We start from the raw sequence: 57,671 nt of genomic DNA on the forward strand, positions 1-57,671 counted from the left end.
CCCTCAATGGCTGGAAAGCACAAGGGGAGTTGGATATTAGGGACACGCGGCACTGCATGGCAATTAAACAATCCATCCGACGCAAGTGCAACGTTAGATACTAAAGCAGCTATGCTTGATATTTTCAAACGTGAGCTTCGTCAGCTTGAGGGTAATATTTTGCAATCGCTCAAAATTGACTATCCGGTGCTTGGTCTGACACTAAATTTCAGCCAAGGTATCCACTTAACCATCACCCCTCCTGTCCGTTACGATGAGTTTGACTTGCCCTACTGGGAGTTATTTACCCCTGATCATCAAGTTTTGCAGGTCGGTCCTCAGTCAAGTTGGTCATTGATTCAATCCGATCGAAGCCCATCAACTCCGGATTGAAACGGTCTATGAAAGTGGTCGAGAAATACCATTACCAAGCACAGAGGTTTAACCTTACTAAGGATCGTGGATTAAATAATCTGTGTAGATTGGGTTAAGGCACATAGCTGGCTCAACTCAACCTACAAAACTCAAAGCAGCCTTGCAGTAACCTCAAAGAGTCTCAAAGAGTTGCTATGGTTCAGTCCCCTACAAAACGCATCACGTTTGAAGACTACCTGACCTACGACGATGGGACAGACAATCGGTATGAACTCTTCGATGGAGCGCTTGTCTTAATGACTCCTCCAACAGGTGAACATGGGGCGATCGCAGGGTTTCTGCTCGTTCAGCTTTACCTAGAGATTCAACGCTTAGGGCTAGATTGGCGGGTGCGGCAAGGAGAGACAGGCGTGCGAACCACCGAAAGTCGGTCACGCTTGCCGGATGTCTGTGTCATCACAGACGAACAAGCACAAGCCATTCGCTATCAAGCGGCTATTCTCACAACGGCACCGCTCTTAGCGATCGAAATTGTTAGCCCAGAATCCGTGACACGCGATTACCGATTCAAACGCTCCGAATACGCCGCTCTCGGTATTACTGAATATTGGATCGTTGATCCTCTAGAAGCCAAGCTTTCCGTACTGCTGCTGAATGACGGCTTCTATGATGTCATCGAGTTTAGGGGCAGCGATCGCTTACTTTCTCGCACCTTTCCTGAACTTGCTTTAACCATTGAGCAAGTCTTAACTGCCCAATAAGTACAAAGGCGGGTCATGCTTAAAAAGCTCATCTTGGAAACCTGGAAAAGTTTTCGTTATGCAGAATATTTCATTGAACTACTTAATATCATGATGGGTAGAAACATTCGCAAAAAACTGAAAGGCTAAGGCTTTATATCACTAGCCAAGGCATCCAAGTACCCCTTCATTTTGCACTGCAACGTGTTGATAAAAGGTTTTTAGTTTCTCGAAGTCTTGTTGTATCCACGTCAATTCATTTTCATCCTCATCACCGCGAATTTTATAGACGCTGTGTTGACGCATTGCTGGTGGATCAAAATGTTGATGAAGCAATACGGGCGTGATACCAGTTAAGCAATCGGCGATCGCACCGACATCATCGGGCAATGTATAGCTAATACGAAAACCAATCGTCGTCTTGACCTGTGGATGTAAAATTGTGCCACCAAAAATGGCCTTTTCAATCAAGCTTAAATCAGGGCTTGGTTCAGGTTGGGGCTGATCTTGCCGCCGATTCTCAGAAAGCAAGTAATAGAGTGCGTCCCAACGACGTCCCCAAGCCAAACAGCGTGTTTCTAAACCGGGATGCTGTTGAATAGTTTGCTGTGCTGCTTCGGCAAAGCTAAGCCACGGTTGTTCCGAGGTTATTGCACCTCTCTCGATGGAACTGAAAAATTCAAGCAAACTGCCAAGTTCAGGATCTTGCCGTGATCGTTGCAGCAACGGACATTCAGGCATTGCCTGATATGTCATATCGATTCCCATACAGCAAAGGTTAGAAACTATTCAACTTCAGCTTAAAGGACGATCGCAGAGTGAGCCTTTCCCATCCAAGAAAGCTCTATTAATCAACAGCTGTGATCACTTAGTGAGTTGGTGTTTCAGCCAGCAACCAGCGCCAGATTTCGGGGAGTCGTCGTTGCCAGGAGGTCTCATAGTGCGATTCACCGTTTCCGAGCAGGAAGTGGACTTCGTGGTCTTTGTAGCCCAGCCCTTTGAGGTGGTTGTAGAAATTTTGCGTGATGGGGACGTAGTCAAGCCAAACGCCATGAAACGAGTATTGCTCCTGGCTCCCCACATATAGATAGATTTTTAACCAGACATTTTCGTGACGATCCCAGAACTTAAACATCCGATCGCCACCCCACATCAAGGCAGGCGAAAGTCCACCAATGCGACCCACCGTCTGGGCATATTTCTTGCCGATGTAAAGGGACATCAACCCGCCCATACTGGAACCCATGACACCTGTCCACTGCGGCTGTGGGAGGGTGCGGTAGGTTTTATCGATATAGGGCTTAAGCTGCTTCACCAAAAACTGAGCGCACAGGTCGCCTCGTCCACCAATCCAGGGAGAGTATTCGATCATGCGATCGGGCGTATTGTCGATCGCCACAATAATCCAGGGACGGACGCTTCCTTCTTTAACCAGCGCTTCCATCGTCGTGTTGGCGCACCAGGTATCAAACATGGCCGATTCTGGATGGGAAAACACATTCTGCCCATCAAACATGTACAAGACAGGAAACGATTGACCTGGCTGCTGTGTATAGGCATCAGGCGTAAAAATGCGAATGGTGCGCGTTATCTGCTCAGCATCAGAATGGAAGTTGCGAATAATCTGAATAGTGCCCATAGTGAGTGAGGAAGGGTAAACGACGTGTAGTTGGGGGCTAGAAAACGCATCATTGCATCGAACCGTTGATGAATACATAGGCGGTGAGCGCCATTCCCAACAGAGCGCAAAGAAAAATTGGGGTATAGAGAAAAAAGTAGTGGAGACGGTTTCAGCCTCGCTAACCTGAGTGTAATGTTGCAGTCTTCTACAACGTATGGAATTGATTCGCGCACATATATGGATTTCGGGACGGGTTCAAGGTGTTGCCTACCGCATGACAACGGCCAAGATTGCAACGCACCTGGGTTTGAAGGGCTGGGTGCGAAATTTACCCGATGGACGAGTCGAAGCGGTTTTTGAGGGAGAGGAGGCCGCGATCGAGTCAATGGTGCGCTGGTGTCACGAAGGGCCACCAGAGGCGATCGTAGAACAAGTGAGAGCTTCTTACGAAACGCCGGAGGGCTTGCAGTCATTCAACATTCGCCGTTGAGTTGAGTAGAAGGCAGAGGGCAGGGGAGGCGGGGAGGCGGGGAGGCGGGGAGGCGGGGGAAGCAGGGGAGGCGGGAGAAGCAACTCAAAACTCGCTAGCTTGTCGATACAGAGCGCTACTTAAAACTCTTACACCTCTCACCTCTCTGTCCAACTCAAAACTCAAAACTTCTACGCTGACCGCTAAAAATCGTCAGAGAATGTCTAAAGATGCAGAAATCTCTACTTTTTACACTAATGCGTCAATTGCAATGGAGTGGCGACCTGCTGAATTTCGCGCAGTTTTTGTAGCACCAGGCCCTCGGTGAGTAAGCGCTTCGCTTCCTGGATGCCTGCTTCGAGCGATCGACAACCGCCACAGCGCCATAAATAGAATCCGCTGCTCCAGAGAGTAGACTGCATCAACTCAGAGGGTTGTCCTTGCAGGACAGACTGCATGGCTTCAATCAGTTTCGGTGTTGCGTCTAAGGGGACATTTTTGCCCTCAAAGCCATAGTCTCGTGAATGCAGGTGCAGGCGTTCAAAGTCGATCGCGGTTGCGCCTAAGCCGATAATAGCTGTCCGCTCTCTAGGCAAATCAATACTTCCTTCTAAGCCTTTCACACTGGTGAAGTGAGTGATCCCTCGCAAGGTGATCGCCTCTTGAAACATCAATTCTGTCGGTGGATGCACGAAACCAGAGACAACATGCACCTCGCCTGCGTAGGGAGACCAGATTAACTCCATTGTCGCAAACGGTGGGCGTTTACCGATTTGTTCACGATAGGGCACCAGTCCTTGAGCCAGAGGAAAGTGGGTCGGCAAATAGATAAAGCCCAGCCCTGTGGCTTCTAACACGTGCTGCACTTGCGAGAGTGCAAGTTTGCTCCAGTCCACACCCCATTCACGCCAGTAGTCAATAAGCGGTTCACCCTCTTTAGTCGGCATACGATCGCCCCCATGCATAATCACGGGGCAATGAGCCGTAGCCAAAATCAAGGCAATCAAAGGAGCGAGGGGAGTTGTGCGCGATCGTCCATCGTAGGGCACGCCCATCACCGTCACAGGATAGGCAGACGCGATCGAGTGCAGGCGTGGACCAAGTTCTGCATAGGCATCCAGCATCCCCGCCAACTCGGTACCTGTAGGTCGCCGGATGCGATGAGCAATCATGAATGCGCCAATTTGAGCCGGGGTCGCCTCTTGTAGCAACATCAACCGAGTTGCCGCTGCCGCTTCTTCACGGGTCAAGGATTCACTGGTATGTGTGCCGCTGCCCACTTTGCGAAGTAGTTCTCTAAACTCATGACTCATAGCATTAACTCAATAGCGGCAGAAAGCACCCGCAAGAACGCGCTTACTCAACGGTTGCGATCGACAGTGGTAGCTGAATTTGAGGTGGCAACAAAGCAGCCACAAGATTAAAAAAGTGTTGAATGGGTGGAATTTGTAAGCGATCGCGCGTTGTCACCAGCACCACCTGACGGGTAAACGGCGGATCGGTCAGCGAATCGGACAACTCACCCTGCTGGCTCTTAACACCAGGAGCCAGCGATCGCACAGCTAAGGTACGGTCTGCATACGCCTCAACGAGAGCAGTTTCGGGCAGCAGAGCAATCAGTTCACCCTGCCGCACTACGCCTCGAAAGGCATCTGGCGTATTGAGTTCCAGTACCGCCCGTAACGTGGCTCCCCGTCGTTCAAACTGCTCCTGCACAAGCCGCTGCATCCCGTAGCCATCCTTAAAGACGACTTGGGGGTGTGTGACCAGTGCATCCCAGGGAACCGTTTCGTAGGTTGCTAGGGGATGGTCTGCTGCAATCAGTACCTTAATCGGCTCATCGTACAGCACCTGCACCACCATTTCTGGGTTCGTCATTAAAAACCGATTGTGCATGACGATCGCCAGATCAACCAGCCCATCCTTCAGCACCTTGAGGGAGCGATCGCTGCCCAGCGCTGTCACCCGCAGTTGTACATCTGGGTAGTCGCGGCAAAACTGCTGCAACACGGGTGGCAGATGGTAAGCACAGATGGAATGAATCGCTGCCACACAAAGCTCTGGCTGTTTACCCGCCAGCAAATCATCTAAATCCTGAATCGCGATCAACCATTCCTGGCAAATCTTTTTGGCGCGCGGGAGAAACCGATCGCCCGCGATCGTCAGCTTTGCCTGGGTCGTGCGATGAAAGAGTGGAATCTTCAACGCAGCCTCTAAGCTTTGAATCTGCCGACTGATGGCTGATTGCGTCACGCCACAACGTTGAGCAGCTTGCTGAAAGCTACCTGTCTCTGCCACCGCGAGAAACGCTTGCAACTGCTCTAGGCGCATGAAATCAGACGTAATGGTTAAAAATGTAGTCAAGGTCACAACGATACCTTCCAGTGACCTTAGCGGATCTGTCCAGTCAGTTCGGTAGACCTTGATACAGCAAACGCGTTCAGTAGACATCAAAAAAGCCCCGCCAAAGGCAGGGCTAAGCATTGATTCTAATCTTATGAAAGGTACGACATTGCCGCGCCTCTACAAAAGAAATCATCCAATAGAACGGTTGCCTTAGCGAAAGTTCCCAGGATTTAGCCGCCGGGGAGCAGAGGTGTTAGCAGCGCCACTTCTCAGTTGCGTCCCTGTGCCACCGTCGCGTCGATCAAGGAAGGGACGCAGATTGATGCCGTCTGAACCGCTCGTCGATTGGCCGATGTTTGATAGTCCACCGATCGCCCGTCCAATTTGATCAACAATGTCGCTGCCGCCACCACCTGTATAGGTGTTCACTCCTTGCGTTTGCTGCCCACTGTCAGCAACGGTCAGGTTTTGGAAGACCCGATCGCGAGTCGAAGTGGGATCTTGTCCGTTCGGCACGGTCAGCACAATCCGACAGCTAGAAACTCTTTCTGTAGTCACGCAGACAGTGTTGTAGCCGTTCTCCGCGCCTGTCTTCATTTCCAGCAGCCCATCGGGGCGGTAAGATTCCAAGCGGCGGCTAATTTCGGCACAACGACGATTGGCATCCCAGCCACCACCCATATTGCTGGGAATAGCCCAGGGGTAGGATTGTGTCGGCTGGCTTTCAGGACGATACATCACCGTATATTGACCACTCACCATCTCGCAGGTAAAGCGAGTACCCGAAGCCGTTGTGGTAGAACCCGTGGATGGATTCGTCGTAGGGTTCGTCGTTGAGCCTGATTGCTGTGGCTCTGGGTTCACAATGACATCACCCGTATTTGTCGTTGAACTTTGAGCAACCTGAAGCGGCAATGCTGGCACAAAGGTTTGAGCTGCGATCGCGTTACCACCACTTAGCAGCAACACTGCACTTAGCAAAGCGCTTAGGCTGCTGTACCGAAACGTAGAATTTCCCAACCTGTTTCCCAACTTCGGTAACGACATAGCAAAAACCTCAAAAAGACGTTAATAACTGAAGCGACGATGACAGAACGACGCAAACCTCGGAGGTTTTAACCAAGAATCTTTTCTATAGCACTTTCGCATGCAGGAGCGTGACCTCAACACGATCGCCCCAAGACTGATAGAGCAGCGAGCCATGCAATCTAGATCAGTTCGCCTCCAAGCAAAACATTCAAACCCAGTGACGTGCTACCGGCCCTCAAAGTTCCCCTTCAATAGTCCCCAAGTAGCTCTGCTCAGGGGTAGTTCCACACTTCTTTACATATCCTTGAGATGCCAACTGATATTCGATCGAATACAACTAAGGCTCTACGCTTTATAAGCCGTCATATAACCCCACATACAGTCAGCGTTAGTTTTAGATTAGTGGAGCTGATTTCACAAAACTTTATTTTGAAACGATAGGTATCGTATACTACGCGTTGGTGATTAAGAAGGAGCAGAACTGTAAATGTCGGAGGCAGTGAAGCCCCTGACGGTGCCCAAGGAGTTGCTAGGTCCTCCTGGTGATTTCAATCCAACCCTGCTGATGTTTATCGGATCAGTGGCGCTGGCATCGGTGTCTACTTTGGGTTACTTTTGTTGGCATTGGTATCACTGGTGCAGCTTTGTGCTGAATTTCGTCGCACTGCATATAGTTGGTACGGTGATTCATGATGCTTGTCATAATGTGGCGCATCGCAATCGAGTGCTTAACGCGTTTTTGGGGCATGCCAGCGCGTTGATGCTTTGCTTTTCGTTCCCGGTGTTCACACGAGTGCATATGCAGCATCATGCACATGTCAACGATCCCGCTAACGATCCCGATCATGTGGTTTCTACGGCTGGCCCGTTGTGGATTATCAATGCTCGGTTTTTGTATCACGAAGTCTATTTTTTCAGGCGTCAGCTCTGGCGTAAATATGAGCTATGGGAGTGGGTTGCTGCGCGACTAGTGCTAGCTGCGATCGTCTTCTCGGCTTTTCAGTTTGACTTCACAGACTATGTGTTTAATTACTGGTTTGTTCCCCTAGCGGTGGTTGGTTTTGCGCTTGGACTCTTTTTTGATTACTTGCCGCATCGCCCCTTCCATGAGCGCGATCGCTGGAAAAATGCCAGAGTGTATCCTAGTGCGGTGCTTAATCTGTTGATCATGGGGCAGAACTACCATCTAGTACATCATCTTTGGCCTTCCATGCCCTGGTATAACTACCAGCCCGCTTACGTTGCGACTAGGCGACTACTAGATGCAAAAGGTGCTCACCAATCGCTAGGCCTTTTGCAAACGCCACAAGACTTTTTTGGTTTCCTTTACGATGTGGTGCTGGGTATTCGCTTTCATAAGCCGCACCCGGTTACCGTGAAGCAAGCTAGAGAGACTGCGCTTGGCCCACCAGTGCTTCGAGTAGACGAGACAAGTGAATCTGAAGTCATAGAACCTTTGCTGGCAAGTCGTTCTACACCGTCATCGCCCTGAGTTAAACCAGACGAGCACCACCCAGTAAAAGCCTCTATCAGCAGCTTGCTTCTGTAGGCTGATTGCGATCGTTCGGTATCTCTATCTGGGTAGAGATACGCTTGGATGGTCGTTTCCTCAATAATGGTCACATAGCAAGACTGTTAGCTCTTGGTAAATTTGAGGAAAAAACTATGGTCGGAAATCTTTTAACCTTACTGGCTACGGCGCTAAGTCTGCTTGTAGTTGATTTAGCGGTTCCTGGAGTCGATATCGCTACGTTCCCAGCCGCAATCATTGCAGCCATCTCGATCGGGTTGGTTAATGCGTTTGTCAAACCTATTTTGTCTATTCTGTCGTTGCCGCTCAACTTTTTGACGTTGGGGCTTTTCTCCCTCGTTGTGAATGGCTTTTGCTTTTGGTTGGCCTCTGTGTTTGTTCCTGGCTTTAGGGTGGACGGCCTCATTGCCTTCATTCTTTCCCCGATCGTCCTGTCGCTGGTCAGCACGTTCTTGAATAAATACTTTGCAGAACGTCAGGTTGGTGTCTTGCCCGAAGCGAAGCCTGAGGTCTAAGGTCTTGTTTGGTCTGGGATTGTCTGCGCTGATGGCAATTTCGTTATTGTTTGGAGTTAAAAGAAAGGGCAAGGAGATCGTTCAGACTCTCCTTGCCCTTTTGCTCAGTCTACGATCGTGGAGTGTTCGCCACTCGGCACGAGCCGGAATCTAAGTGGTTGTTTTAGCGATTAAAGCTGCTTGAGCCATCGTCCAGTCGGGTCGAAGACTTTTAGCCTGACGTAGATAGGGATGGTAGATTTCAAGCTCTGGATTGGGTGTATTGAAGTGAATGAGAAAGCGGATACAGCGCTCCAAGCTACCTTCGACATGCATTTGCTGCACATCCAAAAGTGGCACGTTTGACCAATGAGGCCGTTCACGGGCGATCGAAGCAGGGAAAGTGGCATCCAGATCACGGGTAGCGGAAAAGGTCGCACTCACGATTTCGTTTGGATCAAGCCGATTATAAGCTTCCAGCTCATCCAGCAGTTCGTGGACGGCTTCTCGAATCGCTTCAATTGAATTTTCTGAGACTGTTGTGGCCCCACGCACCGCCCGCACTCTCCAACCCACGCTTAATCCTCCACGCACTTTCGCTAACACTTCTCTTGTATGAACAATTCTAATGATGTCTAACCCCAAGCTGCGTGCTGGTGATCAAACAGCTTGCATTCAATCGTGTCTGATCTTAATCATGGCTGCAAATGCTAAGGATGGCAGCCAGAATGCCATCCTGCTTATTAATAATTAAGACGTTGCTGCCAGAAGCAAACTCTGTTTCGCTAGCTTGCTTCTAGGGGCGATAGAGCCAGAGTGGTAAACCACTCGTTGTCAGCTCAAACTCCAGACATTCGACCCCTAGTGCCAGTCCGGGCAAAGATGCTAGTTGAACCAGCGCACTAGCATCCCTTGAAAACAGCCGATTCAAGAATGGTTTACGTTCTTCTAAGGTAAAGGTGCGGGTTTTCTCAGGGTCTAGCCCAACCAGTTCGGCGGCCCAGCAACGTGCATCCTCTTCGGTACCCAAACGATCGACCAGTCCCAAGGCTAATGCTTGCTGCCCAGTAAACACGCGACCATCGGCAAAGCTCCGGACGGTTTCGGCTGCCAACTTGCGACCATCGGCGACTGTTTGCACAAATTGCTGATAGCTGACATCAATGAGTTCTTGCAAGATCGTTTTTTCTGACTCGGTGATTTCGCGATCGAACGCCAAAATATCTTTATATGGCCCGGACTTCACCACCTTAAATGAAACGCCAACTTTCTCCAGCAAGCGCTCCAGATTGTTGCCGCGCAAGATGACCCCAATACTGCCTGTGATCGTGCCAGGATTTGCCACGATATGCTCTGCACCCATGCCAATGTAAACTCCGCCAGATGCTGAGATGTTGCCAAAACTCGCGACGATTTTAGTCTTGCGTTGCAGTCGCTTTAGCGCCTCATAAATTTCCTGTGAATCGCCCACAGTGCCACCGGGGCTATCAATGCGCAGTAGCAACGCTGGAAACCGTCGTTCTTCCACTGTTTTAAGCGCTTCTAAAACACGTTTACGGGTTGCACCTGCGATCGCGCCGTTAATTTCAATACGGGCAATTTGTTTTTGAAAGCGAGGCTTAAGAGGCCAAATCATAATCAACCAGCGATAAGTGAAACAGGGAGTGAAAAGGTGACACCAACGGCAGAGCAAGCGCGTAAACAATTGACCTGTGAACCATTAAAAGCACCGTCTCACAGCAAGCATTTCAGGAAGCGGTCAAACTCGATGGGTCTAAATCTAGTGCATGCCCAAACTCTAGTGTGCCTTAATACATAGAGTTTCGACTAGGGCGCATCATCGATTAAGCTCAGAAACCTTGAGTATCAGCCTTACCGCGCCCGTCCTCACAAACCAGGCTAGGGGCTGGAACTCTTGCTGCAAGTATACGTATGAGTCGTTGGCGACAGCCCCTAGCCACAAGCCATGATTAGTTCGCGCTGTGAGTCCCTATCGTTGAATACTATTGTCAAAACATGGGCGATCGCACCCAAGCAACGGCTCGTGTTTGCCCATGAGTAAGCCAAGATACAGCAAGATCCAGGCAATTGCTCTCTAATTTACTTAACATAAGTACAACATTAGCTACAATTGTCACAGTTTGTCCCAAGCCATTGGCTTGAAAGCCACGCCTGTCTCATGGATTCACATACACTTCCCACACAGAAAGTACAGTCTTTCGGACGTTCACTCATTTCAGCGCTACTGCTCATTGCACCCTTCTTTTTTTGGGGCACCGCGATGGTTGCCATGAAAGGGGTCATTCCTAACACAACGCCGCTGTTTATGGCGGGCGTTAGGCTGGTGCCAGCAGGATTTCTGGTGCTGTTTGCGGGAATGCTAATGGGTCGGCCACAGCCCAAAGGTTGGACGGCATGGCTGTGGATTGCACTGTTTGCCCTGGTCGATGGGGCACTCTTTCAAGGCTTTTTGGCAGAAGGGTTGGTGAGAACAGGAGCGGGATTAGGCTCTGTAATGATTGACTCCCAACCGCTAGCGGTCGCGTTGATGGCACTCTGGCTTTTTGGCGAGCGCATTGGCCTTTGGGGGTGGCTGGGGTTGCTATTGGGTGTCGTAGGTATTAGTTTGCTGGGCCTACCGGAAGCATGGCTGCTGAGCGTTTTGCACCAGCGATCGCTACCAGGTGAATTGCAGCTCGGTGCGGCCCTGGTTCATGACCTCTTTCAAAATGGGCAATGGCTCATGCTACTGGCAGCGCTCTCGATGGCTGTGGGCACGGTGCTCATGCGTTACGTCAGTCGTCATGCTGACCCGGTGACAGCAACGGGCTGGCACATGATTATAGGTGGTTTGCCCCTCTTTGCCCTGTCGTCTCAGTTTGAGCATCAGCAATGGGCGGAGTTAGATCTATCCAGTTGGGTGGCAATGGGGTATGCAACCATCTTCGGTAGCGCGATCGCCTATGGCTTGTTTTTCTACTTTGCTGCTAGCGGCAGCCTCACGAGCCTGAGTTCTCTTACCTTCTTAACGCCCATCTTTGCGTTATTGTTCGGGAACCTTTTCTTGTCTGAAATGCTGAGTCCACTTCAGTGGTTTGGCGTGAGTCTCACGCTGGTAAGTATTTATCTGATTAATCAGCGCGACAGTCTGGCAGCAAAGTTTCACCGCACTTCAGCCCCGCAAGCTGATGCTACTGGCTTATCCCAAAACGCAGTCACAATGGAAGAGTTGGCCCCTATAGCAATGCCAGTAAGCAAACCAGAATGAGTGCCTCTTTAGATCGTCCACTTCGCCTCTTGCTTCTTTCTACCTCTGTGGGAGCTTTAGGCAGTGGCTTGGGCGGAGGGGTAGAACTGACGCTCCACAACATAGCGCAAGCACTCAGCTTGAGAGGGCACAGCGTCAAAATTGTGGCACCTTCAGGTTCAGTCACACCGTTTCCCCTGGTAGAAATTGAGGGCACACTGCAACCAACCGCGCAGAATGAAGGGCGAACGGCTGCGATCGCCATGCCTCCAAACGCCGTTCTCGCAAACATGTGGGCCTACGCATACCAGGTGCAAGCGCAGTTCGACATGCTGGTAAACTTTGCCTACGACTGGCTACCCTTTTATCTCACGCCCTTTTTCGATCGCCCGATCGCCCATCTCGTGAGCATGGGTTCCTTGACCGATACGATGGATACCATCATCGCGCAGACGATCGCGCGGTTTCCAGACAGCATAGGCGTTCACAGCCAGGCTCAGGCAGATACTTTCTCGTTCGGCACCCAATGCCGTGTGTTGGGTAACGGGTTTGATCTCTCGCTCTACCAATTTTGCCCTCAGCCAGAGCCTTGCCTTGCCTGGGTGGGACGCCTTGCTTCCGAAAAAGGATTGGAAGATGCAGTGGCAGTGGCTCAGATCGTTCAAAAACCGCTCAAAATCTGGGGAGTACTGCAAGACAAAGCCTACTGGCAGCAGATTCAGCAGCAATATCCGACTGCGCCAGTTACCTACGAAGGCTTTCTGCCCACAGAGCAACTTCAGAGCGCACTAGGCAAATGTCAGGCACTACTCATGACGCCTCGCTGGGTCGAAGCTTTTGGCAACGTGGCGATCGAGGCGCTGGCCTGTGGTGTACCCGTTATCGCCTATCATCGCGGTGGTCCCGCTGAAATTGTGCAAGATGGTAAAACAGGCTGGCTGGTAGAACCGGGTAGCATTTCTGGGCTGGTAGACGCGATCGCACGCCTAGAAGAGATCGATCGCTACACCTGTCGACGGCAAGCAGAGGCAGTCTACTCATTAGCTGCTATGGGCGATCGACTAGAGCAATGGTTTGCTGCCATCTTCAATCATGCGGATATACCAACTTAACCAGAAGCGACTTCACAGTTTAAAGACTGCTACAGCGATTCGCTAGGACTACGCAAATTCTCGCAAAACTGGCCCCCAACCCCAAATTGGCAGGGCGGTTTCATGTATCAGAAGAAAAAAGGTTTGCAACGGCTTTTGGAGCGGCTGATACCGATTTAAAGAATGACGGCTACAGATCAATCGGTGGGTAGGGGCAAGGCAATGCCTTGCCCCTACAGGATGTGTCGCATTTTCAATTCAAATTGGTATGAAACCACCGTGCCAGCCTCCAAATTTGGGGGAGAGGGCAACATCAAAGTCTCCCAGAATTGGGGGGGGTAGGGGGCGACTACGTAAGTCCTGTTAGCTTTAAAGCTAAAGAATTAGACCTCGCATGCGCAAGGCCATAATCACTGGCGCGTGAAAGAGCGTTATACAGATTACTGAACTTGCCAATGTGATTAAGATCACCAGCAAGGATGATCTTGATCGCATGTGAACAAGAGCGCTAACGACATACTTTAGAAGACTCAACTTTAGCCGAGTCATCAACAGGGAACACACGACTGACCGACAGGTTTCTTTCGAGGACTGTCGGTTTTTTATTTGGCGCAATCACGATGTGACGAAGATCACACCAAGGGCTGATCTAGATCGCATCGGTCATGATGCTGAAGCAACATACTTAAAAAGACTCAACTTTAGCCGAGTCATCAACAGGGAACACACGACTGACCGACAGATTTCTTGCGAAGACTGTCGGTTTTTTATTACTAAACTCCCTAGCAGTAAGTGACTACTACTTCCCGTAGCAGTAGTGTACAGGCTATGAGAAACGAGACAAGAGGTGCGTGACCCCCGATCACAAGGCTACTTGCTGTAAAGAGGCTCAGCAGGCAGCATAAACTGAGCTAACGTTCCAGAATGTATTGCCGTTTGACCATGCCCACTAGCTCATGGCACCCATTGTGTCTTTCCATGATAACTCTTTGCAGAGAATATTCAAAGCACGTTGCTCATCGCCATCAAACAGTTGGCTATCAATCAATTCAGTTAACACTTGCTGGGTTAACTGAGTCGCAAACGTCCCGCCGCAGCGCAACAAATGGCTGTAATAGCAAAACTGCGGCTGCCCCTGACGGTTTCGGTGAAAGCGATGAATTTCAGCCTGTGTCATGGTTTCAACGGGTGTGTTAATTGGTACGACAACTTTAGGAATGCCGTGAATACCGTAGGATGAACCATTGTCTGCTTCGAGAGTGCCAATGAGTACCGTCCAGAGTAACGTTCGGGTCTCGCTAATCAAATCAGGTGCAAAGACGGGATCAGGTTCACTCGACAAACGGGGTCCCATATTCAAAAACATAGGGTTAAAAAGCTGGGTATTGTAGACAAGTCCTACAGCCCAATGACGATCGCCACTGTCTAGCCGCACAAAACAGCCAAACCCGTAATCATCCGGTTTAGGAGGATCTGCTCGACTGCGTTCATCATGCAGTTCCACGACGTAGTCACAGTGCGAGTTGGATTTAACAACTTTGCCCAAACGCATAGCGAACCATCCTCTTGCCAACACCAATACAATGCTTCCAGCATACGCAGGAATGCCCAAAAGGGAACATTTGTACCGAATGTTTAGCGATTCGCTTTGACAGAAGGTTGTGAAAGGAGAAACTGCTGTCTATACAAACGATCTGCCTAGCAGCGTTAAGCAGGTCTAGATAAGGAGGTAATGGCAAAAGAGCAGTGTCCCGATGGAAGTGCCTATCCTTTAGTCGTTGGGCAGCGCTTCATTTTGCCAATGCATTGATTTTGCGAGCAAGCTCAACGTCTTTCGTGGTGATCCCCCCCGCGTCATGGGTGGTTAGATCGATTGTGACGCGATTGTAGACATTAAACCACTCTGGATGATGGCCTGCTGACTCTGCAACCAAAGCGACGCTAGACATAAAGCCAAATGCTTCAACAAACGATGCAAACTGTAGCTGACGATGAAGTTTGCCGTCTTTAACGCTCCAACCGCTCAGTTGGCTGAGTGCTGCGTTCAACTCTTCTTTAGAAAGCGGGGCGAGAGTACTCATAGCGTAATGTCTAGACGATACGTTTTCAGCCGTTGGATGGGCACTAACCGCAGTTAACTGACCTACTAGCAGCAAAATAGCTATGGTAACTCCCATCATGAAGGAAGCAAACCGATACGAGTGGTTCTGCCAAGCCCAACGAATATATTGACTCATAAGTCCAAGATTATTGGTGCATCGCAGCCTCAGATTAAAGGCTACTGTTAACCAGTACGCTACAAACTGAGCAGCAACAGGACTTAGGCATTAGATGGCAAACGAAACATCATTGTTTGACCATCTGGCAACAAGGTGCGAGTGGCTCAGCGTGAGGTAGGATGCAGCACAAGCAGTCTATGGCCTCAGAAACAGCGAGACGTATTAAATATCTCGCTTAACCCAGTATTTTCAGGTGTAAAAATGCCACTATGCCACAATCTCAATCCTGCACTTAGGCAGATTTAACGTTCTCGATCGCCACGTCAACTGATGTTTGCAGCGCGAGAAATTGCTCTAAACGAACCAGTTTGACTGTCTGGGTGACACGAGGATTCGTCACAATTTGCAAAGTGCCCTCAGCAGTCTGGGCTTTCTTCGCAAGCTGCACTAGCGCACCCAAACCAGAACTATCCACAAAATCAATTTTGGATAGATCTAGAATGACGTGCTTGGGTCCCTCCTCTATACATTTAGTAAGCACCTTACGAAACGTAGGTTCTGAGAAAGCATCCAAGAGACCTGTGAGGCGAAATAACTGGTAATTGTCCCTAACTTCGCGCGTGCCTCTTAAGCTGACTGTCAGGGTTAGTTGTTCAGGAATAAAACCCTCCTAGCTGTTCAATCCTTAGATTCGACGTTCAAGTATACATCTTGGTCAGCGCGTTTGCTACCAAAGCCTGTCCTTAAATGACAATATCTTAGCGGATCGTTAAAAAACTGGGGGAAAGACGGCGTTCGATCTGAATAATTGCCAGGAAGACGTCTTGCAATTACGTCGCCAAAAGCAGAAGGCTTCTTTCTCTGAGCGACAGTACTGTCAATAAGGATTACTTAAGGACAGCGCGTTGCTCGCGCATCGTTTGCACAAAGCGATCGAACAGATAGTCGGCATCGTGAGGGCCAGGGCTAGCCTCAGGATGGTACTGCACCGAAAACAGGGGCAGCGATTTGTGTCGTAAGCCTGCTACGGTACGATCGTTTAAGTTGAGGTGCGTGATTTCGACATCAGCCGCCGCCAACGATTCGGCAGCGATCGCAAAGCCGTGATTCTGGCTCGTAATTTCTACCTGCTGCTGTAAGCCACAGGGTTGATTTAGCCCCCGGTGCCCAAACTTGAGCTTAAAGGTCTCTGCACCTAACGAGAGTCCTAAAATTTGATGCCCCATACAAATGCCAAAAATGGGCTTTTGGCTAGTTAGCAGTGTTTTGGTCGTAGCAATGCCTTCGCTGACCGTTGCTGGATCACCCGGCCCATTAGAAAGAAAAATCCCATCTGGGTTGTGCTTGAGAATTTCCTCTGGCGGCGTGTCTGCTGGTACGACGATGACGCGGCAGCCATAGCTAGCAAGACGACGTAGAATGTTGCGCTTGATGCCGAAGTCGATCGCGACCACCGTAAGAGGTTCGGCAGCCGCAGACTTTGCCACAGGGCCAAACTCCCAGGTCTCATTCGTGGTATCCGACCACTCATAGCTGGCTTTCGTACTTACCTCACGGACAAGATTAAGCCCAGCCATACTGGGTGCATCTTGGACATGCGACAACAACTCTGCAGGATCGAGAATTTCAGTAGAGATTGCCCCGTTCATCGCTCCGACCGACCGCAGCTTACGCGTTAGAGCACGCGTATCGATGCCATAAATGGCTAGAATATTGTGCTGCTTTAAGTACTCAGGAAAGGATTGAGTGGAGCGCCAGTTGCTGGGTTTAAAGCAAACATTGCGGGCGATCGTCCCTCGCACTTGGGGCTGGGCTGACTCTTCATCTTCAGGATTCACCCCAGTGTTGCCCAACTCTGGATACGTAAAGGTTACGATCTGACCACGATAACTAGGGTCGGTTAAAACTTCCTGGTACCCGGTCATACCCGTGTTAAACACAACCTCACCGATCGCAGTGCCTGTTGCACCAAAGGATAAGCCCTGATACGACGTACCATCTGCTAAAACTAACAACGCTGGCTGAGTAGACGGGAGAACCATAGTGATTGCTATCAGACGTAGACGCTTTATTATGCCATGCCTCAACAAAGCTCAGGAGTTCAGCATAAGCATGTGAAGGGGCAGTCCTTGAGAGCCAAACATCAAGCACCATCGCTGCGGGTACGAGTTCCATTTGTTATTTTCGTAGAATGGATTGATTATTAATCCAGCAGTGTTGATTTAGACCTTTGGCAACTTCACGCTGCGGTCGTAGGTGAGGCATCGCTATCACGCACACTTAAGCTTGATTTTGGTGCGTGACGCTGTCGCTTTTCTTGAATGCCGAAGGCTATACGGCACCCTACAACTCATGTCAGATCTTTAATTGTCAGGTTAATAAGCGTCATGAGTGCGGCACTCTATAAGTTAAGGGGAAATTCGTCACGCAGTTAAAGGGAAAACGTGCCAAGCATAACATTGCACCTTAGATTCGACCCCAGATCTCGTACTCTAAATTCGCTACTTTACGTGTGAGTTTCTTAGCCCATGCTAAAACGCCCTTGTTTTAATGTTCTTCTGCTCATACTGTCGGGTGCGGTATTTCTGGGGAGCACCGCCTGTAGCCGCAACACCAGCGTCAAAACGGCTGTAACCAGTCCCGAAACACCTCCGGTGACGGTATCAAGCCCTGCTGTTACGTCGTTACGACCAGTACCTCCGCCAGTCGCTGCGGCTAATCAAGATGCTTACAAACTTGCGTTAGAAAAAGCTGATAGCGCCAGCAACATTACCATATCAGCGCAATCTCGAGACGACTGGAATTTAGTTGTTAGTCGTTGGCAGCAAGCGATTCAATCGATGCGATCGGTGCCAAACTCCAGCCCGTATCGATCGCTGGCAAAAGCAAAGTTAGCCGAATATCAGCGCAATCTTGCTTACGCCAGAAAGCAAGCAACGCGAGCAGACTCCAGTGAGATCGCATCTGAACCTGCTCTTTTACCGATCGTGCCTCGCACCGACACGGCGTCTACCAGCAACCCCGAAATTGTCAGCTCTAACGCATCTTCCCGTTCTGGTCGGGTTTATATCGCCAGAATTAAGCGTCGTGCTGGCGGCACACCTGTCATTGATGTCACTTTCAATGGCAACCGAACGTTTGAAATGATTGTAGATACGGGAGCCAGCGGTACGGTAATCACCAGCGCGATGGCCTCGAACCTGGGGGTAAAGGTGGTTGGTAAAGCGAAGGTTGATACAGCTAGTGACAAGAGTGTGGAAGTACCGCTCGCGTATGTGAACTCGATCGCGGTTGGTGGAGCGGTTATCAAGGGGGTCGTTGTCGCGATCGGCAATTCAGCCTTGGATACAGGCTTGTTAGGTCATGATTTCTTTAGTGACTATGATGTGACCATCAAGCGCAATGTGGTCGAATTCAAGCAACGGTAGTCTAAATTGCAGTTAACGCCGCCATTGAGCAAACAGGCTCAATGAAGAAACTGCACTAGCTGCTCAAATTTATCCCAAGCAGCACCGCTACGTAAAATCTCTTGTGCGAGTCGCACACCTTCAGCGTATGGTTCCGCTGTTTGAGGCAACACTTCACCCACCTGTAGCGCCAACGCCGCATTGAGGGCTACAACATCCTGTTGCGCCTGTGTGCCTTTGCCTTGCAGCACGGAGCGCAAAATGTCTGCATTATGTTGTACATCGCCTCCCGCGATCGCGCTTAGAGGAGCCAATGTAAGGCCCATTTCAGCAGGGTTCAAGCTAGTAAGGTTGACCGTTTGTTTGGATAACACCGCTAAGTCTGTCAGATCTCCAATGCCGGCTTCATCCAACTTTTCTCGACCATGCAGCACGATCGCACGCCGTATGCCTAACTGATTTAGAGCTTCCGCAACCGTTTGAATCAAACTGGGGGCATAAACTCCTACGACCTGACCGGTTGGATACATAGGATTGACCAGTGGGCCTAAAAGATTGAACACCGTCCGTACTTTCAAAGCGCGCCGCATTGGTGCAACGACTTTTAGCGCTGGGTGCCAACCAGGAGCAAACAAGAATGTAATACCAACAGCATGGAGTGCCGCCTGGATCTTTTCTGGAGGGGCAGCCAGATTCACACCCAATGCTTCCAAGACATCAGCAGACCCGACACGACTGGAAGCCGAGCGATTGCCATGCTTAGCCACTGAAACGCCTGCCGCTGCTGTAACAAAAGCAACAGCGGTAGAAATGTTAAAGGTGCTAGTGCCATCTCCGCCTGTCCCACATGTATCAACAACAGTAGCGAGAGGTGGATAGTCAGACGCAACGGAGCGAGACATCAAACCACGCAGGACTTGAGCCATTCCAACCAACTCTTCTGCAGATACGCCTTTCGCTTGAATTGCGACCAGAATCGCACCAGACAGAAGCGGCGGAATTGTTTCGCTCAACCAACCTTGCATTAAAGTGGCAGCTTGCCCAGTCGATAATGACTGGCGATCGAGCAGCTGTTGTAGCAACTCAGTCCATTCTGCTACGGGAGTGGAGCTATCAATGGGTGTAAGTAAAGTTGAGTCGCTAGAACTTTGTGCCACGGTAGTTAGAGAATGCTAAATTACTAACCAGCATCGTACTAAAGATCAGCTCGATCACAATAGCTTCTAACTACCTAAGAATAATTTCTTCACGATGGCAGCTTTGGCAAGTAAAGTATGGTGACTTAAGGAGTTTTCATGAACTCGAAATTACTAAGTGAGAGAAGTCTCATGCTAAGTCTCGGCTCGTGATGCTCAATTTAGGAAAACGTCGAACTTAAGTAAGAATTGTTACACCTTCAAAGCACTAATACTCAGTCAATATTAATGGGTCCTAGCACAGTAGATGTAGCTTTAATCTCTACAGTTAACCATTCCCATTTAAATGAAACGGGGTTCGGCTTGAGAAGCTAAGATTTTGAGCACACTTCATAAGTACAACCGCTACTGTGACCCGCGTTGTCTAGTCAAACACTCAAAGAGGGCACTGATGACCAGTGCCCTCTTTAACAGCTTATCCGTACTTAATCATCAGATGTGATTACGCGTTGTCAACAGTACGCTTGGCGCTATCTTTCAGATCTTCTTTAGCATTGCGTGCATTAGCTTCTACTTGCTTCGCTTTGCCTTCAGCTTGATCTGCAGGATCACCTGTTACTCTGCCAGCTGCGTCTTGAACCTTGCCTTCGACATTTTTAGCAGCGGCTTTTGCTCTTTCTTCTAAACTCATTGTCGTACTCCGTTTCTAAAGAACTATCTGAAGCGAATAGGAACACGTTGGCTGTTTCTATCCACTCTTTAAAGGTACTTAATGCGCTGTTTAGAAGCCTCCCTCACAAGTTGTATTCAAAGCAACAGTTAGTCTTAGCCAACTATGCTGAAAGAGCTATTCATGATTGTAGATTATAGAGAACTGGCAACACATTAGCGTCCGAGTTTAAGGATCGGGATCTGAAAGTATGACTAGCTAAAGCTCCTGAGATTTTGTCAGATCTCGTTCGGTACGTACCCATTTAGTCTGAGGTTTACGCAAGAACGCGAAGTAAAGGGGTATTTTCCAAAGAACATAAAGTGGTACTGACAATAGCGTTACCAACGGTAATCTATGGCGAGCAAACTTTGCCCAAGCTACAGTCACCGCAGTGAAAAGCAGCAAGCCTTCCAGAGCCAGTAGGAGCATAGGCAGATGCAGCCCTAGTGCCAAGCTTGTAATCCCCGCCGCAATCAAAGCCGCGCTCCACAGCATGACCAAAAGCGACAGTGGTGGAACGCATAAATCAAGCGCGATCGCCAATAAGCTGAAACGCTTCTGGCTTATCCACGCTTTGAGCAGACGTGGCACCTGACTAAAGAGCGTTTGTAAATGTCCGTGCTCCCATCGAGTCCGTTGACTTACAGCCGCCTGTGTTTGCTGTGGCAACGCACCAGTTACACTAGCCTCTGCGCAAAAAACCGTGGGGTATCCTGCAAGTAAAAGATCGAGGGAGAGCTGCATATCTTCAACAATGTTGCCACTCGCCCAGCAAACCTGATGAATCACAGACCACGGGAACGCCATCCCAGTTCCAGTTAAAAGGCAAGGTTGCCTTAATTGGGTTAAGCCAAAGGGGCGTACTAAATTTTTAACGGTAAAAGCAAGGATTGATACAGCCGCTGCTGGGCTAGGCTTTGGTGGCTGTGTGAGGAGGTAACTTGCCTGCACTGGACGCTGACTGGTAGCTGCTAAACACGAAATTTGGGCGATCGCACCGTCTGCAACCAGGCAATCGGCATCCACTACAACGACCACATCTGGTGGGGCTGAGGCAAGAAACTTCAACCCAAAATCCAGCGCGTAGCCCTTCCCTCGGTGCTCAAGATCATGGCGCTCAATGACTGTCGCACCTGCTTCCCGTGCAACAGTGGCTGTCTCGTCCGTACAGTTGTCAGCAATGACAATCAAGCGATCTTGATGGGTTAGCTGTGGTAACACGGTACGTAGCGTTGTGTTGATACCGCCTGCTTCATCGTGCGCTGGCACCAGTACTGCGATCGCTGGGCGATTCATGCACAGTTCTTGACCCGTTTGACGTTTTGGCAAAGCGGCGGCAAGACATTCCACCCAAAGCACTCCGATGGGGATGAGTAGAAAGAGCGCGATCGCCACCAAGAGGAAGTTGAGCAGTTGATTCATCACAGATATGGTAAGTCCCACCTTTGCAAGTTCGCTCTGTTCTATCTATCAGCTCCTCTCTATCTGCGTTATCTGACAGAATTTGAGTAGAAAGCAAGTCCATAAACAATCGAGATCGCTCAATTGAATAGCTTAAGTACAAAGGGGCTATTTTCCGCGTGCTACTAATAATTCAAGAATTGCTTACTCGTTTGGCTTCAGTAGCTTAAAGTTTCCCAGCAATGTAGGCTTTCCACCATAATTCTGTCCGAACTGACCCGATTGGCTGAAAGAGTTAGCGGTACCTCTGCCTGGATGGTTCGGCACAAAGCCGAGTATGGGCAACCGAAAGCGATTCAGTTCAGCGAGAATTTGGGTCAACACGGAACGTTTTGTCTTTGAAACCCCTGCAACCATCAGCATCCCACTAGACTGAGCCGCTACAAAATTGGCATCAGAAAATTCTGAAAGTGCAGCTGTATCATAAATGACCAAATCGAATTTGTCCTGTAGTGCCTGCATTAAGCCCTGCATCTCATTAGAGGCCAGCAGTTTGCCTGAATCGGGCGATGTTTGCCCGGACGTCAGCACTGAAAGGTTGTGATCGACTGGAGCACGTTGAATGGCCTGCTCTATTTCTGCCTTGTTTGTTATGAGTTCACTCAACCCGATCGTATTAGGTAGGCTAAACATTGAATGGAGTTGAGGGGCGCGCAGATTAGTATCAACCAAGAGCACACGCTGTCCCATCGACGCCGCTTCTAGTGCCAGATGTAAAGCGATCGTGGTTTTGCCATCACCCGATTCTGCGGAACCAATCACCAGAGAGCGGACAGATCCTTTAGGACTGAGAAAGCGAATATTTGTATAGAGAGAACTGAATGCTTTTGCAAACGCATCTGAGCGAGCAGTGGGAAGGGAAACGGTCGGTTGATTCAGGCCACTCTTAAACGGAATCGTGCCTAGAAGCGGTAGCTTTAGTGCACCCTCCATGTCTTCTGCACTATAGAATCGGTCGCGGGCTTTTTCTTTCAGTAAGGCGGCGGCCAGTCCTAGCAGCAAGCAAGCTCCCAAACCTGCAATCAAAAACTTCGGCTCAATGCTTGCGGATGGAATCGGGTTGTTTTTGCCATCTCGGTCGATCGTTGGGGCAGAAACAATTTCCCAAGGAACTTCTTTCTGCGCTGCTTCAATCCGCAGCGTTTCACGTTGGGTCAAAAATTGATTCAGCGTTGTTCTGGCAAGGTCTAAACGCTGACTCAACCCAGTGTATTGACGCACAACAACCGGGAATTCCTGAAGCTTTTGGTTTAGGAACGCTTGAGATTCAGCGATCGCCTGTCCGCGAACTCTCAACTGCTGAGCCGTGTTAGCAGCCGTCACCAACTGTCTAATCAAGTCCACTCGAAGGGCATTTTGAAAGGCAAGAACGCGAGCGTCGATGGGTGCATTGGGGTCGGTTAAGCCCAAGCTCTTGCGTGCTTCTCTGTTCAGCAATTGCTCTAGCTTGGCTTCCTGCTGCTTCAAGCTCACAATCACTGGGCTTTCACTGCTGTAGCGTGCAGATTTTTCTGCAATTGCCGTTTGTACTTTTTTCAGCTCAGCAACTTGAGTCTGGTAGCTGGTATTTTCGCTCAAAGAAGCTGCGGCCAGAGCTTGTTCTGGGCTGATACCAAGCTGCGCCTGTAAACGACCAAACAATGCCTGCTGTTCTTTAAAGTTGCGCTGTGTCTCTAGCTGCTGAGCTTGAACATTTTGCGCCTGCGTGGAAAGCTGAGTGCCTTCTGTCGTTGGGTCAGCAATCCGATAGCGTTGTCTGAGCGCTTGTAGTTCTCCTTCCAGGTCATTCACGCGGCGCTGAAGACTAGGAAGCTGATCCTCAATAAACTGAACGCCACCACCAATGCGGGTCTTTCGATCCTCAAGACTATATCTCAAGTAGCCTCTAGCAAGCTCTTGCAAGATAAACTCTACTTTCTGTGGGTCTTGCCCTTTGTACGACACATCGATCACTTTGGTTGGATCGGAGGCATCAGAACCAAAGCGCTGTGCCAGCACTTCATAACGTTTGATTACCAGCGTTTTGTTGCTGGCTGCTGCTGCTAACGAACTCGCGGTGACATCGGGGTAACGACGCTGAATTTCTGTCGCAATTTTAGACAATAGTTCAGGGCTTTGCAAAATCTGGAGTAACGTTGGGTAATCAATGACATCAGGCTGTTGCGCACCTGGTCGAGAAATTGCAGCCGGATCGGATAGACGCGCCTGAGTCGTGATCGGCTCAACCAAAAGCTGAAAATGTCCTTTGTAAGTACGGGGACCACTCAAGCTAGAGTAAGCAACTAAGGCAGCACCAGCGGCTGTGACGCCTGCAATAAGGAGAGCATTGCGCTGAATCATCCTGACGATCGGCGACAAATCTAATCCCGCTGGTCGGGCAGACAAATCTGCTGTGTCTTCACTCAGCGCTCCGTTTGTGTACCCTCGCTCTTGATCGTTGAACGATGAACCGTGAGTGTATTGTTCAGCCTTCATGATTTTCCTCTTTACCTGGTTGACTCTGAGCACCAAACCTTTTGCACTTATCTGGAAGGGATATGCCAGCCATTATTTGAAGATGCCGTATAGCCCTAAGATCCCGCCCAGCGGCCCCAAGAAAGTGCCCACAGTATCGCCAATCTTAGCAATGCCATTCCGATTGACTACCACTACATCGTTATTGCGCAAGGGTGGATTATTCTTCTCATCAAGCTTTTGTGAGAAATCAACATTAATCGTTCGTCGATCGACTGTGCCATTTGGGTTAAGACGAATCAACTCCACATCCTTCTTCGCCCGACCTGCCTTGAATCCACCAGCCGCTAAAATGGCCTGATTCAGAGTCGTATTGGGTCTTACGGCAACCGAGCCAGGGGTGGTAACCTCACCAACCACGTTGACCCTGATCGCCTCTGGAGAAAAGCTGCTGATAGCAATTTGAAGAGCCTCTGTCGTGTCTACACTGGTTGCTTTAGGAACAACTAACGTATCGCCGTCTCGCACCTGGACATCTTGAGTTAAATCACCTTCACTTAAAAACTTCCAAAGGTTAATTGTGCGCGCCTTTTCACCATTAAAACCTTGGGGGCGGCGAATCTGAATCTGACGGATATCTGCCTGTTCGGTGATGCCGCCAGCCGCCTGAATGGCCTTACTCACCGTGGGCCACTGGCTACCGCTTTCGTTTCCGCCGCCCTGCTGCTGCCCACCCAACCCGTTTTGATTGGCATCTGTAGTGCCCACCGCAGAGCTACTGACAAGATTACTGGCAATAATGTAGGAGCCAGGACGAGTGACTTCACCAATGACGCCGATCTTCAGAGTACGAGCGGCAACCAGGCTAACTGTAATTCTTGGCTCGTTGACATAGCGACTGTATCGTTCTTCCAGCCGTTCAGAAGCTTCTCTAAGTGTTAGCCCTTTGACATCGACACTCTTGACCCACGGTAAGTTGACTGAACCATCGGGTAGTACAGGGTAGCGTAGCTCCAGCACAAGTTCGGGTGTATCAAAGCTATCAATCTTGAGGATGTCGCCTGCGCCAAGAATGTAGGCAGATTCTGCTTCTTGCACAGCCGTGCTTGGCATTGAAGGGCTAAGCTCTCTCTGATACGGAGTACTTTGAACAGGTGATAGCTGAACCTGCGCCATTGTAGGCAGAGAATAGCTGGCTCCTACCAGAATTGATAAAGAAAAGCCTGTAATTGAGCGATTGATTCCCTTCATCGTGACATCTCTTAGTGATAGGGGAAATTGAAGATGCAATAGATTACAAAATCTGTACAAGCGTGAGTAGTTGATCGGTAAAGCAGTGAGTAATGGGCTTAACGTATCCCCAAAGACCTCACTATAACCGCGCAACCATGACTCACAAGGCTGGTTAATCATTGAAGCGGCGGACGATAAGTCGTTCCAGACTTTTTTAAGCATTTGCCGCTGGCTAACAAATCACCGCTCCTAACCGATAGAAATAGCTGATAGTAGATTGCTTTGAGGGAACACACCGTATACACCCTGAGCAAGTAGCTCACTGTAATTATGAAGGGTTTACTGACCTCCCCTCCGTCCGTTATCGGCTGCTTTACCCAATATTTATAACTTTCCTCAGTAAAGAGATGCAAATAAAAGAGTAAATAAAGTTTCCTTTGTTAAGGAACAATATTCGTTCCTGCTTTATAGCGGTTCTCTGTCGGATGAGGTACAGATGGGACGTTACAGGGCAAGGGTTTGAGCCTCTAGTTTGTACCTCACGGGAGCCGGAAACGCTATATACGGAGGACGCTTGTACAAACTGAGTTTGTACAGAGAAAGCTTGTACAGATAGATCAATCCAGCTGATCGATCACGAGATCCACGATCGGCTGACTACTGAGACAGGCCCAATGACAGGCAAGCAGATCGGGCGTTTGAACCTTTAGGCTGGCGATCGCGGGTGCGGCTGGAAAGGGAAACAGTCGATCAAAACAAAGTGTGTTTCCCTGCCAGCCAAACTGCATCAGGTAAACGGCTGGTGGTGCTGACAGTGATCGCAGGAGCCGTTGTCCTAAGGCGTAAAGCGGTTGACGCTGAGCATCGTTTAAATGAACTGGTTGAGTGTAGCGTCGTTTTGATAGGTCAGCTGATGCTGCTATCTCAGATGCAAGACCAATGACTTCGGCATAAAGTGGGCCTTTAGCCGTGAGGGCGATCGGTAGCCAAAAGTTGCCTGATCCGATCGCATATTGCCATGCGGCTAGCTGCTGGCGTAAACCAGCCACATCACGGCAGGCTGAGTAAATTGCTTGCGCTGGAAACGAAAGTGCGGGAGGTAAATGCAGCGTTAGAGGGCAAAGCAGATGGTCACTGCTTGCCCACTTGCCCCCACTTAGAACATCCGCAGCGAGATCAGCGGATGAAATGACATCAACACGAATGCATGCTGTCTCAGATTGATGCTTGCTAAGCATGGCAGCTTTAAGCACAGAAATCATCTGAGCCGTCACCTCAGAGTGTACGGACTCTACAACAATAAGTACATCAGGCATTGAAACTTAGGCGTTGCCAAAACTGGGGAGAGAGGCACCCATTCCTTTGCCAAAACTGGGCAAATCTAGATGGGTTTGGCGACGGGTTCTCACCGCCAGACGATAACTAACGCTTTGCAGTTCAGCATGAAGCTGACGATTCTCGCGCTGAATTTGGGTGACTTTTTCGCGGATTGGCACCATGCGTTCTGCAAACTTTTGGCGGTAGATCTTGGGCAACTCCTGCACGACTTGCTCAAGCATGCGCGAACGATCGGTCAGTTCCTGCACCGATTGTCGCAGTTGGTAAATTTCGGTATCGCGATCGGTAATCTGTTCTTGATAAAAGGTTACCTGTTGCTCTACGCCCTGTAGCTGCTCTCTCAAGGCACGCACTTCAGCCAAGTGCCGCTCAGACACTTCCGGGCTAGGCATGAAGCTGGCATTGCCTTTTACCAGGCGAAATAATTCCTGGGATAGTTGCTGCACCAGGTTATCGCGCATCTGTAGCTCTTCGCGGAGGCGCGCGGCTTCGGTTTGTAAATCAGTCAGGGTATGGCTCTCGGAATAGGTCACGTCTTTAGAACTCCATTTTTGATGGCATCTGTTTCTATAGCATCCGGTTGGCTGAGGTGAGATTCCCAGAGGCGAGGGGCAGACGCGCGGCGAATCTCCCGCCAAATTGCGGTTGCAGCTAATGTACCATCTGCAACCGCAATTGATACCTGATTTAGTCCTTCTTTTAAATCACCGATCGCAAAAAGGCGTGGATGGGAGGTGCGGCACATCGAATCTGTCACCAAGTTCTCGCCGTTCCACTGCAAATCCAGCCCTTTCAGATATTCGTTGAAGTAATGTGAACCCATCGCAACTAGCCCGGTTTCTAACGTGATCGTGGAACCATCCGTTAGCTCCACGCCAGTCATTTCATGGTCATGTCCCAGAAATTTTGCAATCGGGGTTTCTACCAGCGGGTAGCCATGCTCTTTCAGCTTTTGGCGCATTGCATCATCCACCTCACATAGCCCTTGCGTAAAAACGGTGATGTAAGGCGTAAACCAGTTCAACACAAAGGCTGTATTGATAGCGGACTCAGTTTCCACAAAGAGACCGCACTGCTGATCGGCAATTTCGTAGCCATCGCAGATCATGCAGACGTGTAGGTTGAAGCCTGCGTAGTCATAAACGTTCTGCATGTCGTCAAGTTGGGGAAGACGATCAATAATGCCGCTCGCCGCCACCACATACTTACCGCGAAACACAGGATAAATGCTGTCTTGCTTGCCAACCTTGACCTTGACGGCAAAGGTGTCGCCCTCATCGTGTATGGCTTCTACAAAGCCAGCCAGATAATCGCCATTCAGGGACAACAAGTGTTGCTGCCCCTGCTGCAAGAGCGTTCGCCCTGGGGTGTTGGGTGGTAACCCCAGGTAATTCCGCAGGTCTTGCATCCAGAACGATCGCCCTCGACCTTTTTCAATCACCAGGCACGAGAGTCGGTAGCGCTGTAAGTAAATGGCAGCAGCCAATCCACCCGCACCACCACCCACAATGATGACATCGTAAACGTGCTCTAAACGTTGATCGAGGGTTTTCTTGGAGAGCTTCATAGATTTGCTGTAGCGCACTCAACGCAATGAACGGCAAGAGCGATCTCTTAACCCTTTCAGTGTAAGCAGTTTGCAGAGGCTATGGGGTGAAATGTCAGGCTTCTACGGCTTCTTTTTCGGCTTCTGGCACTTCTTGCTTAATGGTCAAAAAGCGAAGCACTTCTTCACTGAGACGCATTGATCGTTCCAACGCCGCTACCTGGCTACCATCGCATTGATAGTTGATCTGAATGTAGATACCTTCGCGGTGTTTTTGAATTTCGTAGGCTAGACGACGCTTGCCCCGGTGCTGTGTCTCTAAAACGTCTGCTCCATTTTCGCGCAGCAGCGTTTGATATTTCTCGATCGCTTGCTCGACCGCTTCTTCACCCAAATCAGGGCGAAGAATGTACATCGTTTCGTAAAAATATTCCATGTCGTGAGGTCTCCTTGTGGACTAATGGCTTCCTGAGTTAGCGCAATAAAGGGACTGCTGATACGCGATCGTCATTCAGCCCTTTAGGCGCTTAAGAAGCAAGGACTCATCATTCTATCGCGTTTAGGTTCCAAGTCGCTAGAGAATGGCAACACCGCATTAATCAGCTTTTATGATGCGTTGCCAGTGCTGCTATGCCTAAAGCTGTAGAAGGCATTACCAATACCGTTATGTCCAGAGTTGTGATGATAGGTTTAAATCACGGATTTGTCCTTGATCGATTTGAGCATTCAGCCCACATCTCAGTGGATTAGTCTTTGAAGTTGGATGTTTCAAGTTCTTCTTGAGCCGTGAGGAATCGGTTGAGTTATGGCACAGCGCTATGTCCGGGTTCAAGCCGCAGACGGACAAATTTACTACGGGTTGCTCCAGCTTGGGCGAGAGGTTAGTGTGCTCGATGCACCTCCCTGGTTAAACGGACAACCTATAGAATTAGAGTTGCCAGCAGAGAGCTACCAACTTCTGGCTCCATGTGCGCCCTCTAAAATCATTGCTGTCGGCAAGAACTACTCGGATCATGCCGCCGAAATGGGAACCCCTGTGCCAGAAGAACCGCTGCTGTTTATGAAACCGCCAACGGCTGTGATTGCGACAGATGGAGTCATTTTGGCTCCCGTGCAGTCGCAGCGGGTTGACTATGAGGGTGAGCTGGCTCTAATTATTGGCGATCGCTGTGTGGACTGCACTCCAGAGCAGGCGCAGGCCAAAATTTGGGGCTACACGATCGCCAATGATGTTACCGCCCGTGATTTGCAGCGCAAAGATGGGCAATGGACTCGCGCGAAAGGGTTCGATACGTTCTGTCCACTAGGGCCGTGGATTGTACGGGATGTTAGCCCAGGCGCACGGCTACAAACGTTTATCAACGACAACCCCAAACCTGTTCAGTCTGCCTACATTGATCAAATGGTGTTTTCACCTGATGTGTTGGTGTCTTACATCAGTCAGGCCATCACATTACTGCCAGGTGATGTTGTGCTAACTGGCACGCCTGAAGGGGTTGGAGCACTACAAGTGGGCGATCGCGTCCGGGTCGAGATTGAAGGGATTGGTGACCTCAACAATAGCGTAGCCGCGCGATCGCACAGGCCATCGCAACCAGAAATAGCACCAAAAGCATCAGAACGAACGAGAATAGCCCAAGCTGACGACGATGAAAATCACAGCTTGGGCAGTTAACCTGATCGTCGGTGAATCTAGCAAGACGATCGTTAGCGAACCTGGGTGTAAGCAGCATCCGAAATCGTCGGAATCTCGGCATAGCGCCCTAGCGCTGACTGTACGATTGAATAGCCGACCGCTGCAATGGTTCCTAAAAAGACTGTGTTGAAGAGGGTCTGGGTTAGCAGGCTAACCCCTAAAATCGGGCCGAGAACATACTGCCAAACAATGCCAATCAGGCTTAAGACAATGCTGATCAAAATCGCTTGCATAGCATTGAAGCGAATGAAGTGAGCAATCCCTTCGTTGCGAACAACGAGTAAAAATAAGGCAAAGAAAACAATAAAAGGAACGAAGGGTATGTAGTAGAACTGAATTAAAGGAAAACGCAGCAGAGAACTTAAGCTGATGCCTAAGAATTCATTCATGAATGACTGACCAAATGGCAATACATCCAAAAGAGGAACCAAATAAACCAGGGAAGCAAAAATTCTATCTTGAGCCGTGCTAGACCCGCGCCAAGTCATGTTGCGTTCTCCAGAAGTGAAGTGGTTCTTGATGCTGTAATACTGCTCAGGATAGCGCAATAAGCGGGGGGATGCCCAACTTTACAGTGGTGCCACTGAATCGCGCGATCGCTTATGCCGATCGATCTTGCAGCAGGCGATCGACAATGCCAACGAGTCGATCAATATTGCGCTCCTGCCGTTCTGCTGTTGCTGCCTGTCGCTCTGCTGCTGCTGCCTGCCGTTCAATCATCTCCCTAAGTTCTGTAAACCCTTCGGTCAGATGTCCCACCTGATCGGTAAGCGCATCAATTTTGTCGGTGAGACTATCCAGCTTGTGGTTTTGCTGGCTGGAAGACTGCATCAAAGCATCGGTGAGACTATCCAGCTTGTGGTTTTGCTGGCTGGAAGACTGCATCAAAGCAGTGGTTGCCTGAATGAGTTGATCGAACTGCTGCTGTGCTGTGAGGTTGGACATTTGGCGACGGTACGCACTACTGCTGAAGGAGCATTATAGCTTTAGCGAGTGAAATTGGTCTCAGTAAACTTGCCTGACCTGGATTCTGGCTAAGATGCTTCTAATGCAAGGGCTGCGGCGATCGACCTAGCAACAATCCAGTCGTGTTGCGCCTAAATATTTCGTCAGGTAGGGCGAGAAAACCTCGTAGATGAGGGTGAGGGGCTGCCCACGGTGCCAGAACAAGTAATGCCGTCCCCAAAGCGGCCCCGATTGCCCAAAGGCTTGCTCTAATGCTGCCGAATGACCGTAGTAAATGCCCTGCACATCTCGATACAGTTCCGTTCGCAACCGGGCAAGGCTCGCCCAAATAGGGAGCGATCGATTTTGCAGATACTCATCCACATGGCTGGCTTCCCACCAGGAAGTAGCATATGCCAGACGCTGCCCGGATGCCGTGCGAAGCCAAACCTGCCGCCGTAAGCGTGGCCCTGGCACCACTTGCAATTGACTAGGTGCGTGATCAGCATCCATCCCGATCGCCGACATGTCAATCACATCCACTTCCGTTGGTTCACCTGTTAACAACTGAAGGTGGCGAGTCGGAGAACCATCACCTAGCATCAGCATTTGCCAGGTCGGCGCGAGTTTAGTGTGGGGAAGCCCTTGCTGTATGACCGTCTCATCACCTTGCCAAAGAGGGTTGAGCGGATGCCAGGTCGTTGGCAGCGTCGCGCGATCGTGGGGTGTAACAGCGATAGTCAACTTTCTTTACACAACGTAACCTCAGTCCAATCATAGCGCTCTCGCTAAGAAAATTCTTGAGGACTGGAAAGACGGGAAAAGCATGCGGCGGCAACCCCATTCAAAACTTTCGCTGTTGCTCTTCAGAGCACCGCCTTCATCCCTCATCCCTCACCCCTCATCCTTTCTTCCCACCCCCGCATCTTACCTGGATTCAGCAGTCCATACGGATCAACCATTTCTTTAAAGCGCAACTGCTCTACATCCACCGTTTTGCGACCACCGTCTTCCAATATATAGGTGTGAGGATTGGCAATAAACGCACCCTTTTCTTCGTGGTAGCGGATGATGTCTGCCAGTCTCTCTGGAGTGGTATAGCGGACGATTTGCAAAGCGGCGGGAACCGCTTCCCCACCAATGCGAATAAACTCCAGGTGCATCATCACTTCATCGCCAAAGTGCTCATACATATGCTCCACCAGCTTCAGTTCCTTATCGGGTGGAAACATGGTTTGAAGATAGGTGAGAGATGGATCGACGCTGCGGGCGTGTAAGGTCGTGTGGTTCCAGGAATATTCCACTAACGTGGTGCCTTTGCTTGCCTCCTGAGCGCTCTTCTGTAGACAAATAGTGCCGTTGTATGCCTTCACCAATTCAGCAAACGGTTCCAGTGCAGAGTCTGCCACCATCACCAGCGCGCAATGACTACCAGCAGGAATGGCATGACGGAAGGCTGCGAAATAAGTAGGAATGGGATCAGCACAGATGCAGACGAGCTTTTTGATGATGCCATCGCTATCGCTGAAGGCTTGACCAAAGCGAGCCGCTGTCATGAAATCGGGAAACGCGACGATCGCCTCTGCCCACGCATAGGCAGGCGCAAGCGGAATTTCCAACTCGGTAATAATGCCGTTCGTGCCATATGCATGGGCGACTTTATACACATCGTCACCGCGTAGCTCGATGATGCGAGGCTCGTCTTCCATAGTGACGACACGTACAGTGAGAAGATTGCCTCGATCGCGGATCTGCCCATAGGTAATGGAGCCAATGCCGCCGCTACCGCCGCCAATAAAACCGCCGATCGTCGCAGTGCGATACGTCGATGGCAGCATCCGAATTTCCCACCCACTGGTACGGGCTTGTTTGTCGAGCGCAGCTAGCTTGACGCCTGGTTCCACACACGCTAGCCCTGGCTTGATCCACTTCACGCCCTGCATCCGCGAAAGATCGAGAATGACACCCCCTTGAAGGGGAACACACTGCCCGTAATTACCCGTTCCAGCACCCCGTACTGTCAGCGGCAGCTTATGTTTGACACACGAAGCCGCGACTTGCACAACCTCTGCTTCATTCGCTGGACGCACGACTAAATCACCTCGTTTGTCGCCTAGCAATGGTTGCAGAATGGGGCTAAAGGTGTAGTAATCCTGAGACAGCTTGGCGATTTGTATCAGGTCGGTAATGATTTCTAGCCCAGCTAGCTCAGCAACAAAGGGGTTCAGGTCAGTAGGCTGTGTTGTAGTGGAAGTCATGGGCTAAAGAGGCAAGTAGTAAAGAACGCCAAAAGCGCAGTCGTGGTTAGACTACGCCAGCACTTAGCATGACACAGATTCTTTGGGCCAAGCGGTAGTGATAGTAGCGGAATTCTGCTGCCCCTATCGCTTCTGCCCTTCTGCCGCCGCCACTCCTTGCCTTCTCTACTGCAACAAAATGATCAACAGAAAGCTACCGTCCTTGAAGAAACCGGACGAGACTAATGGCGATCCAGCCTAAGAGCGCGTAAACCACGATCGCCACCAGCACATTCAGGTCAAAAATACTGCCAGCATCCCTGGTTGTAGGACTAATAAAGAGGGTAGAAAACGGAGCAATAAAAGGGTCTGAGATATCGTAAATAACCCGAGCAAACGTATTTTGAGTGTTCGCTCCAGCAACGCGTAGAACAAACCTCAACACTAAAAGAATTTCTAATAGCCCCACTAAAAACGAAATACCATTAATAATCCACGCAAACGTTGTGCTCTTTCTAGCCGCTTCTAATCGCCCCTGCTCTTGCTGCAACCGAAAGGCTTCTTCCTCACGTAACAGTTCGCGTCGGCGCTCCAAATTCGCTTGTTCGTCTGGATCTCTGGTCATAGCAATTGACTCCATACTGTGATCTCTTAAGCGCTCACAGCTTAGTTTTTTTGCCTCTCATTGTCGTCTGCTATTAGGCAGATCTTGCCTGGAGAATAGATTAAAGCCATTGCAAAATTGCTAAGAAATCTTTCACAATCAGCCGATGATTTACCGCGTTCAAAATAGGAACGTGGACAAAGAGGCACTGACAGGCCAAAGAACGATCGGCTATGTATTGCAAGACCGAATAATAAAGAGCGTTACAAACAAACGCTCCTGCATCATGGCTAACGTGAGTCATGGCTAACCCTTCAACTAGACGATCGACATCAACAGTCGTTCTCAATACGGTTGCCTGATGCTTGCCATTCGCTTCAACAGTGAGGTGCGATCGTCGCTCTGCCATACCACAGCAAATAACGACATCAGGCTGCAAGGTCTCTATCTGAGCAGTGACGTGTTGAGGCGCTAGCTGAAAATCAACGGGCAACTTTCGCAGCAGTGTAATTTCTGCCGCTAAAGACGCTAGCAAATTTTGTTCAAGCAAGACATTCAGTAGATCATCTGAAGCGTTTGAACGGTGGTGGGGCTTCCAAATATCAAACGAGGTCAGCAAAAGCCTGGTTGTCATCGTTGATCGAAGCCGAAAAGGGTATCAACCACGCAGGCGAAGCAATTCTTGCGGCGATGCCAAAAGCTTGATCTTTGCCAGCAGAAGCTTGTTTTCAGTATTCAGAATAAACTGCCAGGAGACATTAACTGAAAAAAGCGGCGTTTGCACCTTACCTGTCACGTTCACTTCCTTACAGCCGTCGTTTAGTAATTGCACAACACCCTGCTGCGGTTGAAGCGTAAAATCTTTTGCTTCGGTTTGTAGAAAAGCTACGATCGCGTCTGCTCCCACCACAGGCCGTTCGAAAGGCGGCTGCATGGCTCCATCAGTCGCAAAAAGCTGACCCGTGGCCTCAAAATCCCCTTGGTTAAGTGTTTCAAAATAACGCAAAACGATCGGTTCGCTCATACCCACGATCGCTAACGTGGCAGACATCGGTTGTGCTGAAGCACTGGGTGAAATCACACTTTCTATGGTCATGACAGGTAGGGCGATCGCGGCAGAAGATTGATCGTCAGCATACGCAGAAAACCAACGAGGAGCATGTCTCTTCAGAAAGATTCCACCGTTAATGGCAGAAACTTCCGCTGTTCAGAAAGCGATCGCTTAAGGAGATTGGTTCAGTCATAAGGTTGGTATTGATGTCGTTCACTCACCTTAACTGAAGGAGATATTAGTTCGGGGACAGCGGTTTATTTTGCAGCAAAGTGTTTTATTCAGCTTGATTGGGAATATTCAACAAAGCCAGCCGTGCGGTAGGCAAAGGCATTTCTGGTCAAAATATTACTCGATACCAGCGATCGGGCTTTTTCATTAGGGACAGATTGGTATGGCGAAAAAGCAGGGGTCGTCGGTTCTGCTCACCTTACTAGGACTGGCTGGAGGCTTCATCGCAGGCCCAATACTAGTTCTTTCAATGATGTCGTCAGCCTCAAGGTCTGGTCATCCAGTCGGATACGAAGGCATTTTTTACTTGATGGTCAGTCCTTTTGCCGGAGCGGTAGCAGGCGGTGTCCTCAGCAATCTTTTGCAAAAGGGCAGAGACTTTGAAGATCTTGAGTAAATAGCAAATGCTACGGGTTAACAGGCGCTGTAGGGACGACAAAGGAACCGTTATTCGGCGATGGCGAAGGTGTTGGGGTCGGAGAAGGCAGCGGAGTCGGTGATGGGGTCGGAGTTGGTTCTGGCGTGGGAGTTGGGGTTGGGGTCGGCGATGGGGTTGGCGTTGGGGTCGGGGAGGGTATTGGCGTCGGACTTGGCGATGGGGTTGGAGTCGGAGTCGGACTCGGAGAAGGTATCAGAGAAGGGGATGGCGTTGGCGATGGAGTGGATGAGGGTGAGGGTGCTTGAGAATCGCTAACCACAACATAGGGCGATGGAATGGCTGGCAGTTGTCCAGCATCTACCAATGCCTGATAAACAAAAGCAGCGACCTCAGCCCTTGTAGCTGGGCGGGTTGGGTTTAAAATTTTCACGCGTGGGTAATTGATTACTAGCCGACGATCGGTTGCCGCCGCGATCGCCCCACTGGCCCAATCAGGAATTTGCGCCGCATCTTGATAAAACGATAGCGAATCGGTGCTGGTGCTGCTAAGCTTTAGCCCACTAGCCAGCGAAACCAGCGCTTCCAAGCGAGGAATTTGTTGATTCGGTTTAAAGGTGGTATCTGGGTAGCCTGACATAAAGCCTTTTTGATAGGCCGTTTGAATGGCCTCAGCCCCCCAGAAGCTGGGTTGGATATCCTTAAACGTGAGACTTTCACGCTGGGCAGATAACGACGCAAAGGCTTTGCTCACGATCGCGGCAAACTGAACGCGCGTCACAGGGTCATCTGGGCGAAAGGTGCCATCTTCAAAACCGCTAATGATTTTTTGAGCAGCCAGCGCATCAATATAATTCTTGGCCCAATTGGACTGAGTATCGACAAATGCCGTTAGTTGAATGCTGGGGGGTGCTGCATCGTTGGTCAGGTAAACCATCCCCAACTCCTTTTGACCATCAGTTCGTTTGGTTAAGCGCCAACCAGGAGACAAGTTAATTTTGATGAACTGCCCAGCAGGAGGCAGCCCATTTGCTCTCCCGACCTCAATGCGAAGCGCATCACGATCGGCCAGGTTAGGGGAGGCAATCAGAACCAAGTCATTAGCTTGTTTGACAAGGCTGAGTTGCAGCAGCAGCCCAAAGTCTCGATTCGCCATGCGGACAGAATAGCCATTGCTGTCTGTACTGCGTCCGCAAACGCCTGTAAAGTCGAACTTCAGCAGGAGTGGATCGACAATTGTGGGATTAGAGCCGCTCTCGCTCCAGCAAGGGCGCTGATCAGAAATTTGCTCCAGAATGAGCAGTTGATAGTCACTGGCATTAAACGGCGATGCAACCACAACAAATCTGCTTTGATCAACCTCTTTGGCGCTAAAGACCGCCGCGATCGCATTCTTTGTAAGAGGCAATAGGCTCACTGAGGCGATGCCTAAAGCGGCGGCTAGAGATGCGAGGCGAAATGGTACAAACGCTGTCATATAAGTAACCCTGTGTGCGTAAACGTATGAGAGGCAAGAACGATTCGATCGCTTAACAGCATACCAATCGATGCCCTTAACGAACGTATTTTTAAGAGATAAGCTCAACAAAAAATCACTTCTTACTAAGCATAGAAGTATGGGTCTTTAGCTCTTTTTCCTACAAGACTAGTCACGGATTTTTCCCTCTATCTAATGATAGAAAAAAGTAATTTAGAGTTAAGACACTATACATCGATTGACACAATTTCAAACACTAGATTAATGCTAATAAGAAGCTTGTCTTTCCAGGTACAGCAGTATGACTGCTAAACACTTAGAACAGTTCCAGCCGTTCCAAAACTCGCATAGGTTCTACGCGGCTAGTCGTTTTAGAGGCTGTTTTAAAGGGGATGGCTCAGAGCTAAAAGCTGTCAAGGCTTAGCAGACCCTACAGGAAGCAAGCTGTTGACGCAGGAAACCCACCGTCCATTTGGGTACCCGATCGCGAACCCATCCTGTAAACCATTAGGGCTATCAACTCAACAACCTTTTTAGCATCAACAAAAGATTAAGAAATAAAACGAAAATTAAGGGATGTTAAAGAGGGCCTTGTGGTTGATGAATCGAGGTTAAACAAATTTTCTTCGTCTGGTGGTTTTAGATTAAGAAGTCGTTATGGCTCCCGCATTACCAACGTAAATTTTTCTACCAACTGCCGTAACTAGTGCTATGACCTGATGTAGTGATGTGCTCATACCAGTTTTGCGTCCAGTCCTGCATCAGAAGTTGCCCCATGACTTTTTTCTCCAATCGAGTGACGATCGGATTCACAGGGTTAGCGATCGGGCTAACAACCGTTTGGCTCGTCAAAAATACTCAGGCCCAGGTACCGCCCGCTGGTACTTTTACAGCGACTCAAGCTTGCCCAGCGACTCAAGCCATCAACGGTAGAAATCCCGGCAACGTCAATTTAACCGTGGGCGTTCTCTATACGGCTGAAGGCTTTAATACACCACAACGACAGTTTGTGCGGTTAGAGGTGCCTGGAGCAACACCCGATCGACGCTGGGTGCGTGCAACCTGTGGTGAGTTTCAGGCCAGCGACGGCAGCACAGTAACACCAACCGTGTCGCCCGTTGCATCGCCAACTCCAGAAACCACCAACCAGGCCAACTCATCTCTACTACCGTTTTTTGATACAGAAAATAATCCTGTTGCAGTAGATTTTCCCCCAAATGCTCAGAAGGATATTTCGCCACCGCCACCCGCGTTGGAAGAGTTCGATCAACGCATTCTAGCCTTATGCGGAGCCGAGTTTGATGCACCTGTGAGTAGCAGCAAGTTTCGGCAATTAATGACGTTTTACCCCGATGTGGTTCGCAAGCTCAAACAGGTGACTGACGGTGAACTGAAACCCAATCGTCGTTCCGACAACGAGTTTTTAGATGATTTAACCGCCATTTGGTTTGAGCAGAAGGGCTTTAAGCACATTTTCTGCGGAGAAAAGGATGGCAAGAGCATCGGTGGGTTGCATTTTGTCGGTCGCTATCTGGAGTTGCAGCAAAAGGGCATGGCAGGCCGCATTCTTCGCGCTGGCAATGGCAGAAAGGCAACGCAAGAAGTGGTCGATGGAGAAATCTACACCTTTGGGGTCGCGATCGTGCAAAACAATCGAGTGATTGCAGACAATCCTGTCAAAGGCTACCCCTACACCCTCAATGCCCAAGAAACGCTACTGGAAGGCACACGCGGGTTCAAACTGTTTAAGTCTACGTCCAGTGAATCCAGGGGCTGTTTGCTGACAGTCGCAATACCAGGTACCACCCCATATCAGGCTGTGTTCGTCAAAAAAGCGGGCGCGATTCGCACGTTTTACCCCGATGCTACGCCCGACAATGACCGTAATGGGCCATGTGACCAACCCTCTCTATAAAAGCCATGCGAAAAAAAGAGACCAATGGCGCGATCGCTGTCCAGGCGATCGCAGGCTCCTATGTTGTCCTTCTCGGTATTGATCTGGCAGAAGCGAGTAGTGCCGGGGCGCTGGGGTTTGCGATCGAGCGCATTGACCACACCGAAGATGAACGCTACTGGCTCAAAGGCTTCCGTACCTTTGAAGAAACCGATCCTAGCTTGCCTCCGGGCAGCCTTGTTTCAACATTGGAACATCCCATTCAAGCGTTTCTCTGGGGCGATTTTACCGCCAAGCCGAACCATGACTACACGTATCGCGTGGTCGCGCTGCGCGGCAAACCCAAAAAGCTAGCACAAGGCGAAACGGTAACCGTCAGAATTGCCACAGAAGACGAGGCCGTGGGCAGTCATACGGTGTACTTTAATCGGGGTGTGGCAGGTTCGCAGGCGTATGCCCGCAAGTTCAACAATTTGCCACCTGACAAGGTGCCCAAAGGTCGAGCGTGGGCATGGCTATCGCGTGGACTAGTGGAAGCACTGCTGGCATTTATCAAGCAGGCGCAGGGAAGCCAGTACGAATTGCGGGCAGCGCTGTATGAGTTTCAGTACTTGCCTGTGCTGGAGGCTTTTGAAACTGCTCAAAAAACGGGAGCCGCCGTTAAAATCATTTTCGATGCCAAGCCGAACGGACAGAACTATCCCAATCAGGCCAACCGGGAGGCGATCGCCACTGCCAAAATTGAATCCCTTACCCTTCCTCGCGAAACCAACCCCAGTTACATCGCTCACAACAAATTCATTGTATTGCTCAAAGACGGTGAGCCCATTCAAGTTTGGACAGGCTCCACCAACATTACAGATGGCGGTATTTTTGGGCATTCCAACGTAGGCCATATTGTGCGTGATCCGGCAGTTGCAGCCAGTTACCTCGACTATTGGGAGCAACTGAGCCACGATCCGACGGCAGCCAAACTCCGTCCCTTCAATGAACAACACACGCCTGTTCCAACCGACGTACCACTAGCGGGAACAACGACTATCTTCAGTCCCCGTCCTTCGCTGAAAGCACTGGAGTGGTACGTCGATCGCATGGAAGCAACCCATACGGCGGTGTTTCTCACCGCTGCCTTTGGTGTCAATGATCTGCTAGCAGCGGTCTTAGCCAAGGATAATGATTACCTGCGCTACGTATTGCTAGAGAAAGAAGGCGGCAACATTGAAACGCTACGACGCGATCCAGATACACGCATTGCCGTCGGTGCGGTCAAAAAAGGCGGTACCTTCGATCGCTTCTTGCAAGAAAAGACGACTAATCTCAACACCCATGTTCGGTACATTCATACCAAGTACATGCTGATTGATCCCCTGAGTGACGATCCGATCGTCATCACAGGTTCCGCCAACTTCAGCGATGCTTCGACCAAAAACAACGACGAAAATATGCTGGTCATCCGGGGCGATCGACGCGTGGCCGATATTTATCTAGGCGAATTCATGCGGCTGTTTAACCACTACTACGCCCGCTACGTCACCACTCTCCAAAATGCAGCACCCAACGAGGCGCGATCGGTGTTCCTCAAACCCGATGATTCCTGGCTCAAGGGCTATTACGAAGCAGGCTCACCCAAGCAAAAAGAGCGTCTTTATTTTGCGAATTGAGGCAGTTCTATAAGAAGGCAGGGAAGCAGAGGAAGCAGGGGAGGCAGGAGGAGCAAGGGAAGCAAGGGAAGCAGGAGGCAGGGGAAGCAGAGGAGGCAGGGGGGCAATTCGCAACTCAAAACCTCTACGCTGACGGCTGATAGCTGAGCGCTAACCGCTTAATCACCTCAAAACTCAAAACTCTCCTTCGCCCCTCATACCAATTTGAATTGAAAATACGACACATCCTGTAGGGGCAAGGCATTGCCTTGCCCCTACCCACCGATTGATCTGTAACCGTCATTCTTTAAATCGATATCACTCCTCATTCCTCACTCCTTCCCCCTCCCCTAAGTTTGCTACGCTAATTAAGTTTGCTACGCTAATAAACATCGGCAGTAGACCAGGTGTTTGTCATGTCTTCTGTTCAAGAGCCAGTCATTGCTTTACCAGACGCAGACGTGCTGCTGCCACCCTGCGATTTATACAGCGACGAGCCACCGTTGAAAGAAGACAGTAAAACACCTAACGTCATTATTGAAGTGCTTTCAGAAAGTAAAGCAGCGGTCGATCGAGGCTTAAAAAAACAGCTTTATCAGAATGTACTTAAAATCTACGATTACTTTTGGTTCGATCCCGATAGCCTGGAATTTGCAGGCTTCTCACTGGTGAGCGGTCAATATTAATCGCTTCAGCCCAATGCTCAGGGGCAGCTTTGGAGCCAACAGCTACAATTGTTTCTGGGCCTTTACAATGATAAATTACGGTACTCCACGCCTGAGGGTCAACTGGTTCCCTCCCCGACTGAGGCCGCTTTGTCATCCCAGCAGCGCGCCGATCAAGAGTCTCAACGTACCGATCGCTTGGCCGCTAAATTGCGCGAACTCAACATTGATCCAGAGACTCTCTAAGCCTTCCTGCGATCGCCTCTATCCCTTATCCTTCATCCCTCATCCTTTACCCTTTCCATGTCCGACCCCTACTCTCAACCAAACCGCGAATGGTGGGCACAGCGCTGGATTGACGTGTTGGAATCCTTCGGCTGGGTACGGCGCTTGGCACGTGCTCGCACGTATGCTCGCGAAGGCAACGTCCTCAATATTGACTTTAAAGGTTCAAAAGTTACGGCTAGAGTGCAAGGCACGGCACCAGACCCTTATAAGGTGTCTCTTTCGCTTGACCCGTTTGGGGATGATCAATGGAGCTATGTCATTGAATCGATGGCGCAACAGGCGATTTTTTCAGCAAAGTTGCTGGCGGGGGAGATGCCCCAAAACATTGAAGAGGTCTTTACTGCAAACGGGTTGAGTCTGTTTCCGTTTACCAAGTTTGATATTCACAGCAAATGTTCCTGCCCCGATCCAGCAAACCCGTGTAAGCACATTGGGGCTGTGTATTATTTGTTGGGCGATCGCTTTAGCGAAGATCCCTTTGTACTGTTTCAGCTCAGGGGGCGCACAAAAGAACAAATCATCGAAGCGTTACGCCAGATTCGAAGCGCAGGCAATGCAGACAACGGCAGCACTCAGGATGAAAGCCTAACCACCTCAAGAGCGACCGAGCAAAGCCAAACTACCGCGCCTTTAGCTATTGATCGCTTCTGGGACTACTCAGAGCAGCTTGAGTCGTCGCTGGTTGTCATCGCGCCTCCACCCAGCAGCGAGACAGTGCTGGATGTGCTTGGACCCATACTGCTGAAGATTGAAGCCAATGCAGAGGCCGCGATCGCGCAAGCTGAAACTCAGGCAACAGCAGCATACCTTAAAACCGTTTACCAAGCTGTCAGTCAACAAGCGCTTCTGACTGCCATGAATACAGAAGGCGCAACCTGAAGACCGTACAATCCAGAGCATTCCCAAACGCATCAATCGCGCGTCAGGTACGAGTCAGCGTTGAGTCTGTTGGAATACAAAGCAAGTTGTCTCCCTGGGTACGAATCATGCCACGCTGGCGAAGTTTACCCATGAGACGAGTCACGGTGACACGGGTAGAGCCGATCGCGCTACCAATCTGAGCGTGGGTGAGTGGAAATGGCAAGCAATAGCCTTGCTCCGTTGGTTCGCCATACTCTTCGATGAGCAGCGTCAGAAAACCAAGTAAGCGATCGATCGTTCGCCGCTGCCCTAGTGTGCTGAGCCAGAGAAGCTTACGCTGATGCTGGTAGCGAAACGCATCCAAAACCTCTCGACGAAAATGGGGCCAGTTATCCAAATCATGCCAGTACATCCAAAGCACAGAGGTCTGATCGACGTGGGCATAACTTTGCAGGGTAAAGGGCGACTGAGCCACAATTTCAAAGGGTTGCCCTGCGCCAACAAATCCTAAGAAAGCTTCTTCGGGGCTAATGCGTGGCAAACGCGATGAACTGCTGCCAGTAGCATTCACCTGTGCGCTACCGACTAAGCGAACAGCACCACGTTGAACCAAATAGACAAGCCCAGGTCTAGTGGGCAGCTTTTCGTCTTTAGCAAACGTGCGAACACGGTAATGCTCCTGAGACCAATCAATAATTCGTTGCCAGGTTAGGAAAGGACGAGATGCCTCTGAATTAGATGTTACTGAGTACATAGGCTGGAGGCTATAGGATTTGCTAGGGACAGCAGGGAAAACATGAAAAGCACTCACTGCGACTAGAACGCCAGACTCTAATCCTTAAGCTGAGATCTGAGCACTACGACAGAACGGTATGATTTAGTTTACCTTCACATCTCTCTCATGATCGTAGCAAGTACATTAGATACATTAATTAAACTAATCACGCTAGCTTTAGCGTTGCCGTAGTGAAGACGTTTCTGTGACGAACAGTACCTCTAACAAAGCAACGTATCAACGCGCTCAATTTAAGTGTTCAACAGTCTACAGAACCGTCAGATGCGAATAGTGGCGACTTTAAGGAACAAAGCTTGATCAGAACTGGCACAAAATAGGCCAGCTTTTGCAATGCTATCACTGTTACGAATAAGACTGCATCATGCGATCGACTTGTGGAAAGCATCCCAGGCAGTTACAACAGCTAACGATGCTTCCTCTACCTGCAAGGAGCATGGAGCAAGTGCTTTGACGGCTCAAGCCATACCGATCAAGCGTGTCGGAAATGCTACGTCCTTGCGTTACGCTTGCGCGATCGCGCACCAACTTGCCACCTCTCCCGATCAAGCATCAACGATCGCGGCTCAACTGGTCGATACTCTGCGGCACGCTTTAGCAAAGGATCCAGACGCATCGTTCCAAGAGGCATTGTTCCAAGAGATAGGCATCGACGCTACGGCTACCGGGTTTATTCAGTTTGAGGTAGGCGATCGCGCGATCGCCACCTGGCTGAACTTACGGCTTGCCCACGCACAACCGCTGCCCCCATTGCCAACCATTCCATTAGGTGAAGCCGAGCGGCAACGCATGCTGCAATCCCCAGCCGTGTTTGACGCACAGCACGCCCACGCCCGTTGTTGCTCACTTTTACGCCTTGCCCACTATGAGGCACTCATTCACTTAGACCGACTGGCAGCATCGCCACAAGACTGGCAGTTTCGCAGCCCAGCAACGGTTCCCTGGCTCAAACACACCGAGGAACTGAACGTCCTCTATCCGGTCGATCGCGCTTTAATTGCTCAATTGCTGGATGCCCACGATCATCTGTTCGATGCATCCCGCCCTCGTACCCAGTCATCCGTGCTGCGATCGACACAACTCGTTGCACATGCTTTTCAAGCGTTTCATCGTGCTTATCCTCTATACGGAGGCAGGCCTGAAGATGCCGCTATCGTCGTAGTGAGATTAGGATTACTAATGATTACTCAGCGCGTTTTGCACCTGCTTTTGCATGATGGACTTAAGCTGTACCCTGCCGCAGAACTCTAGGCGGCTGCCTGCCCGCACCATCAAGAACTGTCAATGCTAGAACGCGCTTATATAGATTTTCTTGCTCAATAAAGGCGTAGACAAACAGGTTGCCTTCAGCTATAGTCTTAAGTGTGTGAGGAGCGAACCAGCAAGGGCACCGAGACGAAACACGGTCAGTCGTCGGTGCCCTTCCTGATTTTAAAGTGTCGCTTAAGCGTGTCGCTCGTTCCCACAAAGATTTTTACAGTCAGAGATTTTCATAGTCAAAGGTTTTCATAGAGCATTCAGCCTGATGCAACACAGGATTAGGACTTACGCAAAAGCGATTATCTTTCGCCCCCTAGCCCCCAATGCTGGGGGAACCGAGCTAATTAAAGCCCCCAGCATTGGAGGTTTGGGGGCAAATGCGTAAGTCCTAAGGATGAATTGAAACGACTCAGGATGTCTCCAACAGTTTCACCACTTTTACCCTGGACAATCAGATCTCGTTCTTTTGACTGGGGCGATCGCACCTATTTGATGGGTGTACTCAACGTGACACCGGATAGTTTCAGTGATGGCGGTTTATTCAACAGTCTGGAAACAGCGATCGTCCACGCGCGTACCCTTGTAGCCGCTGGTGCAGATATTCTCGATGTTGGTGGACAGTCCACACGACCGAATGCGGTTGAGGTTTCGCTCGACGAAGAGCTTCATCGTGTAGTGCCTATTATTGAGCAGATACGGCAAGAAACAGATATTCCCCTTTCAATTGATACGACACGGGCAGCGGTTGCTCAAGCGGCGATCGCGGCGGGTGCAGATATTGTGAACGATATTTCTGGCGCAACCTATGATGCTGACATGTTACCAGCCGTTGCAGCCCTGAATGTGCCCCTGATCTTGATGCATCTGCGCGGTACGCCTCAAACCATGCAGCAACTCACAGAGTATGGCGACGTAGTTGAGGACATCCGTGCCTTTTTGAACGCACGCCTTGAGGCTGCGATCGCCTGTGGTGTTGACCGTGCAAGTATTGCGATCGATCCAGGCATCGGCTTTGCTAAAACCTATCAGCAAAATTTAGAAATCTTGCGTCGCTTGCCTGAGTTGCGTTCTCTAACGTGCCCCCTTTTGGTAGGAGCATCGCGCAAAAGCTTTATTGGGCACATCCTAAACCAACCCAGCCCGAAAGAGCGAGTGTGGGGCACAGCCGCCGCCTGTAGTGCCGCGATCGCAGGTGGTGCTGATATTCTCCGCGTTCACGATGTGCGTGAGCTAAAGGACGTTTGTCAAGTTGCTGATGCTATCTTCAGGTTTTAATCAAAACGTTTCAAACACGTCATCCATCTGATGAAGACCGAGAAAGTTGCTGCACTTCGTGTTGAACGCTCATGCCAATTTTTAAGGCTTCGTTGAGTAATTCAACATACTCACTGGCCTGATTGTTTACCTCCAATGTTCTCAAGCTGATCAAGTTTGCCTCAATATTTGCCAGGAGATCGGCGCGACGTGCTAGAAGGCTACGATGTTGCCGCAAGATTTTTTCCGTCATAAGACCGCAAACCAAACTGTTGCGCGCGATCGTGAGGGCTTCGATCGCCTGCTGACGCTCCATCGTATGGGTGTGTAAATGGTCGATCGCATCCAGTCGATCGACCACAACAACAGCTTGCAGCACTTCGTTGTATTGATCAACTTCATCCAATAGCCTTGCCAATGGCAAAAAGGCTTTGCTGCGCCAGATCATAGCCACATTCCAGCCAATCACCAGAACCACTGTAAGGCTTAAAGTGATGGATAAAAACCTTGAAATGGTTGGCAAATCGCTAACAGTATTGGCATGATTCCGAATGATGAGTAGACCAACTGGCAGCGTCAAAATCAGCGTCAAGATGAGTACGAATACTTGCATCAGGCCAAACGAAAGCCAACGTTTAGGAGCGTTGAAGAGGCCAGGACGAAAGCCACCACCAATCATACTGCCGATGAAGAGATCATTGACTTCAAGGCCAGTGAGACGTTCTAGCTCTTTGGTTGTAATCGCTAAAGCATTCAATTCGGAGTTCATCTCGTGCAGCGCTAATATCTGGAATGTTTGAAATTCTGGAATGCCTGAGAGGATGTCTTAAAAGCAACAAAGCAGCGAGCAACGGATAAAGAACGGATGAATCGGATGGTAAATTTCGAGCGAGAGCCATTATCTATCCGTTTCATTCGGTATAAATCCGCTGATAATCATACTTCTCAGACATCCTCTGAAACTCTGGAAAGTCTGAATTTAAATGATTGAGGTTTTAGAAAGGCATAATATTCAGGTTAAAAGGCTGATGAGAGCATTCCAGACACCTGAAAAGAAACTTCCTTCTCTAGCGCGAAATAATTCAAACTGACCTGGAGAACCAAAGAAAGGGCGCAACGTCCACCCAAGCTGACTGCCAACAAAGCCATAAAGCACTAACCAAAAGCGAAGAATGTTTCTGCGTACTTTTATGCTTTGACTAGCACCATCCTCTTCGATCGGTTTCATCACCTGGTACAGAAAGGACACACCCAGCACACCCGTTAACGCAAAGATCGCTACATTTAGTAATAGGAAGAACGAGTAATCGTTCACAGTAATTAAGAAAAAGAGCGTTACTGGAGCAAAACCACACAAGAGGATGGCAATGACAGAAACGGCTGTCAATAAATAGGTGAAGTGTTGCCCGATCGTCTGCTTTGAACCAAAAAGCGCATTAAAAATATAGAGCGTCGGCAGACAAATCAACAGTGTTAGCAAGTACAAAGCTGGTAGTTTGATCGCTGAGGATGCCACTTGCGGCAAACTATGAAAGGCTCCAATAATGGCACCATAAAGGGCGAAAAAACAAGAGCTGGAAATGAGGAGCGCTGTGATTTTACTTTTGAGTCCAATCCCGTCGTAGATTTCGGCTAAGAAATCTTTGCGATCGCGTAGTAGCGCAATCACCGTAGAAAAATAGTTCATGGGTGAATCTCCTATATGCAGTAGGGTGAACCGGGAGCGATCAAACCGGGGACGCATCGTTACATACAGGTCAGTTCGGGTTATTACAGATGCTTTATAGAAACCTTATGGTTTGAGGCAAAAGGTAGAAGGTAAAAGGCTAAAGAAGTTGTTGGTTTTTAGAAGGAGGCTGGATGGTTGACGGCTGATCGCTGATCGCTAATGCCTGATGGCTGATCGCTGACCGCTGATAGTTCTTCAACTCAAAACCCAAAACTCAAAACTTCTACGCTGACGGTTGACGGCTGAGCGCTGATGGCTGAGCGCTATTTGATCAAGAATCAAGTCAAAGAACTAACGGGTTGTCGATTGCATTCGTCGCAATTGCCTATGATGAAGAGTGAAGGCGTTAGTTTCGTGACATGCAATTTATCGATCAGGCCGAGGTTCAGGTACAGGCAGGGAACGGAGGCGATGGGTTAGTGGCCTTTCGGCGTGAGAAGTATGTACCCGCTGGTGGCCCTTCTGGCGGTAATGGGGGCCGGGGTGGTTCCGTATTGTTTCGCGCGGTCGAAAATTTGCAAACGCTTTTAGATTTTCGCTACAACCACTTATTTAAGGCGGATGATGGACAGCGGGGTGGGCCAAACAACCGGACTGGCGCATCAGGGCACGATCGCATCATTGATGTTCCTTGCGGCACGATGATCTACGATGCGGAAACAGAAGCGTTGCTCTGCGATCTTGTCAGCCCGAATCAAACGTTTTGTGTGGCGACGGGGGGCAAGGGTGGCCTGGGCAACCAGCATTTTCTCAGTAATCGCAACCGTGCGCCGGAACGAGCTTTACCCGGCTTACCTGGAGAAGCTCGCTTTCTGCGGTTGGAACTCAAGCTGTTAGCAGAGGTGGGTATCATCGGGTTGCCAAATGCAGGCAAATCAACGTTAATTGCAGCCCTCTCGTCTGCCAGACCGAAAATTGCCGATTATCCTTTTACAACGCTGGTGCCCAATTTGGGGGTGGTGCGTAAGCCAACGGGCGATGGCACGGTCTTTGCTGACATTCCAGGATTGATTGAAGGCGCACATACAGGGACAGGTTTAGGCCACGACTTTTTGCGTCATGTCGAGCGCACGCGCCTGCTCTTACATCTCATTGATGTCACCAGTCCCGATGCGATCGCCGACTACCACACGATTCAACAAGAGCTGCATGCCTATGGACGTGGATTGCCCGATCGTCCTCAGCTATTGGCACTCAGCAAGCTTGATGCGATGAGCCAAGACGCTGAAACTGTTAATGAACTTGCGGCTCAACTGCATACCTTAAGTCAGGTGCCTGTATTTCAAATCTCAGCCGTAGCACGCACAGGGCTAGAACCATTGCTCAATCAGGTTTGGCAATCACTTGAGGTCTTGCAGGCAGAGGCATTAGAGGCAGAAGCGCTGCTGAAGGCTACGGCAGCAGAACCGGAGACAGCTTTGCCACTAGACGCGATCGCCTCTAATCAGGCAATACTGGATGCCGATCTGACCGCTCCGCTTTCCTGAGTCACGACACCAGAGACCTCTAGCCGCTATGGAGACGAAGTAACGGCTGTCTTTATCGGCACAGTAGAACCAAGGCTTGAAACATCACTATCAGCGACGGGAATTGACTGGCCCGATGATTCAGGCATTAGCGCCTGACTGCTTGGTGCCGTTGGTGTACGGTTGAGGTATTGATAGACGGTGCGAGATGCCTTTTGTACCAAGTCATACGCCTGATCGTCGTTGTACGATCGCTTCACTAGAACTGTGAGCGCATAACGCTTGCCGTTTGGCATATCGATCAGCCCTACATCTCCAATCATGCCGCCAATGTCGCCTGTTTTATGAGCAATGGTGGCCCCTTTCTCTAAGCCCTGTGGTAATTGGCTGTGATTGACCGTTCGCTGCATAATGTCTAACAGCCGATCGCGCGATCGCATGGAAACAAGCTCTCCCTGACTGATGCGGGTCATCAGCAGTGACATATCTTTGGGGCTTGTAGTATTTGTGCCACTTAAGTCAGGCAGCAAGCTGTTGATCGCCGTTGACATCAACCCCCAAGACTGAAAGCGTTGGTCTAACGCAGCCATACCGCCTAAACGAGCAATCACCATATTAGTAGCGGTGTTATCGCTAATGGTGATCATTTTAGTCACGGTTTCCAGCGCGGTAAACTGGCTACCAACAGGCATCCCCTGCATCTCGCCCGATCCACCCGCTACCAATTCTTTTCGCATGGTGAGCAATTCATCCAAGCGAATCTTACCTGCATCAACATCCTGAAAAAAAGCAACCAGAATTGGCACTTTGATGGTGCTGGCAGCAGCAAAGGAGGCACCACCATTTAGATCTAGATAGGAACTGGTATCGAGGTCAAATAAAAAGATGCCTGGCGTTAGTCGAGGGTTTTGCAACGCCAGAGTTTGGAGAGCCGCTTTCAGGGATGTTAGTTCCTGCCCCATTTTAGGTAGTTGCGTAGCAGAGGCGCTTTCTCCGCTGAGACCGCTTCCACCAAGATTGCTCTGAGAGGCTGTTGCAGATCGATCGCCCCTAGTGCTTTCAGTAGCATCCGCTTTCTTTGTCGCCTGTTGGGAAGCGCCTGCGGACAATCGAGCCGCAGGGTCTAGCACAGACAATATCGTACCGACCAAAACGCCAATGCCAACGCTCAAAATCAGCATTCGGGCTGCATAGAGACCTGCCGAGAAACCCCGCGATCGCGGCTGAGAAGCCGCATCTCGCCTACGACTTTGCATCCCTGGACGAGACTTCAGTCGCTCTGTGATTGTCCGCTCTAAAAGGTCTGAAGTTGTCTGCTGCTGGGCCGCATCCCCACGACGTGAACGTTCCCGCACCTCTCGTTTCAGCGCTAAGCCCCTGGCCTGAGCACGCCGATCGGTAGGAGAAGGCTGCAAAACTGTCAGTGCATGAGAGCCAAAACTTTGTAGGGTGGTTGGTTGCTTCATGCCGCGTCGCCAACCATCCTGTCGAGCTAGCTGTTTTCCTTTTGGTGGTGCAGCGTTGCTGGAGGCAGGCGACCAGCTACTCACCTGGCGCGATCGTCCATCAACCGCCTGCCGCAGTTGGGCTTCTGCCAGCTTAGAAGCCGCTTGTTCACGAGATACTGGTTTAGATGGCTGCCTCAACCGTTGCAAAAAATTGGGCGATGGAGTAGCGCCATTGGCAGGAATATCTTTTCGCCTTGCCTGCTGCCGTGCTGATCGACGCAAGGCACGCTTGTTGGCCTGCCCAAACACTATTTGCCAGAGTGTCTGACGCGGTTGTCGTGCCGCAACGTTTTTCACCCCAGAGTTTTTCACCTCAGATAATGGCGCTGTTCCTAAGCGTCTTTGTTCTGATGGCAACTGCCGCTCAGAGTTAGCATAATCGTGCGCCCCTCGCTCTGGTTTCGCCGCGCGAGCGGACGTTGACGAATCATGGCTGCGTGACCTGCGTGACAGACCGCCCGTTTCTGGCATAGCACACTCCGACAAAAGCTGAGGGACGAATCAGGATTGACGCAATAGTTTTCGCACACTTCTCGACAATGGGCAAGAGGCAAAACGGGCAAGAGGCAAAATCTTAAGCCCTACTTGCAATCGACGTACCCTGTCAACCAAGAGCTATCAGAATTGTAGACCAACCATTTCTAAAACGAACGTGGTTTCTTTAACCGCTAGCCTAGCTCCCTAATATATTTTCACCTCGATCGTTCTCTGCATCTGCCAGCACAGAACCACCTGAAGGACTACTTTTCCTTTCGTTAATTTTTTGTATCGCCCACTCAACCTGGCTTAAAATGCCGCGTAACATTGCGACTTCTTCACTAGAAAGCAGTGCGCGATTATACAACCGACGAAATTTTTGCATGCGGCTGGCAGCAGTATGTGGGTGGAGATAGCCGATCGCCAGTAGCAAGGCTTCGAGTTGGTGGTAATAGCCCTCCAGGACATCAAGAGGGGCGGGCGGGGAGTGGGGAGTAGGGAGTGGATGGGTTGAGTTTTGAGTTTTGAGTTTTGAGTTTTGAGTTTCAAGGGTTGAATCGAGATGTTCTTGTTCCCTCGCTCTCCCTACCACCTCTAACTCATCTACCCCTTCTACCCCCTGCCCTCTGCCTTCTGCCCCCTCCCCCCTGCCTTCTACCTCCCGCCCCCTGCCCCCTTTGCTCCCCTTACCCCCTCTGCCCTCTACCTCCTGCTCCCACTGATAGAGTTCATAGCAGCAAATAGCGACCGCTTGTGCGAGATTCAAAGACGCATAGGCAGGGCTAGAAGGAATGGCGACAAACCGCTGGGCATAGTTGAGTTCCTCGTTGCTCAACCCGCGATCTTCGGGGCCAAAGATGATCGCACTCCGTTCTTGAGACACTGCTTCGAGTAACCAGGGCAAGGCAGTTCTAGGAGGCTCTAACACAGTGGATACTCTGGGTCGAGCCGTTGTGGCGATCGCCCGCTGACATCCCTGCAACGCTTCTGGCAACGTAGAAACCACGATCGCCGCTTCCAAAACATCGGCAGCATGAACCGCCATCAACCGGGCTTCTTCTCCCACTGGATCGCACTTTGGCTTGACTAACACTAAATGCTGTAAGCCCATGTTTTTCATCACACGGGCGATCGCGCCTACATTTAGTGCCCCGGCAGGCTCAACCAAGACGATGCGGATCGCTGCCAATCCCAACTCAGTCATAATGTTAGAAGGCATGCTAGAAGGTAAAAGGCAAAAGGTAGAAAGACCGTGAAAGCCTAACCTCCAATGTACAAGCTGCGATCGCCATATTCGCCTTCTTTAGCCTTCATCCTTTATCCTTCACTCCTTACTCTCATGGCACGCGCCCGCTCCAAAGCTGATCTGCCAACCAAAGTTTGTCCTGTATGCGATCGACCCTTTACCTGGCGCAAAAAGTGGGAAGCCTGCTGGGATGACGTGAAATATTGCTCAGAGCGCTGTCGCCGACATCGGTCTAAGAGCGATTAGTTTTTGGTTTTTAGTTGTTAGCCATTAGCAGTTTCGATCGGCTCACCGTTGCTTAATGGTGTTGAAGGATGAGCTAGAGAGTAGTTTAAGCAGATTGCTGTACTGAGCCTTGCAATTTTAGAGCCATAGAGAATGCTAAGCTTTGTTTCCCCAGTCTTTTGGTGAAGGGGCTAAAGCACTTAGCTGCACTATTTTCTTACGTCAAGACCAGCAACTTTTCTGACATGCCCATAGGGCTTTAAACCAATCACTCAACACGTCTACAGCACAGAGGTTCAGTCATGTCAGCATCACGGGTGCAACCCAAACTGATTATTCACGGTGGAGCCGGAAGCTCCTTAAAGGGCAAGGGTGGTGTTGAGTCGGTGCGAAAATCGCTTTACCGGGTGATTGATGAAGTGTATGCCTTATTGCTCTCAGGAGCCGAGGCTCAAGCAGCGGTCATTCACGGCTGTCAGATGCTAGAAGATGATCCCCGCTTTAATGCAGGCACTGGCTCCGTCCTGCAATCAGATGGGCAAATTCGCATGAGTGCAGCGTTGATGAATGGGCTAACCCAACGGTTTAGCGGAGTCATTAACGTTTCGCGGGTGCAGAATCCCATCCATCTTGCCAGGGCACTGCAAAACTCTCACGATCGCGTCCTCTCGGATTACGGAGCCGCCGAACTACTGCGCGAACTAGAGCTACCTGCCTACGATCCCCTGACCGAAATTCGCTTACAGGAGTGGATATTGGAACGTCAGGGCAACTTTTCGCGCGAGATGGCAGGTGTGGTTGCAGAACGAGAATTGGTGGAAGAGACAGCGGGACGCGGCACGATCGGGGTCGTTGTCCTAGATGATCAGGGACGCATTGCCGTTGGCACCTCTACAGGTGGTAAGGGGTTTGAACGCATTGGGCGAGTCAGTGACTCTGCCATGCCCGCTGGGAACTACGCGACAGCACATGCTGCCGTAAGCTGTACTGGCATTGGTGAAGACATTATTGACGAATGTTTAGCCGCCCGTATCGTCGTGCGAGTGGATGATGGACAGTCGCTTGCTACTGCGTTTGAACGCTCCTTTCGAGAAGCACACCAACACCAGCGCGATCTGGGCGCGATCGGTCTGGATGCTACAGGTACGATCGCCTGGGGCAAAACTAGCGAAGTCCTGCTTGCCGCCTATCATAATGGCAAAAAAGTCGGCGACACACTGGAATGGAACGACGGCTTATTAGTAGGATGCATACCGGGATGACGTTTTGAGTGTTAAGCGGTCAGGGAGACGTTTTGAGTGAAAGAGCGGTCAGCGGTTAGCCATCAGCTATCAGCTTTTTAGCCTTTAGCCTTTTACCCCTTACCTTCTGCTCCCTAATTTCGATGATTGTTACTGTAATGAACTCTTGCACCCGCCCATTGCAGTTTCTCTCTCAGCGTTTGATAATACGAATAATTTTCTCGAAGAATGATAAACCTTGCCTGACAGTCGGCGGCGCGAATATCTACTCGCTGTCCAGGCCAGATGGAGGTCGCTAATACCCCATCCATCCACAGTTTTGTATTCAGTTCATAATCGGCTAGAGGCCAGATACTGATGACAGATCCAGGAGGCAGCACGATCGGGCGGCTCGAAAGACTTAGAGGGCAAATGGGCGTAACCACGATCGCATCCATACCGGGGTGAATAATGGGGCCATTGGCTGCTACGGTGTAGCACGTCGAACCTGTTGGTGTGGCGACAATTAAGCCATCCCCCTGGTATTGATCGACCACTTCACCATCAATTTCCATTTCCAAAATTGACGTGATCATGCGATCGGCAGAGGCAGGCTTGATGCACATCTCATTTAGTGCCAGATAGCGATCGCTCATCGGCTCCAAATTCGTGCGATTGCCTTCAAAAATACCTGCTTGCAGCATCATGCGCTGTTGCACCGCAAAGCGATCCTCTAGGAGGCGATCCCAGACTTGCTCAGAACGCTCAAAGTCATCAAGCGATTCGGTTAAAAAACCCAGATGCCCACCCACATTCACTGCCAAAATTGGAATGCAGTCGGCGGCTAGATTGCGGGCGGCTGACAGCGCGGTGCCATCGCCCCCCAACACGATCGCCAGATCGATCGGATGCGTCACCGAAGCAAGAAACACAGGATAAGGATTATCTTTAGGGCCACTAGGCCCCATCAAAACCTTACAATCTCGACTTTCTAGCTGTTTGGCACACGTTTCTGCCCAGCGACGACTCATTAAATCGTCAGCCTTGTGAGCAATGATGACCTGCTTCAGTTGCACGTTGGTATCGTTTTTAGTTTTTAGTCTTTAGCGTTCAGTTTATTACCAACCAACAACTAATCACTAACAACCAACAACTTCTATCAAAGCTACCACTTCAGCAGATTAAACTGCTCCATATCCACAGTGTCGCGGTTGCGATAAATGGCAAGCACGATCGCCAGACCAACCGCCGCTTCTGCCGCTGCGATCGCAATCACAAACGTGGTAAAGACCTGCCCTTTTACATCTTGCGCATCCAGGTAGTTGGAGAACGCCATCAGGTTGAGATTAACGGCATTCAGCATCAATTCAACCGACATCAGCACCCTCACAGCGTTACGGCTGGTGATCAACCCAAAAATACCAATACAGAATAGAGCTGCCGCCAGAACCAGAAAATATTGAAGTTGCATAGACTACCTGCCTCAAAGACTCTCAACCTAGTTGTTCTGTTCAGAGGGTGTACGTGCGATCGTGGCCTCTGGCGCACCTGGTCCAACTGCAACCAACTCACGGGGGCGCTCCGGCAAAGTCAGTGCAGGCTGCTGAAGAGGCGTTACAGCATCGTCGGGCAATAATTCACGTCGCGCCAGCATAATGGCTCCAATGAGCGCCATCAACAGTAGTACCGATGCCAGTTCAAAGGGCAGCAAGAAGTCAGTAAAGAAATGCTTGCCAATCGCCACGATCGAACCATTACCCGCTGCAACCCCCGTGGAGAACGCCCAGGGCGTAGACACCACCATGACACTGAGCAGCGCAAACAGCCCTGCACAAACCAATGCTGTTGCCCCCCGTCGAATCCACGCCCTCGACACAGGCACAAAGTCCTGGCGCTTGTTCACCAGCATGATGGCAAACAAAATCAGCACGTTGACCGCACCCACGTAGATCAAAACCTGAGCTGTTGCCACAAAATCAGCATTTAGCAACAGGTACAGCCCAGCGATACTAATAAACACGCCACCCAGCAAAAAGGCTGAATAGACGATATTTGACAGTAAAACAACGCCTAACGCTGCCCCGATCGCCATCAGAGACAACAGACCAAACGAAACAATCTGAACACCTTCAGCTAAATTCACAGTGAACCGTCTCCTTACATAAAAGCGAGCAGCATTCAGTCAAGGGTGTTCCCAAGCCAAAGCCCTGACCTCTGACAGCTATTTTTCGGTTTCAACAATTTCTTCAGGACGCAGACCGGCCCGACGCGAACCTGGCGGCAAATCATGCGGTTCCACAACGCCCTTCGGCAGGTAAGCAAACTCTCTTAACGGAGTCACCATTGGGTCTCCGGTAACTTTGTAAGGCAAGCGACCAAGAGCAACGTTATCGTAGTTCAACTCGTGGCGATCGTAGGTCGAAAGCTCATATTCTTCTGTCATCGACAGGCAGTTTGTAGGGCAGTATTCCACACAGTTACCGCAGAAAATGCAAACTCCAAAATCGATGCTGTAGTGATTGAGTTTCTTCTTCTTCGTCTCAGCGTTAAACTCCCAGTCCACCACTGGCAGGTTAATTGGACAAACCCGCACACAGACTTCGCACGCAATGCACTTATCAAACTCAAAATGAATGCGTCCACGAAAGCGTTCTGATGGAATCAGCTTTTCATAGGGATACTGCACCGTCACTGGACGGCGCTGCATGTGATCAAACGTCACTGCCAGCCCTTGACCAATATACTTCGCCGCCTGCACGGTCTCTTTGGTGTAGTCACTAACTTGCTTGAGAAACTTCAGCATAAAACTCTTCTTTGAAGGATAAACGGTAAACGGTAAGGAGGCATTACTGATGTTTTAGCCTTGAGCCTTAAGTCTTTACCCTTTCGGACTCAGCCACCGAAGGCAAATGGAAAGGCAAGTTTGAGTGCTGCCGTCAACAACAAGTTAACCAGCGAAATCGGCAACAAAAACTTCCAACCTAAATCTAATAATTGATCAATCCGCACGCGAGGCACCGTCCAGCGCAGCAAAATTGCCAGGAAGACAAGCAAGTAGGCTTTGAGCACCGTCATCGTAATACCCAACGAAGCCGTAACGACCTGGAAAATCGGATTAAACTCGTCAATACCCAGCACATTCGCAACTAGCGTCAGCGGAATCGGGAAATCCCAACCACCTAGATAAAGTACAGCTACTAGCAGCGCTGACAGGACAAGGTTGACGTAGGAACCCAGGTAAAAAAGTGCAAACTTCATGCCTGAGTATTCCGTCTGATAGCCTGCTACGAGTTCTTCTTCAGCCTCCGGCAAGTCAAACGGCATCCGCTCACACTCAGCCAGGGCCGCGATCCAGAAGATCACAAAGCCCACTGGTTGCCGCCAAATGTTCCAGCCCAGAATGCCATAGCCAGACTGCTGCTGCACAATGTCGATCGTGCTGAGTGAATTGGACATCATCGCGATCGCTAACACCGACAGTGCTAACGGAATCTCATAGCTAATCGATTGAGCAGCAGCGCGTAATCCACCGAGCAGAGAGTATTTATTGTTGGAGGCATACCCCGACATTAGCAACCCGATCGGCGCAACGCTCGACAGCGCAATCCACAAAAACACGCCCATACCAACATTGGTCACTAACAGGTTTTGACCAAACGGCACAATCAGGTAAGACAAAAAGACCGGAATCACCACAATCACCGGGCCAAGCGTAAACAGCAAAGCATCTGAATTCGCCGGCACCACATCTTCTTTAAAAACCAACTTTAAGCCGTCTGCGACCGGAGCTAATACGCCCAACGGGCCAATATACTCAGGGCCGATCCGCTGCTGTGCTGCCGCTGAAATCTTTCGCTCCAGCCAAACAACCACTAGCACGCCGACCGTCGCACCAACCAACATCAGCAGCATCGGCAAGGGCATCCAAATCGCCTTTGCAGCACCGAGGGGGAGTCCCAGATCAGTCAGGGACTGGATAAAAACGTCCTGTAAGTCTATGCCTGAGTTCATCGCTTACCTGATTTGAGTCCTTATGCAGTAATCCATCGTTAACGATTAACCAACGCTGCGTACTCAGTTAGCCACAGCAGCCCACTGGT

The 57,671-nt window shown here is 50.1% G+C and carries 57 protein-coding genes (1 of these 57 only partly in view); 19 read left to right on the plus strand and 38 right to left on the minus strand.

The window, feature by feature from the left end; translation table 11 throughout:
- Both AC5JLP_RS32805 and AC5JLP_RS32810 read left to right on the plus strand, forming a co-directional pair.
- Positions 1-372, plus strand: partial view of a hypothetical protein gene (locus tag AC5JLP_RS32805; RefSeq protein ID WP_496072071.1) — the 3' portion only. Its footprint begins 159 nt before the window's first position; only the last 372 of its 531 coding nucleotides appear in the window; its start codon lies off the left edge, out of view; its stop codon occupies positions 370-372.
- Positions 373-548: 176 nt separating this feature from the next.
- Positions 549-1,115 carry a Uma2 family endonuclease gene (locus AC5JLP_RS32810; protein WP_496072072.1) on the plus strand — a complete coding sequence of 189 codons (567 nt, stop codon included), beginning with the start codon at positions 549-551 and terminating at the stop codon, positions 1,113-1,115.
- A gap of 141 nt (positions 1,116-1,256) precedes the next feature.
- Here the strand turns inward: AC5JLP_RS32810 and AC5JLP_RS32815 are convergent, their stop codons facing one another.
- Together AC5JLP_RS32815 and AC5JLP_RS32820 are read right to left on the minus strand one after the other, a co-directional pair.
- Positions 1,257-1,862 carry a DUF1877 family protein gene (locus tag AC5JLP_RS32815; RefSeq protein ID WP_496072073.1) on the minus strand — a complete coding sequence of 202 codons (606 nt, stop codon included), beginning with the start codon at positions 1,860-1,862 and terminating at the stop codon, positions 1,257-1,259.
- Between the two features lie 100 nt (positions 1,863-1,962).
- Entirely contained in the window at positions 1,963-2,733 is a 771-nt protein-coding gene (locus tag AC5JLP_RS32820) for an alpha/beta hydrolase (protein WP_496072074.1), read from the minus strand.
- 196 nt (positions 2,734-2,929) lie between these two features.
- Between AC5JLP_RS32820 and AC5JLP_RS32825 the strand changes: the two genes are divergently transcribed.
- The gene (locus AC5JLP_RS32825; RefSeq protein ID WP_496072075.1) at positions 2,930-3,205 is read left to right on the plus strand and encodes an acylphosphatase; all 276 of its coding nucleotides are present in this window, start codon (positions 2,930-2,932) and stop codon (positions 3,203-3,205) included.
- 233 nt (positions 3,206-3,438) lie between these two features.
- Here the strand turns inward: AC5JLP_RS32825 and AC5JLP_RS32830 are convergent, their stop codons facing one another.
- From AC5JLP_RS32830 to AC5JLP_RS32840, 3 genes are all read right to left on the minus strand, one after another.
- Positions 3,439-4,497 carry an anthranilate phosphoribosyltransferase family protein gene (locus AC5JLP_RS32830; protein ID WP_496072076.1) on the minus strand — a complete coding sequence of 353 codons (1,059 nt, stop codon included), beginning with the start codon at positions 4,495-4,497 and terminating at the stop codon, positions 3,439-3,441.
- Positions 4,498-4,540: 43 nt separating this feature from the next.
- A complete protein-coding gene (locus tag AC5JLP_RS32835) occupies positions 4,541-5,554 on the minus strand; it encodes a LysR family transcriptional regulator (RefSeq protein WP_496072077.1) in 1,014 nt (337 codons plus the stop codon).
- A gap of 186 nt (positions 5,555-5,740) precedes the next feature.
- Positions 5,741-6,577 (minus strand): COP23 domain-containing protein, encoded by an 837-nt coding sequence (locus AC5JLP_RS32840; RefSeq protein WP_496072078.1) that lies wholly within the window; start codon positions 6,575-6,577, stop codon positions 5,741-5,743.
- A 469-nt stretch (positions 6,578-7,046) separates the two neighbouring features.
- Between AC5JLP_RS32840 and crtR the strand changes: the two genes are divergently transcribed.
- Together crtR and AC5JLP_RS32850 are read left to right on the plus strand one after the other, a co-directional pair.
- The gene (gene crtR, locus AC5JLP_RS32845) at positions 7,047-8,051 is read left to right on the plus strand and encodes a beta-carotene hydroxylase (protein ID WP_496072079.1); all 1,005 of its coding nucleotides are present in this window, start codon (positions 7,047-7,049) and stop codon (positions 8,049-8,051) included.
- Between the two features lie 173 nt (positions 8,052-8,224).
- Positions 8,225-8,605 (plus strand): phage holin family protein, encoded by a 381-nt coding sequence (locus tag AC5JLP_RS32850; protein WP_496072080.1) that lies wholly within the window; start codon positions 8,225-8,227, stop codon positions 8,603-8,605.
- 150 nt (positions 8,606-8,755) lie between these two features.
- Here AC5JLP_RS32850 and aroH read toward each other — a convergent pair whose 3' ends face one another.
- Together aroH and sppA are read right to left on the minus strand one after the other, a co-directional pair.
- Positions 8,756-9,160, minus strand: a complete 405-nt coding sequence (gene aroH / locus AC5JLP_RS32855) for a chorismate mutase (protein ID WP_496072081.1) — start codon at positions 9,158-9,160, stop codon at positions 8,756-8,758.
- 220 nt (positions 9,161-9,380) lie between these two features.
- Positions 9,381-10,220 (minus strand): signal peptide peptidase SppA, encoded by an 840-nt coding sequence (gene sppA / locus AC5JLP_RS32860; protein WP_496072082.1) that lies wholly within the window; start codon positions 10,218-10,220, stop codon positions 9,381-9,383.
- Between the two features lie 543 nt (positions 10,221-10,763).
- Between sppA and AC5JLP_RS32865 the strand changes: the two genes are divergently transcribed.
- Together AC5JLP_RS32865 and AC5JLP_RS32870 are read left to right on the plus strand one after the other, a co-directional pair.
- On the plus strand, positions 10,764-11,852 hold the full coding sequence (locus AC5JLP_RS32865; protein ID WP_496072083.1) for a DMT family transporter: 1,089 nt from the start codon (positions 10,764-10,766) through the stop codon (positions 11,850-11,852).
- Positions 11,849-12,943 (plus strand): glycosyltransferase family 4 protein, encoded by a 1,095-nt coding sequence (locus AC5JLP_RS32870; protein WP_496072084.1) that lies wholly within the window; start codon positions 11,849-11,851, stop codon positions 12,941-12,943. The genes AC5JLP_RS32865 and AC5JLP_RS32870 overlap by 4 nt, the downstream gene beginning before the upstream one ends.
- A gap of 928 nt (positions 12,944-13,871) precedes the next feature.
- Here AC5JLP_RS32870 and AC5JLP_RS32875 read toward each other — a convergent pair.
- The 4 genes from AC5JLP_RS32875 to carA form a co-directional block, all read right to left on the minus strand.
- Positions 13,872-14,474 (minus strand): DUF8166 family protein, encoded by a 603-nt coding sequence (locus tag AC5JLP_RS32875; RefSeq protein WP_496072085.1) that lies wholly within the window; start codon positions 14,472-14,474, stop codon positions 13,872-13,874.
- Positions 14,475-14,712: 238 nt separating this feature from the next.
- Entirely contained in the window at positions 14,713-15,003 is a 291-nt protein-coding gene (locus tag AC5JLP_RS32880) for a 4a-hydroxytetrahydrobiopterin dehydratase (RefSeq protein ID WP_496072086.1), read from the minus strand.
- Positions 15,004-15,433: 430 nt separating this feature from the next.
- Positions 15,434-15,802 carry an STAS domain-containing protein gene (locus tag AC5JLP_RS32885; protein ID WP_496072143.1) on the minus strand — a complete coding sequence of 123 codons (369 nt, stop codon included), beginning with the start codon at positions 15,800-15,802 and terminating at the stop codon, positions 15,434-15,436.
- 226 nt (positions 15,803-16,028) lie between these two features.
- Positions 16,029-17,183: a glutamine-hydrolyzing carbamoyl-phosphate synthase small subunit gene (gene carA, locus AC5JLP_RS32890; RefSeq protein WP_496072087.1), complete on the minus strand. Its 1,155-nt coding sequence runs from the start codon at positions 17,181-17,183 to the stop codon at positions 16,029-16,031.
- Positions 17,184-17,669: 486 nt separating this feature from the next.
- On the opposite strand from carA, the gene AC5JLP_RS32895 reads away from it, so the two are divergent.
- Positions 17,670-18,569 (plus strand): retropepsin-like aspartic protease family protein, encoded by a 900-nt coding sequence (locus AC5JLP_RS32895; protein WP_496072088.1) that lies wholly within the window; start codon positions 17,670-17,672, stop codon positions 18,567-18,569.
- A gap of 38 nt (positions 18,570-18,607) precedes the next feature.
- Here the strand turns inward: AC5JLP_RS32895 and trpD are convergent, their stop codons facing one another.
- The 9 genes from trpD to rpsF form a co-directional block, all read right to left on the minus strand.
- On the minus strand, positions 18,608-19,705 hold the full coding sequence (gene trpD, locus AC5JLP_RS32900) for an anthranilate phosphoribosyltransferase (RefSeq protein ID WP_496072089.1): 1,098 nt from the start codon (positions 19,703-19,705) through the stop codon (positions 18,608-18,610).
- Positions 19,706-20,186: 481 nt separating this feature from the next.
- Positions 20,187-20,375: a CsbD family protein gene (locus AC5JLP_RS32905; protein WP_496072090.1), complete on the minus strand. Its 189-nt coding sequence runs from the start codon at positions 20,373-20,375 to the stop codon at positions 20,187-20,189.
- A 237-nt stretch (positions 20,376-20,612) separates the two neighbouring features.
- Positions 20,613-21,818, minus strand: a complete 1,206-nt coding sequence (locus AC5JLP_RS32910; protein WP_496072091.1) for a glycosyltransferase family 2 protein — start codon at positions 21,816-21,818, stop codon at positions 20,613-20,615.
- Between the two features lie 183 nt (positions 21,819-22,001).
- The gene (locus AC5JLP_RS32915; RefSeq protein WP_496072092.1) at positions 22,002-24,332 is read right to left on the minus strand and encodes a GumC family protein; all 2,331 of its coding nucleotides are present in this window, start codon (positions 24,330-24,332) and stop codon (positions 22,002-22,004) included.
- Positions 24,333-24,404: 72 nt separating this feature from the next.
- Complete coding sequence (locus AC5JLP_RS32920; RefSeq protein ID WP_496072093.1) at positions 24,405-25,562, minus strand: polysaccharide biosynthesis/export family protein; 1,158 nt, start codon at positions 25,560-25,562, stop codon at positions 24,405-24,407.
- Between the two features lie 599 nt (positions 25,563-26,161).
- Complete coding sequence (locus tag AC5JLP_RS32925; RefSeq protein ID WP_496072094.1) at positions 26,162-26,860, minus strand: hypothetical protein; 699 nt, start codon at positions 26,858-26,860, stop codon at positions 26,162-26,164.
- A gap of 6 nt (positions 26,861-26,866) precedes the next feature.
- Positions 26,867-27,415, minus strand: coding sequence for an Npun_F5560 family protein (locus AC5JLP_RS32930; protein WP_496072095.1), 549 nt, complete (start codon positions 27,413-27,415; stop codon positions 26,867-26,869).
- Entirely contained in the window at positions 27,412-28,449 is a 1,038-nt protein-coding gene (locus AC5JLP_RS32935) for an NAD(P)/FAD-dependent oxidoreductase (protein WP_496072096.1), read from the minus strand. Before AC5JLP_RS32935 ends, AC5JLP_RS32930 begins: the two co-directional genes overlap by 4 nt.
- Positions 28,450-28,543: 94 nt before the next feature.
- Positions 28,544-28,864, minus strand: coding sequence for a 30S ribosomal protein S6 (rpsF, locus tag AC5JLP_RS32940; protein ID WP_496072097.1), 321 nt, complete (start codon positions 28,862-28,864; stop codon positions 28,544-28,546).
- A 369-nt stretch (positions 28,865-29,233) separates the two neighbouring features.
- Between rpsF and AC5JLP_RS32945 the strand changes: the two genes are divergently transcribed.
- Positions 29,234-30,103 (plus strand): fumarylacetoacetate hydrolase family protein, encoded by an 870-nt coding sequence (locus tag AC5JLP_RS32945; protein WP_496072098.1) that lies wholly within the window; start codon positions 29,234-29,236, stop codon positions 30,101-30,103.
- A gap of 32 nt (positions 30,104-30,135) precedes the next feature.
- Here AC5JLP_RS32945 and AC5JLP_RS32950 read toward each other — a convergent pair whose 3' ends face one another.
- The 7 genes from AC5JLP_RS32950 to AC5JLP_RS32980 form a co-directional block, all read right to left on the minus strand.
- A complete protein-coding gene (locus tag AC5JLP_RS32950) occupies positions 30,136-30,612 on the minus strand; it encodes a Tic20 family protein (protein WP_496072099.1) in 477 nt (158 codons plus the stop codon).
- Positions 30,613-30,724: 112 nt separating this feature from the next.
- Complete coding sequence (locus AC5JLP_RS32955; RefSeq protein ID WP_496072100.1) at positions 30,725-31,069, minus strand: hypothetical protein; 345 nt, start codon at positions 31,067-31,069, stop codon at positions 30,725-30,727.
- A 126-nt stretch (positions 31,070-31,195) separates the two neighbouring features.
- A complete protein-coding gene (locus tag AC5JLP_RS32960; RefSeq protein ID WP_496072101.1) occupies positions 31,196-31,813 on the minus strand; it encodes a chorismate lyase in 618 nt (205 codons plus the stop codon).
- 143 nt (positions 31,814-31,956) lie between these two features.
- The gene (locus AC5JLP_RS32965) at positions 31,957-33,327 is read right to left on the minus strand and encodes an FAD-binding oxidoreductase (RefSeq protein WP_496072102.1); all 1,371 of its coding nucleotides are present in this window, start codon (positions 33,325-33,327) and stop codon (positions 31,957-31,959) included.
- A gap of 193 nt (positions 33,328-33,520) precedes the next feature.
- Positions 33,521-33,931 (minus strand): YggT family protein, encoded by a 411-nt coding sequence (locus tag AC5JLP_RS32970; protein ID WP_496072103.1) that lies wholly within the window; start codon positions 33,929-33,931, stop codon positions 33,521-33,523.
- Between the two features lie 100 nt (positions 33,932-34,031).
- On the minus strand, positions 34,032-34,544 hold the full coding sequence (locus AC5JLP_RS32975) for a pyroglutamyl-peptidase I family protein (protein WP_496072104.1): 513 nt from the start codon (positions 34,542-34,544) through the stop codon (positions 34,032-34,034).
- 24 nt (positions 34,545-34,568) lie between these two features.
- On the minus strand, positions 34,569-35,006 hold the full coding sequence (locus AC5JLP_RS32980; protein ID WP_496072105.1) for a ketosteroid isomerase family protein: 438 nt from the start codon (positions 35,004-35,006) through the stop codon (positions 34,569-34,571).
- 349 nt (positions 35,007-35,355) lie between these two features.
- Between AC5JLP_RS32980 and AC5JLP_RS32985 the strand changes: the two genes are divergently transcribed.
- Positions 35,356-35,589: a hypothetical protein gene (locus tag AC5JLP_RS32985; protein ID WP_496072106.1), complete on the plus strand. Its 234-nt coding sequence runs from the start codon at positions 35,356-35,358 to the stop codon at positions 35,587-35,589.
- A 10-nt stretch (positions 35,590-35,599) separates the two neighbouring features.
- Here the strand turns inward: AC5JLP_RS32985 and AC5JLP_RS32990 are convergent, their stop codons facing one another.
- Complete coding sequence (locus AC5JLP_RS32990; RefSeq protein ID WP_496072107.1) at positions 35,600-37,045, minus strand: DUF3747 domain-containing protein; 1,446 nt, start codon at positions 37,043-37,045, stop codon at positions 35,600-35,602.
- Positions 37,046-37,820: 775 nt separating this feature from the next.
- Between AC5JLP_RS32990 and AC5JLP_RS32995 the strand changes: the two genes are divergently transcribed.
- The 4 genes from AC5JLP_RS32995 (at position 37,821) to AC5JLP_RS33010 (ending at position 42,411) form a co-directional block, all read left to right on the plus strand.
- The gene (locus AC5JLP_RS32995) at positions 37,821-38,960 is read left to right on the plus strand and encodes an EndoU domain-containing protein (RefSeq protein ID WP_496072108.1); all 1,140 of its coding nucleotides are present in this window, start codon (positions 37,821-37,823) and stop codon (positions 38,958-38,960) included.
- A gap of 5 nt (positions 38,961-38,965) precedes the next feature.
- Entirely contained in the window at positions 38,966-40,600 is a 1,635-nt protein-coding gene (locus AC5JLP_RS33000; protein WP_496072109.1) for a phospholipase D-like domain-containing protein, read from the plus strand.
- Between the two features lie 395 nt (positions 40,601-40,995).
- Positions 40,996-41,265, plus strand: coding sequence for a Uma2 family endonuclease (locus AC5JLP_RS33005; protein WP_496072110.1), 270 nt, complete (start codon positions 40,996-40,998; stop codon positions 41,263-41,265).
- Positions 41,266-41,547: 282 nt separating this feature from the next.
- On the plus strand, positions 41,548-42,411 hold the full coding sequence (locus AC5JLP_RS33010) for an SWIM zinc finger family protein (protein ID WP_496072111.1): 864 nt from the start codon (positions 41,548-41,550) through the stop codon (positions 42,409-42,411).
- Positions 42,412-42,454: 43 nt separating this feature from the next.
- Here AC5JLP_RS33010 and AC5JLP_RS33015 read toward each other — a convergent pair whose 3' ends face one another.
- Positions 42,455-43,147: a Crp/Fnr family transcriptional regulator gene (locus AC5JLP_RS33015; protein WP_496072112.1), complete on the minus strand. Its 693-nt coding sequence runs from the start codon at positions 43,145-43,147 to the stop codon at positions 42,455-42,457.
- 372 nt (positions 43,148-43,519) lie between these two features.
- Here AC5JLP_RS33015 and AC5JLP_RS33020 point away from each other — a divergent pair, with 372 nt between their 5' ends.
- Positions 43,520-44,437: a hypothetical protein gene (locus AC5JLP_RS33020; protein ID WP_496072113.1), complete on the plus strand. Its 918-nt coding sequence runs from the start codon at positions 43,520-43,522 to the stop codon at positions 44,435-44,437.
- A gap of 423 nt (positions 44,438-44,860) precedes the next feature.
- Positions 44,861-45,721 (plus strand): dihydropteroate synthase, encoded by an 861-nt coding sequence (folP, locus tag AC5JLP_RS33025; RefSeq protein WP_496072114.1) that lies wholly within the window; start codon positions 44,861-44,863, stop codon positions 45,719-45,721.
- A gap of 19 nt (positions 45,722-45,740) precedes the next feature.
- On the opposite strand, the gene AC5JLP_RS33030 is transcribed toward folP, so the two are convergent.
- Entirely contained in the window at positions 45,741-46,469 is a 729-nt protein-coding gene (locus AC5JLP_RS33030) for a hypothetical protein (RefSeq protein WP_496072115.1), read from the minus strand.
- Positions 46,470-46,712: 243 nt separating this feature from the next.
- A complete protein-coding gene (locus tag AC5JLP_RS33035; protein ID WP_496072116.1) occupies positions 46,713-47,387 on the minus strand; it encodes a hypothetical protein in 675 nt (224 codons plus the stop codon).
- A 401-nt stretch (positions 47,388-47,788) separates the two neighbouring features.
- Here AC5JLP_RS33035 and obgE point away from each other — a divergent pair, with 401 nt between their 5' ends.
- Positions 47,789-48,916 (plus strand): GTPase ObgE, encoded by a 1,128-nt coding sequence (gene obgE / locus AC5JLP_RS33040; RefSeq protein ID WP_496072117.1) that lies wholly within the window; start codon positions 47,789-47,791, stop codon positions 48,914-48,916.
- A gap of 26 nt (positions 48,917-48,942) precedes the next feature.
- Here the strand turns inward: obgE and AC5JLP_RS33045 are convergent, their stop codons facing one another.
- Positions 48,943-50,874: a serine hydrolase gene (locus tag AC5JLP_RS33045; protein ID WP_496072118.1), complete on the minus strand. Its 1,932-nt coding sequence runs from the start codon at positions 50,872-50,874 to the stop codon at positions 48,943-48,945.
- Positions 50,875-51,076: 202 nt separating this feature from the next.
- Complete coding sequence (locus AC5JLP_RS33050; RefSeq protein WP_496072119.1) at positions 51,077-52,099, minus strand: RNA methyltransferase; 1,023 nt, start codon at positions 52,097-52,099, stop codon at positions 51,077-51,079.
- A gap of 120 nt (positions 52,100-52,219) precedes the next feature.
- Here AC5JLP_RS33050 and AC5JLP_RS33055 point away from each other — a divergent pair, with 120 nt between their 5' ends.
- A complete protein-coding gene (locus AC5JLP_RS33055; protein ID WP_496072120.1) occupies positions 52,220-52,372 on the plus strand; it encodes a DUF2256 domain-containing protein in 153 nt (50 codons plus the stop codon).
- A gap of 281 nt (positions 52,373-52,653) precedes the next feature.
- Positions 52,654-53,613, plus strand: coding sequence for an isoaspartyl peptidase/L-asparaginase (locus AC5JLP_RS33060; protein WP_496072121.1), 960 nt, complete (start codon positions 52,654-52,656; stop codon positions 53,611-53,613).
- 113 nt (positions 53,614-53,726) lie between these two features.
- On the opposite strand, the gene AC5JLP_RS33065 is transcribed toward AC5JLP_RS33060, so the two are convergent.
- The 5 genes from AC5JLP_RS33065 to nuoH form a co-directional block, all read right to left on the minus strand.
- A complete protein-coding gene (locus tag AC5JLP_RS33065) occupies positions 53,727-54,647 on the minus strand; it encodes an NAD(+) kinase (protein ID WP_496072122.1) in 921 nt (306 codons plus the stop codon).
- An 89-nt stretch (positions 54,648-54,736) separates the two neighbouring features.
- Positions 54,737-55,042 (minus strand): NADH-quinone oxidoreductase subunit NuoK, encoded by a 306-nt coding sequence (nuoK, locus tag AC5JLP_RS33070; protein ID WP_496072123.1) that lies wholly within the window; start codon positions 55,040-55,042, stop codon positions 54,737-54,739.
- Positions 55,043-55,069: 27 nt separating this feature from the next.
- Positions 55,070-55,714 carry an NADH-quinone oxidoreductase subunit J gene (locus AC5JLP_RS33075; protein ID WP_496072124.1) on the minus strand — a complete coding sequence of 215 codons (645 nt, stop codon included), beginning with the start codon at positions 55,712-55,714 and terminating at the stop codon, positions 55,070-55,072.
- A gap of 78 nt (positions 55,715-55,792) precedes the next feature.
- Complete coding sequence (gene ndhI, locus AC5JLP_RS33080; protein WP_496072144.1) at positions 55,793-56,371, minus strand: NAD(P)H-quinone oxidoreductase subunit I; 579 nt, start codon at positions 56,369-56,371, stop codon at positions 55,793-55,795.
- A 92-nt stretch (positions 56,372-56,463) separates the two neighbouring features.
- Positions 56,464-57,582: an NADH-quinone oxidoreductase subunit NuoH gene (gene nuoH / locus AC5JLP_RS33085; RefSeq protein ID WP_496072125.1), complete on the minus strand. Its 1,119-nt coding sequence runs from the start codon at positions 57,580-57,582 to the stop codon at positions 56,464-56,466.
- Positions 57,583-57,671: the final 89 nt, after the last annotated feature.

Source organism: Stenomitos rutilans, assembly GCF_059505485.1.

Coding starts and splice junctions, on each gene's coding strand:
- AC5JLP_RS32810 (WP_496072072.1), top strand. CDS start 549: ATGGTTCAGTCCCCTACAAAACGCATCACGTTTGAAGACTACCTGACC.
- AC5JLP_RS32815 (WP_496072073.1), bottom strand. CDS start 1,862: ATGGGAATCGATATGACATATCAGGCAATGCCTGAATGTCCGTTGCTG.
- AC5JLP_RS32820 (WP_496072074.1), bottom strand. CDS start 2,733: ATGGGCACTATTCAGATTATTCGCAACTTCCATTCTGATGCTGAGCAG.
- AC5JLP_RS32825 (WP_496072075.1), top strand. CDS start 2,930: ATGGAATTGATTCGCGCACATATATGGATTTCGGGACGGGTTCAAGGT.
- AC5JLP_RS32830 (WP_496072076.1), bottom strand. CDS start 4,497: ATGAGTCATGAGTTTAGAGAACTACTTCGCAAAGTGGGCAGCGGCACA.
- AC5JLP_RS32840 (WP_496072078.1), bottom strand. CDS start 6,577: ATGTCGTTACCGAAGTTGGGAAACAGGTTGGGAAATTCTACGTTTCGG.
- crtR (WP_496072079.1), top strand. CDS start 7,047: ATGTCGGAGGCAGTGAAGCCCCTGACGGTGCCCAAGGAGTTGCTAGGT.
- AC5JLP_RS32850 (WP_496072080.1), top strand. CDS start 8,225: ATGGTCGGAAATCTTTTAACCTTACTGGCTACGGCGCTAAGTCTGCTT.
- sppA (WP_496072082.1), bottom strand. CDS start 10,220: ATGATTTGGCCTCTTAAGCCTCGCTTTCAAAAACAAATTGCCCGTATT.
- AC5JLP_RS32865 (WP_496072083.1), top strand. CDS start 10,764: ATGGATTCACATACACTTCCCACACAGAAAGTACAGTCTTTCGGACGT.
- AC5JLP_RS32870 (WP_496072084.1), top strand. CDS start 11,849: ATGAGTGCCTCTTTAGATCGTCCACTTCGCCTCTTGCTTCTTTCTACC.
- AC5JLP_RS32875 (WP_496072085.1), bottom strand. CDS start 14,474: ATGCGTTTGGGCAAAGTTGTTAAATCCAACTCGCACTGTGACTACGTC.
- AC5JLP_RS32880 (WP_496072086.1), bottom strand. CDS start 15,003: ATGAGTACTCTCGCCCCGCTTTCTAAAGAAGAGTTGAACGCAGCACTC.
- carA (WP_496072087.1), bottom strand. CDS start 17,183: ATGGTTCTCCCGTCTACTCAGCCAGCGTTGTTAGTTTTAGCAGATGGT.
- AC5JLP_RS32895 (WP_496072088.1), top strand. CDS start 17,670: ATGCTAAAACGCCCTTGTTTTAATGTTCTTCTGCTCATACTGTCGGGT.
- AC5JLP_RS32905 (WP_496072090.1), bottom strand. CDS start 20,375: ATGAGTTTAGAAGAAAGAGCAAAAGCCGCTGCTAAAAATGTCGAAGGC.
- AC5JLP_RS32910 (WP_496072091.1), bottom strand. CDS start 21,818: ATGAATCAACTGCTCAACTTCCTCTTGGTGGCGATCGCGCTCTTTCTA.
- AC5JLP_RS32915 (WP_496072092.1), bottom strand. CDS start 24,332: ATGAAGGCTGAACAATACACTCACGGTTCATCGTTCAACGATCAAGAG.
- AC5JLP_RS32920 (WP_496072093.1), bottom strand. CDS start 25,562: ATGAAGGGAATCAATCGCTCAATTACAGGCTTTTCTTTATCAATTCTG.
- AC5JLP_RS32925 (WP_496072094.1), bottom strand. CDS start 26,860: ATGCCTGATGTACTTATTGTTGTAGAGTCCGTACACTCTGAGGTGACG.
- AC5JLP_RS32935 (WP_496072096.1), bottom strand. CDS start 28,449: ATGAAGCTCTCCAAGAAAACCCTCGATCAACGTTTAGAGCACGTTTAC.
- rpsF (WP_496072097.1), bottom strand. CDS start 28,864: ATGGAATATTTTTACGAAACGATGTACATTCTTCGCCCTGATTTGGGT.
- AC5JLP_RS32945 (WP_496072098.1), top strand. CDS start 29,234: ATGGCACAGCGCTATGTCCGGGTTCAAGCCGCAGACGGACAAATTTAC.
- AC5JLP_RS32950 (WP_496072099.1), bottom strand. CDS start 30,612: ATGACTTGGCGCGGGTCTAGCACGGCTCAAGATAGAATTTTTGCTTCC.
- AC5JLP_RS32955 (WP_496072100.1), bottom strand. CDS start 31,069: ATGTCCAACCTCACAGCACAGCAGCAGTTCGATCAACTCATTCAGGCA.
- AC5JLP_RS32965 (WP_496072102.1), bottom strand. CDS start 33,327: ATGACTTCCACTACAACACAGCCTACTGACCTGAACCCCTTTGTTGCT.
- AC5JLP_RS32970 (WP_496072103.1), bottom strand. CDS start 33,931: ATGACCAGAGATCCAGACGAACAAGCGAATTTGGAGCGCCGACGCGAA.
- AC5JLP_RS32975 (WP_496072104.1), bottom strand. CDS start 34,544: ATGACAACCAGGCTTTTGCTGACCTCGTTTGATATTTGGAAGCCCCAC.
- AC5JLP_RS32980 (WP_496072105.1), bottom strand. CDS start 35,006: ATGACCATAGAAAGTGTGATTTCACCCAGTGCTTCAGCACAACCGATG.
- AC5JLP_RS32985 (WP_496072106.1), top strand. CDS start 35,356: ATGGCGAAAAAGCAGGGGTCGTCGGTTCTGCTCACCTTACTAGGACTG.
- AC5JLP_RS32990 (WP_496072107.1), bottom strand. CDS start 37,045: ATGACAGCGTTTGTACCATTTCGCCTCGCATCTCTAGCCGCCGCTTTA.
- AC5JLP_RS32995 (WP_496072108.1), top strand. CDS start 37,821: ATGACTTTTTTCTCCAATCGAGTGACGATCGGATTCACAGGGTTAGCG.
- AC5JLP_RS33000 (WP_496072109.1), top strand. CDS start 38,966: ATGCGAAAAAAAGAGACCAATGGCGCGATCGCTGTCCAGGCGATCGCA.
- AC5JLP_RS33005 (WP_496072110.1), top strand. CDS start 40,996: ATGTCTTCTGTTCAAGAGCCAGTCATTGCTTTACCAGACGCAGACGTG.
- AC5JLP_RS33010 (WP_496072111.1), top strand. CDS start 41,548: ATGTCCGACCCCTACTCTCAACCAAACCGCGAATGGTGGGCACAGCGC.
- AC5JLP_RS33015 (WP_496072112.1), bottom strand. CDS start 43,147: ATGTACTCAGTAACATCTAATTCAGAGGCATCTCGTCCTTTCCTAACC.
- AC5JLP_RS33020 (WP_496072113.1), top strand. CDS start 43,520: ATGCTATCACTGTTACGAATAAGACTGCATCATGCGATCGACTTGTGG.
- folP (WP_496072114.1), top strand. CDS start 44,861: ATGTCTCCAACAGTTTCACCACTTTTACCCTGGACAATCAGATCTCGT.
- AC5JLP_RS33030 (WP_496072115.1), bottom strand. CDS start 46,469: ATGAACTCCGAATTGAATGCTTTAGCGATTACAACCAAAGAGCTAGAA.
- AC5JLP_RS33035 (WP_496072116.1), bottom strand. CDS start 47,387: ATGAACTATTTTTCTACGGTGATTGCGCTACTACGCGATCGCAAAGAT.
- obgE (WP_496072117.1), top strand. CDS start 47,789: ATGCAATTTATCGATCAGGCCGAGGTTCAGGTACAGGCAGGGAACGGA.
- AC5JLP_RS33045 (WP_496072118.1), bottom strand. CDS start 50,874: ATGCCAGAAACGGGCGGTCTGTCACGCAGGTCACGCAGCCATGATTCG.
- AC5JLP_RS33050 (WP_496072119.1), bottom strand. CDS start 52,099: ATGCCTTCTAACATTATGACTGAGTTGGGATTGGCAGCGATCCGCATC.
- AC5JLP_RS33055 (WP_496072120.1), top strand. CDS start 52,220: ATGGCACGCGCCCGCTCCAAAGCTGATCTGCCAACCAAAGTTTGTCCT.
- AC5JLP_RS33060 (WP_496072121.1), top strand. CDS start 52,654: ATGTCAGCATCACGGGTGCAACCCAAACTGATTATTCACGGTGGAGCC.
- nuoK (WP_496072123.1), bottom strand. CDS start 55,042: ATGCAACTTCAATATTTTCTGGTTCTGGCGGCAGCTCTATTCTGTATT.
- nuoH (WP_496072125.1), bottom strand. CDS start 57,582: ATGAACTCAGGCATAGACTTACAGGACGTTTTTATCCAGTCCCTGACT.